Origin of the sequence: Streptomyces solicamelliae (assembly GCF_045348655.1) — a bacterium.
Lineage (GTDB): Bacteria > Actinomycetota > Actinomycetes > Streptomycetales > Streptomycetaceae > Streptomyces > Streptomyces solicamelliae.
This window is the reverse complement of the sequence record NZ_CP160404.1, coordinates 3072716-3127855: the sequence shown is the minus strand read 5'-3', so window position 1 is coordinate 3127855 and position 55140 is coordinate 3072716. Positions and strand designations below refer to the sequence as shown.

The 55140-nt window shown below is 73.1% G+C and carries 55 protein-coding genes (2 of these 55 only partly in view); 28 read left to right on the top strand and 27 right to left on the bottom strand.

Annotated elements, in window-relative coordinates:
• Positions 1-290: the 3' portion of a metal-dependent transcriptional regulator gene (locus ABZO31_RS14340; RefSeq protein ID WP_406861572.1), read on the top strand. The gene continues 403 nt to the left of window position 1, outside the view; only the last 290 of its 693 coding nucleotides appear in the window; its start codon lies off the left edge, out of view; it ends in the stop codon at positions 288-290.
• A gap of 30 nt (positions 291-320) precedes the next feature.
• On the opposite strand, the gene ABZO31_RS14335 is transcribed toward ABZO31_RS14340, so the two are convergent.
• Positions 321-1271, bottom strand: a complete 951-nt coding sequence (locus tag ABZO31_RS14335; protein ID WP_406861571.1) for a GlxA family transcriptional regulator — start codon at positions 1269-1271, stop codon at positions 321-323.
• A 125-nt stretch (positions 1272-1396) separates the two neighbouring features.
• Here ABZO31_RS14335 and ABZO31_RS14330 point away from each other — a divergent pair, with 125 nt between their 5' ends.
• The gene (locus ABZO31_RS14330; protein WP_406865356.1) at positions 1397-2440 is read left to right on the top strand and encodes a saccharopine dehydrogenase family protein; all 1044 of its coding nucleotides are present in this window, start codon (positions 1397-1399) and stop codon (positions 2438-2440) included.
• A 3-nt stretch (positions 2441-2443) separates the two neighbouring features.
• Here ABZO31_RS14330 and ABZO31_RS14325 read toward each other — a convergent pair whose 3' ends face one another.
• Positions 2444-3928, bottom strand: coding sequence for an FAD-dependent monooxygenase (locus tag ABZO31_RS14325; RefSeq protein ID WP_406861570.1), 1485 nt, complete (start codon positions 3926-3928; stop codon positions 2444-2446).
• A gap of 96 nt (positions 3929-4024) precedes the next feature.
• Here ABZO31_RS14325 and ABZO31_RS14320 point away from each other — a divergent pair, with 96 nt between their 5' ends.
• From ABZO31_RS14320 to ABZO31_RS14310, 3 genes are all read left to right on the top strand, one after another.
• On the top strand, positions 4025-4690 hold the full coding sequence (locus ABZO31_RS14320; protein ID WP_406861569.1) for a TetR/AcrR family transcriptional regulator C-terminal domain-containing protein: 666 nt from the start codon (positions 4025-4027) through the stop codon (positions 4688-4690).
• Between the two features lie 618 nt (positions 4691-5308).
• Positions 5309-6190 (top strand): alpha/beta fold hydrolase, encoded by an 882-nt coding sequence (locus ABZO31_RS14315; RefSeq protein WP_406861568.1) that lies wholly within the window; start codon positions 5309-5311, stop codon positions 6188-6190.
• 92 nt (positions 6191-6282) lie between these two features.
• Entirely contained in the window at positions 6283-6672 is a 390-nt protein-coding gene (locus ABZO31_RS14310; RefSeq protein ID WP_406861567.1) for a VOC family protein, read from the top strand.
• A gap of 525 nt (positions 6673-7197) precedes the next feature.
• Here the strand turns inward: ABZO31_RS14310 and ABZO31_RS14305 are convergent.
• Complete coding sequence (locus ABZO31_RS14305) at positions 7198-7614, bottom strand: hypothetical protein (protein WP_406861566.1); 417 nt, start codon at positions 7612-7614, stop codon at positions 7198-7200.
• A 155-nt stretch (positions 7615-7769) separates the two neighbouring features.
• On the opposite strand from ABZO31_RS14305, the gene ABZO31_RS14300 reads away from it, so the two are divergent.
• Together ABZO31_RS14300 and ABZO31_RS14295 are read left to right on the top strand one after the other, a co-directional pair.
• Positions 7770-8291: a GNAT family N-acetyltransferase gene (locus ABZO31_RS14300; protein WP_406861565.1), complete on the top strand. Its 522-nt coding sequence runs from the start codon at positions 7770-7772 to the stop codon at positions 8289-8291.
• Positions 8292-8334: 43 nt separating this feature from the next.
• Complete coding sequence (locus ABZO31_RS14295; RefSeq protein WP_406861564.1) at positions 8335-8865, top strand: GNAT family N-acetyltransferase; 531 nt, start codon at positions 8335-8337, stop codon at positions 8863-8865.
• Positions 8866-8926: 61 nt separating this feature from the next.
• Here the strand turns inward: ABZO31_RS14295 and ABZO31_RS14290 are convergent, their stop codons facing one another.
• On the bottom strand, positions 8927-9766 hold the full coding sequence (locus ABZO31_RS14290) for a helix-turn-helix transcriptional regulator (protein ID WP_406861563.1): 840 nt from the start codon (positions 9764-9766) through the stop codon (positions 8927-8929).
• Positions 9767-9871: 105 nt separating this feature from the next.
• Here ABZO31_RS14290 and ABZO31_RS14285 point away from each other — a divergent pair, with 105 nt between their 5' ends.
• Complete coding sequence (locus ABZO31_RS14285) at positions 9872-11386, top strand: MFS transporter (RefSeq protein ID WP_406861562.1); 1515 nt, start codon at positions 9872-9874, stop codon at positions 11384-11386.
• On the opposite strand, the gene ABZO31_RS14280 is transcribed toward ABZO31_RS14285, so the two are convergent.
• The 7 genes from ABZO31_RS14280 to ABZO31_RS14250 form a co-directional block, all read right to left on the bottom strand.
• The gene (locus ABZO31_RS14280; RefSeq protein WP_406861561.1) at positions 11358-11927 is read right to left on the bottom strand and encodes a TetR/AcrR family transcriptional regulator; all 570 of its coding nucleotides are present in this window, start codon (positions 11925-11927) and stop codon (positions 11358-11360) included. The genes ABZO31_RS14285 and ABZO31_RS14280 overlap by 29 nt on opposite strands.
• Positions 11924-12286, bottom strand: coding sequence for a DUF1304 domain-containing protein (locus ABZO31_RS14275; RefSeq protein ID WP_406861560.1), 363 nt, complete (start codon positions 12284-12286; stop codon positions 11924-11926). Before ABZO31_RS14275 ends, ABZO31_RS14280 begins: the two co-directional genes overlap by 4 nt.
• Before the next feature lie 88 nt (positions 12287-12374).
• Positions 12375-13838, bottom strand: coding sequence for a membrane-associated oxidoreductase (locus tag ABZO31_RS14270; RefSeq protein ID WP_406861559.1), 1464 nt, complete (start codon positions 13836-13838; stop codon positions 12375-12377).
• 102 nt (positions 13839-13940) lie between these two features.
• Positions 13941-14321 (bottom strand): hypothetical protein, encoded by a 381-nt coding sequence (locus ABZO31_RS14265; protein ID WP_406861558.1) that lies wholly within the window; start codon positions 14319-14321, stop codon positions 13941-13943.
• The gene (locus ABZO31_RS14260; RefSeq protein ID WP_406861557.1) at positions 14318-14575 is read right to left on the bottom strand and encodes a hypothetical protein; all 258 of its coding nucleotides are present in this window, start codon (positions 14573-14575) and stop codon (positions 14318-14320) included. Before ABZO31_RS14260 ends, ABZO31_RS14265 begins: the two co-directional genes overlap by 4 nt.
• A gap of 82 nt (positions 14576-14657) precedes the next feature.
• Positions 14658-14903 carry a DUF397 domain-containing protein gene (locus ABZO31_RS14255; protein WP_406861556.1) on the bottom strand — a complete coding sequence of 82 codons (246 nt, stop codon included), beginning with the start codon at positions 14901-14903 and terminating at the stop codon, positions 14658-14660.
• Positions 14900-15718: a helix-turn-helix domain-containing protein gene (locus ABZO31_RS14250; protein ID WP_406861555.1), complete on the bottom strand. Its 819-nt coding sequence runs from the start codon at positions 15716-15718 to the stop codon at positions 14900-14902. Before ABZO31_RS14250 ends, ABZO31_RS14255 begins: the two co-directional genes overlap by 4 nt.
• Before the next feature lie 83 nt (positions 15719-15801).
• Here ABZO31_RS14250 and ABZO31_RS14245 point away from each other — a divergent pair, with 83 nt between their 5' ends.
• The gene (locus ABZO31_RS14245; RefSeq protein WP_406861554.1) at positions 15802-16212 is read left to right on the top strand and encodes a hypothetical protein; all 411 of its coding nucleotides are present in this window, start codon (positions 15802-15804) and stop codon (positions 16210-16212) included.
• A gap of 4 nt (positions 16213-16216) precedes the next feature.
• Here ABZO31_RS14245 and ABZO31_RS14240 read toward each other — a convergent pair whose 3' ends face one another.
• On the bottom strand, positions 16217-16585 hold the full coding sequence (locus tag ABZO31_RS14240; protein WP_406861553.1) for a winged helix-turn-helix transcriptional regulator: 369 nt from the start codon (positions 16583-16585) through the stop codon (positions 16217-16219).
• Between the two features lie 111 nt (positions 16586-16696).
• Here ABZO31_RS14240 and ABZO31_RS14235 point away from each other — a divergent pair, with 111 nt between their 5' ends.
• On the top strand, positions 16697-17584 hold the full coding sequence (locus tag ABZO31_RS14235) for an NAD(P)-dependent oxidoreductase (protein WP_406861551.1): 888 nt from the start codon (positions 16697-16699) through the stop codon (positions 17582-17584).
• A 12-nt stretch (positions 17585-17596) separates the two neighbouring features.
• Here ABZO31_RS14235 and ABZO31_RS14230 read toward each other — a convergent pair whose 3' ends face one another.
• From ABZO31_RS14230 to ABZO31_RS14215, 4 genes are all read right to left on the bottom strand, one after another.
• Positions 17597-18037 (bottom strand): subtilase-type protease inhibitor, encoded by a 441-nt coding sequence (locus ABZO31_RS14230; protein ID WP_406861550.1) that lies wholly within the window; start codon positions 18035-18037, stop codon positions 17597-17599.
• A gap of 341 nt (positions 18038-18378) precedes the next feature.
• Positions 18379-20013 carry a transporter gene (locus tag ABZO31_RS14225; RefSeq protein WP_406861549.1) on the bottom strand — a complete coding sequence of 545 codons (1635 nt, stop codon included), beginning with the start codon at positions 20011-20013 and terminating at the stop codon, positions 18379-18381.
• The gene (locus ABZO31_RS14220) at positions 20010-20858 is read right to left on the bottom strand and encodes an ABC transporter ATP-binding protein (RefSeq protein ID WP_406861548.1); all 849 of its coding nucleotides are present in this window, start codon (positions 20856-20858) and stop codon (positions 20010-20012) included. The genes ABZO31_RS14225 and ABZO31_RS14220 overlap by 4 nt, the downstream gene beginning before the upstream one ends.
• A 69-nt stretch (positions 20859-20927) precedes the next feature.
• Positions 20928-21605 (bottom strand): bifunctional DNA primase/polymerase, encoded by a 678-nt coding sequence (locus ABZO31_RS14215; RefSeq protein WP_406861547.1) that lies wholly within the window; start codon positions 21603-21605, stop codon positions 20928-20930.
• Between the two features lie 276 nt (positions 21606-21881).
• Between ABZO31_RS14215 and ABZO31_RS14210 the strand changes: the two genes are divergently transcribed.
• Positions 21882-23264 carry a transcriptional regulator gene (locus ABZO31_RS14210; RefSeq protein WP_406861546.1) on the top strand — a complete coding sequence of 461 codons (1383 nt, stop codon included), beginning with the start codon at positions 21882-21884 and terminating at the stop codon, positions 23262-23264.
• 206 nt (positions 23265-23470) lie between these two features.
• Positions 23471-24997, top strand: a complete 1527-nt coding sequence (locus ABZO31_RS14205) for a hypothetical protein (protein WP_406861545.1) — start codon at positions 23471-23473, stop codon at positions 24995-24997.
• A gap of 24 nt (positions 24998-25021) precedes the next feature.
• Here the strand turns inward: ABZO31_RS14205 and ABZO31_RS14200 are convergent, their stop codons facing one another.
• Positions 25022-26275, bottom strand: coding sequence for an ABC transporter substrate-binding protein (locus tag ABZO31_RS14200; protein ID WP_406861544.1), 1254 nt, complete (start codon positions 26273-26275; stop codon positions 25022-25024).
• Positions 26276-26478: 203 nt separating this feature from the next.
• On the opposite strand from ABZO31_RS14200, the gene ABZO31_RS14195 reads away from it, so the two are divergent.
• Both ABZO31_RS14195 and purU read left to right on the top strand, forming a co-directional pair.
• Positions 26479-26925 (top strand): SCO4402 family protein, encoded by a 447-nt coding sequence (locus tag ABZO31_RS14195; RefSeq protein WP_406865355.1) that lies wholly within the window; start codon positions 26479-26481, stop codon positions 26923-26925.
• Positions 26926-27004: 79 nt separating this feature from the next.
• Positions 27005-27856: a formyltetrahydrofolate deformylase gene (gene purU, locus ABZO31_RS14190; RefSeq protein WP_406861543.1), complete on the top strand. Its 852-nt coding sequence runs from the start codon at positions 27005-27007 to the stop codon at positions 27854-27856.
• A 10-nt stretch (positions 27857-27866) separates the two neighbouring features.
• Here purU and ABZO31_RS14185 read toward each other — a convergent pair whose 3' ends face one another.
• Positions 27867-29411: a zf-HC2 domain-containing protein gene (locus ABZO31_RS14185; protein WP_406861542.1), complete on the bottom strand. Its 1545-nt coding sequence runs from the start codon at positions 29409-29411 to the stop codon at positions 27867-27869.
• Positions 29408-29959 (bottom strand): sigma-70 family RNA polymerase sigma factor, encoded by a 552-nt coding sequence (locus tag ABZO31_RS14180; protein WP_406861541.1) that lies wholly within the window; start codon positions 29957-29959, stop codon positions 29408-29410. Before ABZO31_RS14180 ends, ABZO31_RS14185 begins: the two co-directional genes overlap by 4 nt.
• A 223-nt stretch (positions 29960-30182) precedes the next feature.
• Here ABZO31_RS14180 and ABZO31_RS14175 point away from each other — a divergent pair, with 223 nt between their 5' ends.
• Positions 30183-30557, top strand: coding sequence for an STAS domain-containing protein (locus tag ABZO31_RS14175; protein WP_406861540.1), 375 nt, complete (start codon positions 30183-30185; stop codon positions 30555-30557).
• Positions 30558-30660: 103 nt separating this feature from the next.
• Entirely contained in the window at positions 30661-31182 is a 522-nt protein-coding gene (locus ABZO31_RS14170) for an EF-hand domain-containing protein (RefSeq protein ID WP_406861539.1), read from the top strand.
• Positions 31183-31203: 21 nt separating this feature from the next.
• Here ABZO31_RS14170 and ABZO31_RS14165 read toward each other — a convergent pair whose 3' ends face one another.
• A complete protein-coding gene (locus ABZO31_RS14165) occupies positions 31204-32706 on the bottom strand; it encodes a class I adenylate-forming enzyme family protein (RefSeq protein WP_406865354.1) in 1503 nt (500 codons plus the stop codon).
• A 189-nt stretch (positions 32707-32895) separates the two neighbouring features.
• On the opposite strand from ABZO31_RS14165, the gene ABZO31_RS14160 reads away from it, so the two are divergent.
• The 4 genes from ABZO31_RS14160 (at position 32896) to ABZO31_RS14145 (ending at position 36965) form a co-directional block, all read left to right on the top strand.
• Positions 32896-34086: an amidohydrolase family protein gene (locus ABZO31_RS14160; RefSeq protein ID WP_406861538.1), complete on the top strand. Its 1191-nt coding sequence runs from the start codon at positions 32896-32898 to the stop codon at positions 34084-34086.
• Positions 34086-35225: an acyl-CoA dehydrogenase family protein gene (locus tag ABZO31_RS14155; protein WP_406861537.1), complete on the top strand. Its 1140-nt coding sequence runs from the start codon at positions 34086-34088 to the stop codon at positions 35223-35225. The genes ABZO31_RS14160 and ABZO31_RS14155 overlap by 1 nt, the downstream gene beginning before the upstream one ends.
• Positions 35226-35232: 7 nt before the next feature.
• The gene (locus ABZO31_RS14150) at positions 35233-36090 is read left to right on the top strand and encodes an acyl-CoA dehydrogenase family protein (RefSeq protein WP_406861536.1); all 858 of its coding nucleotides are present in this window, start codon (positions 35233-35235) and stop codon (positions 36088-36090) included.
• Between the two features lie 401 nt (positions 36091-36491).
• Positions 36492-36965 carry an ATP-binding protein gene (locus ABZO31_RS14145; protein WP_406861535.1) on the top strand — a complete coding sequence of 158 codons (474 nt, stop codon included), beginning with the start codon at positions 36492-36494 and terminating at the stop codon, positions 36963-36965.
• A 203-nt stretch (positions 36966-37168) separates the two neighbouring features.
• Here ABZO31_RS14145 and ABZO31_RS14140 read toward each other — a convergent pair whose 3' ends face one another.
• Positions 37169-38107, bottom strand: a complete 939-nt coding sequence (locus ABZO31_RS14140) for a cyclase family protein (RefSeq protein ID WP_406861534.1) — start codon at positions 38105-38107, stop codon at positions 37169-37171.
• 96 nt (positions 38108-38203) lie between these two features.
• Between ABZO31_RS14140 and ABZO31_RS14135 the strand changes: the two genes are divergently transcribed.
• The 4 genes from ABZO31_RS14135 (at position 38204) to ABZO31_RS14120 (ending at position 42845) form a co-directional block, all read left to right on the top strand.
• Positions 38204-39118, top strand: coding sequence for an SDR family oxidoreductase (locus ABZO31_RS14135; protein ID WP_406861533.1), 915 nt, complete (start codon positions 38204-38206; stop codon positions 39116-39118).
• A gap of 20 nt (positions 39119-39138) precedes the next feature.
• Entirely contained in the window at positions 39139-40290 is a 1152-nt protein-coding gene (locus ABZO31_RS14130; protein WP_406861532.1) for an acyl-CoA dehydrogenase family protein, read from the top strand.
• Positions 40287-41336, top strand: coding sequence for a Zn-dependent alcohol dehydrogenase (locus ABZO31_RS14125; RefSeq protein ID WP_406861531.1), 1050 nt, complete (start codon positions 40287-40289; stop codon positions 41334-41336). Before ABZO31_RS14130 ends, ABZO31_RS14125 begins: the two co-directional genes overlap by 4 nt.
• Before the next feature lie 117 nt (positions 41337-41453).
• A complete protein-coding gene (locus tag ABZO31_RS14120; RefSeq protein WP_406861530.1) occupies positions 41454-42845 on the top strand; it encodes an FAD-binding oxidoreductase in 1392 nt (463 codons plus the stop codon).
• A gap of 27 nt (positions 42846-42872) precedes the next feature.
• Here the strand turns inward: ABZO31_RS14120 and ABZO31_RS14115 are convergent, their stop codons facing one another.
• Positions 42873-43865 carry a GlxA family transcriptional regulator gene (locus ABZO31_RS14115; protein WP_406861529.1) on the bottom strand — a complete coding sequence of 331 codons (993 nt, stop codon included), beginning with the start codon at positions 43863-43865 and terminating at the stop codon, positions 42873-42875.
• Between the two features lie 263 nt (positions 43866-44128).
• Between ABZO31_RS14115 and ABZO31_RS14110 the strand changes: the two genes are divergently transcribed.
• Positions 44129-45442, top strand: a complete 1314-nt coding sequence (locus ABZO31_RS14110) for an MFS transporter (protein WP_406861528.1) — start codon at positions 44129-44131, stop codon at positions 45440-45442.
• 62 nt (positions 45443-45504) lie between these two features.
• Positions 45505-46407 (top strand): hypothetical protein, encoded by a 903-nt coding sequence (locus ABZO31_RS14105; RefSeq protein WP_406861527.1) that lies wholly within the window; start codon positions 45505-45507, stop codon positions 46405-46407.
• Here the strand turns inward: ABZO31_RS14105 and ABZO31_RS14100 are convergent.
• The 3 genes from ABZO31_RS14100 to ABZO31_RS14090 all read right to left on the bottom strand — a co-directional run bounded on the left by ABZO31_RS14100 (position 46404) and on the right by ABZO31_RS14090 (position 49027).
• Positions 46404-47354 (bottom strand): CU044_5270 family protein, encoded by a 951-nt coding sequence (locus ABZO31_RS14100; RefSeq protein WP_406861526.1) that lies wholly within the window; start codon positions 47352-47354, stop codon positions 46404-46406. The two genes, ABZO31_RS14105 and ABZO31_RS14100, sit on opposite strands and share 4 nt — an antisense overlap.
• Positions 47351-48220 carry an RNA polymerase sigma factor gene (locus tag ABZO31_RS14095; protein WP_406861525.1) on the bottom strand — a complete coding sequence of 290 codons (870 nt, stop codon included), beginning with the start codon at positions 48218-48220 and terminating at the stop codon, positions 47351-47353. The genes ABZO31_RS14100 and ABZO31_RS14095 overlap by 4 nt, the downstream gene beginning before the upstream one ends.
• Before the next feature lie 207 nt (positions 48221-48427).
• Positions 48428-49027 (bottom strand): flavin reductase family protein, encoded by a 600-nt coding sequence (locus ABZO31_RS14090; RefSeq protein ID WP_406865353.1) that lies wholly within the window; start codon positions 49025-49027, stop codon positions 48428-48430.
• 87 nt (positions 49028-49114) lie between these two features.
• Here ABZO31_RS14090 and ABZO31_RS14085 point away from each other — a divergent pair, with 87 nt between their 5' ends.
• Together ABZO31_RS14085 and ABZO31_RS14080 are read left to right on the top strand one after the other, a co-directional pair.
• Positions 49115-49735 carry a phosphoribosylanthranilate isomerase gene (locus tag ABZO31_RS14085; protein WP_406861524.1) on the top strand — a complete coding sequence of 207 codons (621 nt, stop codon included), beginning with the start codon at positions 49115-49117 and terminating at the stop codon, positions 49733-49735.
• Between the two features lie 63 nt (positions 49736-49798).
• On the top strand, positions 49799-52255 hold the full coding sequence (locus ABZO31_RS14080; RefSeq protein ID WP_406861523.1) for a bifunctional serine/threonine protein kinase/MFS transporter: 2457 nt from the start codon (positions 49799-49801) through the stop codon (positions 52253-52255).
• A 38-nt stretch (positions 52256-52293) separates the two neighbouring features.
• Here ABZO31_RS14080 and ABZO31_RS14075 read toward each other — a convergent pair whose 3' ends face one another.
• Both ABZO31_RS14075 and ABZO31_RS14070 read right to left on the bottom strand, forming a co-directional pair.
• Positions 52294-53013, bottom strand: a complete 720-nt coding sequence (locus ABZO31_RS14075; protein ID WP_406865352.1) for an enoyl-CoA hydratase/isomerase family protein — start codon at positions 53011-53013, stop codon at positions 52294-52296.
• An 81-nt stretch (positions 53014-53094) separates the two neighbouring features.
• Positions 53095-55140, bottom strand: the 3' portion of a protein-coding gene (locus ABZO31_RS14070; RefSeq protein ID WP_406861522.1) for an acetate--CoA ligase family protein. The gene runs 177 nt beyond the window's last position; the window shows 2046 of its 2223 coding nt (coding positions 178-2223); the start codon falls outside the window, past its right edge — the gene reads right to left on this strand; its stop codon occupies positions 53095-53097.

Sequence of the window (55140 nt, the reverse complement as noted above, 5' to 3'; positions counted from 1 at the left end):
TGGAGGAGCTGGGCGAGAAGGCGGAGACGGAGGCGTTCCTCGACGACTCGATGGTGTCCCTGGCAGATCTGGACGCGGGCAACGAGGGCAAGACGGTGATCGTCCGCCGCATCGGCGAGCCGATCCAGACCGACGCGCAGCTGATGTACACGCTGCGGCGCGCCGGCGTGCAGCCCGGCTCGGTCGTCAGCGTGACCGAGTCGCCGGGCGGCGTCCTGGTCGGCAGCGGCGGCGAGGCGGCCGAGCTGGACGCGGAGATCGCGTCGCACGTGTTCGTGGCGAAGCGCTGACGCGCGCGTCCCTCACGTCCGTCACGTCCCTCACGCCCTGAACGTGCGGCGGTAGGCGTCCGGCGGGACGCCCACCGTGCGCTGGAAGTGGCGGCGCAGGGTGGTCGCCGTGCCCATGCCTGCCGCGGAGGCGATCGTGTCGACGCTGTCGTCCGTGCTCTCCAGGAGTTCCTGCGCCCGCCGGATCCGCTGCGTGAGCACCCACTGCAGCGGCGTCGTGCCCGTCACCGAACGGAAGTGGCGGGCCAGATGGCGTGAGCTCATGTTCGCCTGACGGGCCAGGTCCTCCACCGTGAGCGGCTGGTCGAGCCGCCGCATCACCCACGGCAGCAGGTCGGCCAGCGGGTGGCCCTCCTGCGCCGGTACGGGCGTGGCGACGAACTGCGCCTGCCCGCCCTCCCGGTGCGGCGGTACGACCAGCCGCCGGGCGACGACGTTGGCGACCGTCGAGCCGTGGTCGCGGCGGACCAGGTGCAGGCACAGGTCCATCGCCGCGGCCTTGCCCGCCGACGTCAGCACGGTGCCGTTGTCGACGTACAGCACGTCCGGGTCGACCTCCACCTGCGGATACCGCGCGGCCAGTTCGTCGGTGTGCGCCCAGTGCGTCGTCGCGCGCAGCCCGTCCAGGAGACCCGCGGCGGCCAGCACGAACACCCCGGTGCACAGCGACACCACCACCGCGCCCGCCTCGTGCGCCGCGCGCACCGCCGCCACGAGGTCGGCCGGCGGCTCCGCGCCGTGGTCCGCGATCGCCGGGACGATCACGGTGTCGGCGTCCGCCAGCGCCTCGTACCCGCGGTCCGGCTCCAGCAGGAACCGCCCGACCCGGACGGCGTGCGTACCGCAGACCGTGACGTCGTACCAGGGACCCGGCAGCGCGGCCGGGGCGGAGCCGAAGACCTCGTAGGCCAGGGCCAGTTCGAAGTGCAGCATCCCGTCGGTGGCGGCGATCGCGACGGAGCGGCGCAGGGCTGAAGTCATGTCGGGAATTGTATGGGTCATGTCGTTCCGGACACTGGGCCTCGGGGCGGATCGACGACAGGATTTCCCTACAAGAACCGGTCGGAGACAGGGGAGTTGACATGGGTGCGGACATGCGTGCGGACATGGGTGCGGGGCAGAGCAAGCTGGTTGCGGTGTACGGCGCGTACGGGCACACCGGGCGCTTCGTCGTCGCGGAGCTGCGCGAGCGCGGGTACGTCCCGCTGCTCGTCGGCCGTGACGAGCACAAGCTGCGGGCGCTCGCCGAGGAGCAGCCGGAGCAGCCGGGCCTCGACGTGCGGCCCGCGTCCGTCGACGACCCGGCCGCCCTGGACCGCGCGCTGCGCGGCGCCGCCGCCGTGATCAACTGCGCCGGCCCCTTCGCCTCCACCGCCGCCCCGGTGATCGAGGCGGCGCTGCGGGCCGGGATTCCGTACGTCGACGTGGCCGCCGAGATCGAGGCCAACCACGACACGTTCGAGCGGTTCGCCTACCGCGCCCGCGAGGCCGGCGCCGTGGTGGTCCCCGCGATGGCCTTCTTCGGCGGCCTCGGGGACCTGCTCGTCACCGCCGCGAAGGGCGACTGGACGGCGGCGGACGAGGTGCACGTCGCGTACGGCCTGAGCAGCTGGCACCCCACCTGGGGGACGCGCGCCGCCGGCACGGTGTCCCACGAGCGGCGGGACGGGCGCCGGGTCCGCTTCACCGGCGGTGAGCTCACGTACCACGACGACGCCCTGCCGACCCTGGAGTGGTCCTTCCCCGAGCCGCTCGGCCCGCAGGAGGTCATCGGCGAGTTCACGATGGCCGACGTCGTCACCGTCCCCAGCCACCTCGCCGTCCCGGAGGTGCGGACGTACATGGCCGCGAAGGCGGCGGCGGACCTGGCCGCCGGCGCCTCCGCGCCCGTCGCCGTCGACGAGCGCGGCCGCTCGGCGCAGACCTTCCTCGTCGACGTCCGCGTCCGCAAGGACGGCGAGGAGCGGCGCGCGGTCGTCTCCGGGCAGGACATCTACGCGGTCAGCGCGCCGCTCGCGGTGGAGGCGGTCGAGCGCCTCCTGACCGGCCGGACGAAGGCCGGGGCGACCGGCGTCCTCTCCGCCGGCGCGGTCTTCGACGCCCCGGACTTCCTGCGCGCCCTGTCCGCCCACCTGAAGCTCGACATCTGAGCGTCAGCGCACGCCGACCCCGGCCAGGTACGAGGTGAGTCCCGCCGACGCGGACTCGCCCGCCCAGCCCACGTACCCGTCGGGCCGGATCAGGAACAGGCCGGTGCCGTAGGGCTCGTACGCGTCGAGGTGCACGGTCCGGAGCCTGGCGGGGGCGGGGGAGGTGGCGGGGGTGACGGCCGGTGCCTCTGTGCCCACCGCGAGCAGGGTGAAGTGCGGGCCCCGGAAGGCGTCGAAGAGCCGGCCCCCGTCGTACGGCCCGTCGTGCGCCCCGTCGTACGGCCCGTCCGGCGCGCGGTCGCCGGCCCGCAGTGCGTCGTCCGCCAGGCCCGTACGGGTCTCCACGGCGAGCGACGACTCCCGGTAGTCGAGGTCGAGTTGCCGCACCTCCGCACCGCGCTGGGTGTTCTCCCCCCGGGCGCTCGCCCGGTGGATGCGCGTGCTGATGCCGAGCACGTCAGCGGCGATGGGCAGCCGCTCCTCCTCGTACGTGTCGAGCAGCGCCTCGGGCGCGCCGTGGAGCAGCACCTGACCGAGCTTCCAGCCGAGGTTGTAGGCGTCCTGGACGCTGGTGTTGAGGCCCTGTCCGCCGGCGGGGGAGTGGACGTGCGCGGCGTCTCCGGCGAGGAAGACCCTGCCCTGGCGGAACCGGTCGGCCAACGCCGCGCGGGCCAGGAAGTCCGAGGCCCACAGCACCTCCGTGACGTCCGCCTCGGTGAGCGGGGTCCGGTCGGCGAGGAGCCGTCGTACGGCCTCGGGGGTGGTGTCGACGGTCGCGTGCGGGTCCGTGTAGCCGGCCATCACCTGGAAGTGGTCGTCGCCGCCGGGCATCGGGCAGAGCGCGACGCCGCCGTCCTCCGCCTTGGGCCAGATGTGCCAGTTGCGGCGGTCGACGGGCGTGCCGGGGGCGAGGCGCACGTCCGCGACGAGCATGGGGTGCGGGTCGACGGTCTCGCCGGTCATGCCGATGCCGAGGGCCCGGCGGACGGTCGAACGCCCGCCGTCGGCGGCCACGAGGTAGGCCGCGCGGACGGTCTCCCCGGTGGACAGCTCGGCCTCGATGCCGTCGGCGGTCTCGCGCAGTGAGGTGAGCGCCGTACCGAACCGGACCGCGCCGCCGAGCTCCAGCAGCCGCTCGTACAGCACTTCCTGGGTGCGGGACTGCGGGATGAGCAGGGGGTTCGCGTACGGGACCTGCTCGGTCGGCTCCGCGGGCTCGATCATGTCCCACTCGCCCTGCCGCTCCGTACCCTCCCAGGCCAGCATCCGCGGGTAGCGCGAGCCGGAGGCGAGGATCCCGGGCAGGACGCCGAGGTCGTCGAGGACCTCCTGGCTGCGGGGCTGGAGCCCCTTGCCGCGCGAGCCGGGGAAGAGCCGGTCCGCCTTCTCGACGAGGACGGCGCGCACGCCCCGGCGGGCGAGATCGAGGGCGAGGACGAGGCCGGTGGGGCCGGCACCGGCGATGAGGACGTCGGTGGGGGTGGGCATGGTGGGACCTCCGGAGTTCCTTAACGACGTTAAGCTCACGTTCATGAGCATCCACTTAACGTCGTTAAGTTGTCAAGCGGCGGTTACCGTGGCGGCGTGGCAGCGAAGAAGACGACCCGGATCGACCCCGCGCAGGTGGCGGAGGTCGCCCTGGGGCTCCTGAACGAGAAGGGCCTGGAGGGGCTCACCCTGCGGGCCATCGCCGGCGAGCTGAACGTCCAGGCCCCCGCGCTGTACTGGCACTTCAAGAACAAGCAGGCCCTGCTCGACGAGATGGCGACGGTGATGTACCGGCGGATGGTCGCCGACCCCGCCGTACGCCCGCCCGGCGACCTGAGCTGGCAGGAGCGGATCCTCGCCGTCAACCGGGGCCTGCGGGCCGGGCTGCTCAGCTACCGCGACGGCGCGAAGGTCTACAGCGGCGCGCGCTTCACCGGCGACGACTTCGCCACCGACATGGAGCGCCAGCTCCGCGCCCTGGTCGACGCGGGATTCGAGCTGCGTCAGGCGGTGCGGGCGAGCACGACGGCGTACATGTTCACGCTCGGCTTCGTGACGGAGGAGCAGGGCGCGCAGTCCGGTGCGGGCGAGCTGCGCGAGGGCTTCGACGTGGAGGAGCGTGCCGAGCGGCTTGCGGACTTCCCGCTCGCGGCGGCGGCCGGGGCGGAGATCTTCGGCGGCTACGACGACCGCTTCGAGGAGGGCCTGCAGCTGATCGTCGCGGGCATCGAGGCGCGGTACGCGCCGGGCGCCGGGAAGTAGCCGGCGCGCCCCGGGTGGCGGGAGCGGCGGGAACTGGACAGCCCGGTTTACGTCGGAATGGCCCCGCACGCGACCTCGGCGTGCCACGCTGGGGTTCGGCGGGACCGGGCGGGGGCCGGTCGGGCCGGTCCGATCGGTCGGGTCGAGGAGGGGGCCGGAGGATGCCGGCGATGCGGCGTGGGGCCGGGCGTGGCGTGCGGGATGTGCGGGACGGTGTCGCGCGGGGGGTGCGATGTGCGGCGCGGGCAGCGCTGGTGCCGCGTACGGTGAGGGCGGCGCGTCCGGGGGGAGCCGCAAGTGCGCCGCGTGTGGCGCGTATTGAGGCGAGCCGGGCGACAGAGAGCCCCGGCGCCCATGGACGCCGGGGCCTGTCCTCCCCTGTGCTGACCCGGAGCCCCGAGCTCCCAGGGTCATCCCCTTCGGACCGGTTTCCCCGATCGGTCCGCCTCCCGCTGAAGATCTCCCCTCGGCGGCGCGCGTCAATCCTTGAGCGTCGTCACTCGAACGAGGGGTGTTGCGTGGCAGAAGCGCATTTTCGAATACAGGTTCGATAGTCTGGCGAAGCTCGAAGCCGCACGACGAATGCTCGACGGAAGAGGGGGTGCCAGGGACATGGACATGGACACGGTGCGACGCATCGATGTGACCGGAGCCGACGGCGTACGCCTGGCTGCCTGGGAGTACGCGGAGCCGCCCGCCCTCGGCTCCGCGTCATCCTCCGCATCCGCCGACGCCTCCGGCGTGTTACTCCTCCACGGCCTGATGGGCCGGGCCTCGCACTGGGCGCCCATCGCGCGCTGGCTCTCCGGCCGGCACCGCGTGATCGCGCTCGACCAGCGGGGACACGGTCGGAGCGAGAAGCCCGCCGGCGGGCCGTTCACGCGCGAGGCGTACGTCGCCGACGCGGCGGCCGCGGTCGAACAGCTCGGGCTCGGCCCGGTGACCCTCGTCGGCCACTCGATGGGCGCGCTCACGGCCTGGCAGCTCGCCGCGGAGCGGCCGGACCTGGTCCGGGCCCTGGTCATCTGCGACATGCGCGCGTCGGCGCTCGGTGCGGCGTCCCAGCGGGAGTGGGCGGACTGGTTCCGCTCGTGGCCGGCGCCGTTCGCCACGCTCGCGGACGTGCGGAAGTGGTTCGGCGAGGACGACCCGTGGGTGGAGCGGCCGAACCCGGCGCGCGGCGAGTTCTTCGCGGAGGTGATGAGGGAGTCGGCGGACGGCTGGCGGCCGGTGTTCGATCCGGCGCAGATGCTCACGTCCCGCGAGACGTGGGTCCACGACGCTCATTGGGACTCCCTCGCGCAGGTCCGCTGCCCGACCCTCGTCGTCCGCGGCCTGGACGGGGAACTGGGGCGCGCCGAGGCGCAGGAGATGGTCCGGGTCCTGCCGCACGGCGCGTACGCGGAGATCCCCGACGCGGGCCACCTGCTGCACTACGACCACCCGGAGGCCTGGCGCGAGGCGATCGAGCCGTTCCTGAACGGGGTGTTGACGCCGTAGGGCGGCGCAGGAATGAGGTCGGGATCTGACCTAGATGGTGGCTACAGTCGCGACATCGACATCGGAGAGAGCTGGAAGGGGATCCGGATCCCATGTTGCGAGGTCTCACTACCGTCAGTTTCTGGGCCGCCGACCTGGACGCGGCGAAGAGCTGGTACACGGAATTGCTGGGCGTGGAGCCGTACTTCGAGCGACCTGGATATGCGGAGTTCCGACTCGGTGACTACCAGCACGAGTTGGGGCTGATCGACAGCCGCTATGCGCCGGGAGGCGGAGGGAGCGGCGGCTCGGGTGGCGCCGTCGTGTACTGGCACGTCGATGATGTGAGCGCGGCGTTGGAGAGGCTGCTGTCCCTGGGCGCGAAGGAGTACGAACCGCTCACGGAACGCGGACCGGGGTTCGTGACCGCGTCGGTGACCGACCCGTTCGGGAACATCCTGGGCGTGATGTACAACCGGCACTACCTCGACGTGCTGGGCTGAGGCGGAGGCGGAGGCGGAGGGGGTACTGGGGGTGGGGGTTGCTGGTGGGCTTCTGGTGCGGCCGCCCTCTTTCCGAGTGTGGCCCCTGGAGGCGCCGGGTCAAGGGCGCTCCTCCGTCGCGTCGCTTCGCGATTCCGCTAAAGCTTCACCCTTGACCCGGCGCCTCCAGGGGCCTTTTCACACTCGGAGGGCGGCCGGGGGGCAGGGTCCGCGCGTAACCCTGGGGTGGTGCCCGGCCGCCGTGGGCGGCCGGCGGGTGGGTGCGCGGTCGTTGAGTGGGGTGCCCATTGCCGTCTCGGCGGCCGCCAGGCCGTCGTGGGGTGCGGCGCATGCCCGGCTGGTCATTGCCCGTGGGGATGGGACGGGCGGGGGAGCCGGCGAGGCGGATCCTGCCCTTTCGCGCCACTGAAGCGGCCCTCGACACCTCCCAAGTCACACCAACTACATCCCGTCACCCCCGTACCGCCCCGATGCGTTGGGAGCACCGAATCGACAGACTCTGCTCCGGGGGCGGCGACGGGACTGTCATTCGGCCAGGGCGGGCCCGCCTTCGGGGGTGAAGCGGACGAAGCCGGCGAGGCGGGGGGCGAAGGTGAGGTTGCTCTGGTCGCCCAGGGCCGATCGGATGCCCGCCGTGACGTCGGCGTCCGGTTCGCCGAAGACCTCGAAGTGCTCCACCTGGCAGTGCTCCATGACCTCTTGGATGTAGGGGTCCGCCAGCTGCCAGTGGGTGCGGACCGCGTCGGAGTCCGCGTAGAGCTGGAAGCTGTGGGCGAGCATCCGCTCCTCGTCCACGAAGGTCTCCACCATCAGCTGCGGTCCGTGCTGTTGCACGAACGCCACCGCCTTGGCGATGGCATCGCGGAACCCTTCCAGGTGGCCCTCGGTGATGCGCATGGTGTTCCGGAAGAGGAGGATCGTCGAGTCGTCGTGTGTCGTCATGACTCGACCCTCTCCCCTCAACCTTGGTTGAGGTCAAGGGTGTTCCCGCCCGCTGAGCACATCTGGCCCATCCATGGGCCGAGGAGGCCGTTCAGCCCCTGACGGCCGGGGTTCCGGCCGGCAGCCTGTCCGCGGCCTCGCGTACTGTCCCACCCATGACGGCGACAGCGAGCGCGACGCAGATCCGAAGCGGCCACGAGAGCGACCTCGACGAACTGACCCGCATCTACAACCACTACGTCGTCGAGACACCCGTCACCTTCGACATCGAGCCGGTGACCCCCGACCAGCGCCGGCCCTGGCTCCTGGCGCATCCCGACTCCGGTCCGCACCGTCTCCTCGTGGCCGAGGACGGCGGCCGGCTCCTCGGTTACGCGACCAGCAGCGCATTCCGCCCGAAGCCGGCCTACGCGACGTCCGTCGAGACCAGCGTCTATCTCGCGCCCGAGCACGTGGGGCGCGGCATCGGCCGCCTCCTCTACGCCGCGCTCTTCGACGTCCTGCGGCACGAGGACGTCCACATGGCGCTCGCCGGGATCACCGTGCCCAACGTGGCGTCGCAGCGCCTCCACGAGAGCTTCGGCTTCCGGTCCGTCGGACGCTTCGAGCAAGTCGGGCGTAAGTTCGGGCGGTTCTGGGACGTGGCCTGGTACCAGAAACCGCTCGCCGACCGCTGAATTCCGCTTGCCGCCGACCGCTCCACGACGGTAGGAAGCTCGCATGCTTCGAGGCGGAAAGGTCGGGCTCAGGGCCCGGCACGAGGACGACATCCCGATCCTGCGGACCGAGCTGTACGACGATGTCGCCGGCTCCTCGCGCGCCGAAGGCGGCCCGTGGCGGCCGATCTCGCCCGGCTCGAACGATCCGCGGCTCGTGGTGGACGAAACACAGCAGGGGAGCGTCCCGTTCTCCGTCGTGGAGCTGGACGGCGGGACGCTCGTCGGCACCGCGACGCTCTGGGGCATCGACACCCACAACCGCGCCGCCCACATCGGCCTCGGCCTGCTGCCTGCCGCTCGCGGCAAGGGGTACGGCACCGACGTGGTCGCCGTGCTGTGCCACTACGGGTTCGTCGTCCGCGGCCTGCAGCGCCTGCAGATCGAGACGCTCGCGGACAACACCGCGATGTTGCGCTCCGCCGAGCGCAACGGCTTCGTCCGCGAGGGCGTGCTGCGCTCCTCGTCCTGGGTGATGGGCGAGTTCCTGGACGAGGTACTGCTCGGGCTCCTCGCGGAGGAATGGAAGCCCTGAGAATCCCGAACAGCCGCAACGGCCGCAACACCCGCAACAGCCCCGCCGGCCCGAGCCGTCCTCACCCCACCCCCAGCAGCCTCAGCGCGTCCCCCGACGCCCCGTCGTTCGGCGTGTAGACCTCCAGCCGGTGGTCGGGGCTCTCCGGCTGGAGCCACACCTGGTAGTCCACGTCGATGCGGCCCACGGTCGGGTGCTGCAGGCGCATCGTGCCGACGGTGCAGTCCGCGACGTCGCCCTCGGCCCACAGCGCGGCGAAGTGGCGGCTGCGCATGGCGAGTTCGCCGATCAGTTCGGCCAGCCGGGCGTCGGTGGGGTACCGGCCGGCGGTGAGCCGCAGGTACGCGACGTGGATGCGGGCGAGTTCGTCCCAGTTCGCGTACAGGTCCTGCGTGAGCGGGTCGAGGAAGAACATCCGGGGGACGGACGGCCGGCGCACCGGCTCGTGGGGTGCGTCGAAGTCGACGTGTTCGGCGACCAGGGCGTGCCCGGTGCGGTTCCAGGCCAGTACGTCACCGCGTCGGCCGAGCACGACGGCCGGCACCGCCTCGCCCAGGGACGCCAGGAGGGTCAGGACCCGCGGGTGCGGCTCCTCGGGGCGGGGCCGGACGAGGCGTGGCGCGGTGGGCTGCCGGGCGAGGTTGTGCAGGTGGGCCGTCTCGGCCGGGTCGAGCCGGAGGACCCTGGCGAGCGCGTCGAGGACCTGCCGGGAGGCCGTACCGGCCTGGCCCTGCTCCAGCCGCGTGTAGTACCCGGCGCTCACTCCCGCGAGCTGCGCCAGCTCCTCGCGCCGCAGGCCCGGTACGCGGCGGGCGGCGCCGTACGTGCGCAACCCGGCCTCGGCGGGCGTGACCCGGTCGCGGCGGGTCTTGAGATAGGCGCCGATGCCCTCCAGTTCCATGACGCCGAGCCTAGGCGCGGTACCCGGTCTCCCGGGTGTCCCTGTGAGGTGTACCCACGGCGCGGGGATGGTTGCGGCGCGGGCCGCTGCCGCACCGTCGGACGCATGGATACAGATCACGATCCGCGTGTTTCCCCCACGGCCGAACCCACGGCCCGTCCCGTACCCGGCCCCCGAGCGTGGCTGGGTCTCCTGGTCGTCCTCGGTCCGGTCCTCCTGGTGGCGATGGACGGTTCGGTGCTGTTCCTGGCGATGGCCGAGGTGTCCGAGGCGTTGTCGCCGAGTGCCGGGCAGGCGTTGTGGATCCTCGACGTGTACGGGTTCGCCGTCGGGTCCCTGCTCATCGCGTTCGGGAGCATCGGGGACCGGTACGGGCGGCTGAGGCTGCTGATGGCCGGCGCGGCGGTGTTCGGTGCGGCGTCGGCGGGAGCGGCGTTCGCTCCGGGGCCGGAGGCGTTGATCGCCTGCCGGGCGCTGATGGGGGTGGCCGGTGCGACGCTGCTGCCGTCGGCGCTGGCGGTCCTGAGCGAGCTGTTCCCCGATCCGCGCCTGCGGTCGAGGGCGATCGGGATCTTCGCCGCCACGTTCGCCGCCGGCTTCGCGATCGGCCCGGTCGTCGGCGGGCGACTGCTCAGCAGCTTCTGGTGGGGCTCGGTCTTCCTGATCAATCTCCCCGTCGTCGTCCTCTTCCTGGTCCTCGCCCCGGCCCTGCTTCGCGAGGTCCGCGCCACCCGGACCGGCCGCGTCGACGTCCCGAGCGTGCTGCTGTCCGCCGCGGGCATCCTGCTGACCGTCTACGCGATCAAGCACGTCGCGGCGGAGGGGCTGTCGGCCCTCCCGATCGCCACCGGGGTCGTCGGCGCCGTCACCCTGGGCGGCTTCGTCCGGCGCCAACTCCGCCTCACACACCCGCTGATCGACCTCCGCCTCTTCCGCGACCGGACGTTCGCCATCGCCGCCGTCACCGGGCTGCTGCCGCTGGCCGCGTGGTCGGCGACGGCCTACCTCGGCGGGATCTACCTCCAGTCCGTCCTCGGACTGACCGTCCTGGACGCGGCGCTCGTCGCGCTTCCCGGCGCCGCCGTACTCACCGTCACCTGCGTCGTCACCCCCGCCGCGGTCGCCCGTGTCGGCACCCGCGCGGCACTCCTCACCTGCCACTTCCTCATCGCCGCGGGGATGTTCCTGCTGCTCGCCACGGACGTCTCCGACGGCGGCGTCGGCTGGTACGTGGCGGGCACGGTGGTCGCGGGCGTCGGGTACGGCATCTCCTTCAGCGTCGTCGCCGACACCGCGGTCGCCGCGGTTCCCGCGGCGCGCGCCGGATCCGCGGCGGCCATCGCCGAGACCGCCAACGAGCTCGGCAACGCCCTCGGCATCGCGCTGCTCGGCTCGCTGGCCGCCCTGATCTTCCGGCTCCAGGGCCCCGACGTCGCCGGCACCCTCCACGAGACCCTTCAGGCCCCCGGTCTCACGGCCGCGGTCGTCGGCGACGCGAGGTCGGCCTTCGTCACCGGCCTGCACGCCGCCGCCACCGCAGCCGGCCTCCTCCATGCGGCACTGGGCGCCTTCGCCCTGCGCCACCTCGCCCTCAGGACAGAGGAGTGCGGTGCAGGTTGACGAGCAGGCGCCAGACCCGCTGGGCGATCTCCGTGGGCCCTGCGTCGATGAGGCCGTGCAGCCAGTCGGCCAGTACCCCGGCGAAGGTCGCGGCGACGGCCGAGGCGACCAGATCGGGCTCCGGCGCGCCGGCCAGGGCGCGCTCCGTGCGGCTGCGGGCGCGCAGGTCCTGGTGCAGCACCTGGCCGAGGGGTCCGCTGCCGCCGGGGCGCAGCAGCTCCCGGTAGAGCCCGGCATGCGGGGCGAGGCGCTCGAAGAACTCCGGCAGGGCGGGCGGCGGGGTCGCGGGGTCGGGCCTGCCGCGCCACGCGTGCAAGGCGTCCACGGCCTCGCGGACGACATCGGCGCAGGTGTCGACGGCGAGCGCCTCCAGGTCCGCGTAGTGGAGGTAGAACGTGGCCCGGCCGACTCCCGCCCGGCGCACCAGCGCGGCGACGCTGACCTCCCCGAGCGGCCGGTGGGCGCACTCCTCGAGGAGCGCCTGGCGCAGCTTGGCCCGGGTCCGTGCCGTACGCGGATCCTCGGCCGGCACCGCGGTCACCGGGCGAGCAGGACAGCGGCCAGCGCCAGTGCCCCGGGCAGCGCCTGGGCGACGAAGATGCGCCGGTTGGCCGTGAATCCGCCGTACAGCCCGGCGACGACCACGCAGACGAGGAAGAAGACCTGGACCCGGAACCCGGTCGGATCGTCCGCGATCAGACCCCAGACCAGCCCGGCGGACAGGAAGCCGTTGTAGAGGCCCTGGTTCGCCGCGAGCGGCGCGGTGGCGCGGGCCATGTCCGCGTCGAAGCCGGAGAGGCCGCGGCCCGGCTTCTTCTCCCACAGGAACATCTCGAGAACCAGGATGTACGCGTGCAGCGCCGCCACCAGCGCGACCAGCACGTTCGCGGTTGTCTCCATGACCGTCCCACTCCTCAGGTTCCTCGACATCCTGGACAGGTGTCCAGAATACATGGACACCTGTCCAGGAACCTGGGCGGAGGTTTCATCACTGGCGGCTGACCGAGCGCGTCACGCCCGCGACGATCGTCGTCGCCAGGATCCAGCCCGTGATGATCAGCGCGTACGACAGCCACTGGTACCAGCCCACCGGCGCGAACGCCGACTCCTGGCCGAAGCTGACGACCGGCAGGAGCAGGTCGAGCGTGTAGAAGACGGGGTTGAAGTCGGGCGCCTCGCCCGCCTTCACCGGGCGGGGGTGGCGCAGGCCGTACGCGACCGCCCCCAGGGCCACCAGGGACAGCAACCACACCGCCGCGCGCAGCGGCCGGAAGCCGTAGCCCACGGTCGCGTCCTGGACGTACCCCCACAGTCGTCCGTACCAGGCGAGCGTCGCCCGCCGGCGGCGCTCCTTCGCGAGCTGGACCACCCGCGCCGCGTCGTCGTCGCCGACATGACGGTAGGACCCGATCAACTGCTCGTAGGAATGCGGTTCGTACGCGCCGCCGTCCCGTTCCAGCATCGGCAGCCGGCGCTCGGCGGGCTCGTGCGGGGCGAGGGCCGTGTACCGGAGATTGCCGAGGTGCACCTCCTCCGGGAGCATCTCCGGTTCGAGCGTCAGGATCTCTATCTGCGCGCGACGCAGATTCAGCGCGCCCTCGATACGGTCCCCACCGCGCACCCACAGCTCGCCGAAGACACAACTGCTCGCCCGCAGCGCCGTGTCGCCCGGGTTCGACAGCCGCGCGTGGAGCAGGTCCAGCCGGCCCGCGATACGCGAACCCCGCAGCTCGACCCGCCCCCGCGCCCGCACGCACCGCGCCCGGACGTGCCCGCCCACGGTGAGGTTCTGCGCGTCCAGCGCGAGACCGTTGGGCGCCTCGAACTCGGCGTCCTGCAGGTTGATCCGCCCCGCGACGGACGCGCCGGTGAGTCGTACCGTCCCCTGCGCGCGCATCTCCGGCGCCCAGACGTCCTGCCCGATCACCGCCTGGTTGAGCTGCAGCACCGGCTCGGAGTCGTCCACCGCCGTGAACTCCGCCCGGTCCATGACCAGCGCCGCGGACATCTGCGCACCGCCGAGCCGGACCGGCCCCCGCATCCGGCAGTCCGTCATCCGCAGGACCCCTTCCACCCGCAGACCCGCCGAGGTCAGGCCGGGCAGAGCCGAGCCGCTCAGGTCGAGTTCCTGCAGCCTGGCGGCGGAGAGGTCGGGAGCGCCGTCGAACCGGCAGTGACTCAGCCGGACCGCCGTGTCGACCGTCGCGTACCGCAGGTCCAGCACCCCGCTGATCCGCGCGCCGCTGAGCGCGAGGGCGGCGATCTCGCCCTCCTCCTGCGGCGCCTTGAGCAGCAGCGCCCGCAGCACACTCGCCCGTACGGTCCGCTCGGCGCCCCACGCGTCGGCGCCTGCCGGATCCTCGCCGACGGCGCGGAAGTCCACGGCCTCGCCCCGCGGGAACGCCCGCCATATCCGCTGTTCCGCCGGTGACAGTTCGTTGATCTCGCTCACCACGGGACTGTCACCCGCCGTGTACGAGCTGTCAACGAGCCCAGCGGATCAGCCCCGCTCCTGGGAAGCCGCTACCGCCGACGATCAGTGTCGTCACAGCGCTCAGCGTGTGATGTCCAGGACGCGGACCGCCTCGCCGATCCAGCGCTCCGGGGCCGCGGTGGCGATGATCGCACCACCCGGCCTTTCCACCGTCGGCTGCGCCGCGTACTGGCTGTGTGCCGCTGCCCATGTCTTCTGGCGCGCCAAAGCCAAGGCGCCGGGCAGGTCCAGGTCGAGGACGACGACCCCGGGCAGCGCAGCCAGGTGCTCCGCAGTGCCCGGGCGGGCTCGATCGGCCTCGACCAGGGCGCATGTAGGCGCGTACAGGAACCATCCGGATTCGGCGTGTGCCCGATGGATCAGTCGGGAGGCGAGAACGTTGCCCTGCCCGGCCGCCGCCATGGCGGTCTCGTCCAGGACGATGTGCACGGCGTCGTTCACCGTTGTGTCGCCTGCGCCAAGCGTCGGTCCAGCTCGTCGTCCAACTCTTGCTGCTCGTCGGGGGTCGGGGCATACCCATTCCAGGCGTTCAGCGTGGCCTTGGCCCGCTCGGCTTGCTCGGCCCGCTCGGCAGGAGTGAGGAGCGTGTCCGCCAAGCGGGACAGGTAGGCGCGCAGCGAGAGCCCCTCGGCTGCCGCTATGGCCGCCAGCCGGTCCTTGGCTTCCTCGGGGATACGGACGTTTGCATCGGACATGGCGTTGCTCCTTCCTGATCCCAGCATAACGGGTACGTACCCGTACCCGTACCCTTGCCCCTGCTGGCAAGGGAAGCGGCAGTCAGCCGGCGGACGGGAGCTCCCGGAGGAAGGCCGACCACGCGGCGGGGGAGACGGTGAGGGAGGGGACGGTGGTGTCCTTGGAGTCGCGAACGTGGACGGTGTGGGGGCAGACAGAGACTTCGACGCAGTCGCCGCCTTGGCCGCCGCTGTAGGAGGACTTCGTCCAGGAGACGGCGACCTCGACACAGTTGCCGCCCTGGTCGCTGCTGTAGCTGCTCTTGAACCAGTTGAGGTCGGTGCTCATAGGGCTCGTGCCACCTGTTCGATGAGTCGTACGGAGTCCTCCGGGGTGTGAGCCTGCGCCCGCAGCTCGCTGTAGCGGGCGAAGCACTCCCCGACCTCCGGCTGTTCGCTCAGAAAGTACCTGCCGCCCTGGCCTTCGACATAGACGAGTTGACTCTTCCGCTCCTCGGTCTCCAGCAGGACGAACGGGCCGCTGAGCCCAGCGTGGGTCCATCGGTCCTCCGGCATGACTTGGATCGCGATGTTGCGCAGCTCGGCGATCTCGCACATGTGGAGAAGGTTCTTCCGTAACACCTCAGGGCCGCCGAGAGGCTTCGTCAGTGCGGCTTTCTCCAGGACGAACGTCGTGAGTGGGGCGGGTTTCCGTTGGAGTACGTGCTGGCGCGCCAACCTGGCCGCGACTCCCGCCTCGATTTCGTCGTCCTCCAGCGGCGGAACGCCACAGTTGAACACCGCCCGTGCGTAGTCCATGGTCTGCAACAGGCCGGGGATGAGGTGGCTCTCGTACATGTGGATCCCTGCCGCCTTCTGCTCCTCCAGTACGTAGTCCTCGAACCACGCAGCCATCCCGCTCGCCGTCACCTCCTCCGCGACCTCCAGAAGTGCACCTTGTGCACCGAGGAACTCGTCCGCGATCGCGACGAAATTGCCCTTCGGGCGACGCTCCCCGCGCTCGATCATCGCCACCTGCGACTTGGAATAGCTCGTCTCGTCGCCCAGCGTCTGCTGCGAAACCTTCGCCCGCTCCCGATAGAACCGCAGCAGTCTCCCGAACGCCTTCGCGGCCCCCGGACTCCCGTTGTTCCCGACGTTCACAACCGACCTCCCCAAGTGCACAACCCCGCACAAACACCCTGTGGCGCTGGTCACAAAGTAGATCCGCTCGCCAAGCTGACGTCATGAACTTGCGCAACTCGCTTGACAGTGTGCCCTCATGGGTGCCCGCCACCGGGCATGCCCTGCGGCACGCGGGCGTCTACTTCGACGCCGTACGGGTTCCCGGGGTGATCGGGCAGGACGTGATGTACCGGCTGCTGTCGTTCACGGACTTCCCGGGCGGGCCGATCATCCGGGAGTGCACCCGGGAGCGGAGTCTGTACTTCCTGCTGCCGCCCGGCGGGTCCGCCGGACGGGTGTGGCCGGCGCCGGCGCGGGCACTGGGGCGGGACGGCAAGGGGTCCGCCTTCGTGGGGATTCCGGCGGTCGACGGGCTGACCTGGCCGCTGAAGTGGCAGTCCCTGCCGACCGACGAGCACCCCTTCGTGGACGGGGAGTTGCTGCACGAGAAGCTCGTCCGCGCGCTCCGCTGAGCGCTCAGGCCGACTCCGGTACCGCTTCCAGCTTCTGCGCGCCGATGCGGCGGATGTGGAGGTCGCCCCACTCCGCCAGGTACTGCAGGGCGGCGTTGAGCTCCGCGCCGTGGTCCGTCAGGGAGTACTCGACCTTCGGCGGGACGACCGCGTAGACCTCGCGGTGCACGAGGCCGTCGTCCTCCATCTCCCGGAGGTGCTGGATCAGCATCTTCTCGCTGACGCCGGGGACGCCGCGGCGGAGTTCGGCGAAGCGGCGGGTGCCGTGGACGTGGAGTTCCCAGAGGATGCTGGACTTCCACTTGCCCGAGACGGCGTCCACGGCCGCGTCGACGCCGCAGGCGTACGGGCCTTTGTTCATCGTCTTCTTCATCTGCCTGCTTACCTTTTGGTGAGTACCCCACTAATTAGTCCGTACTGGTCAACTCTACTGGGGCGTTTGAGGATTGGTTCGTCCTCACCGATACCGTTCCAAGGAGTTCTCATGGTGGACAAGGCTGAGAAGAACCGTCCTCGCGTCAGCGTCCTCGGGCTCGGATCCATGGGTTCCGTCCTGGCCCGGCACCTGATCGACGCCGGGTACGTGACGACCGTCTGGAACCGCACGCCCGGCCGCGCCGATCCCCTCCTCGCGTACGGCGCGACCGAGGCGGAGACCGCCGCGGAGGCGGTCGCCGCGAGTGACGTCGTCGTGGTGTGTCTCTTCGACCACGCCTCCGTCCACTCCGTGCTGGACCCGCTCGCCGGTGAGCTGGCCAGGCGGGCCGTGGTCAATGTGACGACGACCAAGCCGTCCGAGGCGCGGGAGCTGGGCGAGTGGGCGGGCCGGGCGCGGATCCCGTACCTCGACGGGGCGATCATGGCGGTGCCCGGCATGATCGGGCGGCCCGGTGCCACGGTCCTGTACTCCGGGTCGGAGGACGTGTTCACGGAGCACCGGGAGCTGCTCGATGTCTGGGCGGCCAACACGTACTACGGCGAGGACGCCGGGCGGGCGTCGTTGTACGACTTCGCCCTGCTGTCGTCGATGTTCGTGATGTTCGCGGGGTTCATGCAGGGTGCGGCCCTGCTCGCGCCGGCGGGGGTGAGCGCACGGGAGTTCGCGGGGCTGGCCGCACCCTGGCTGACCGCGATGACCGGGGAGCTCGACGGCTACGCGAAGGTCATCGACGGCGGGGACTACGGCGTTCCGGGGGAGATGAGCCTGGACTTCATGAACCTCGGGATCTACGTGGAGGCCGCAGCGGAGGAGGGCGTCGGGGCCGAGCCCATCGCCATGGTGCAGCGGCTGGTCCAGCGTCAGCTCGACGCGGGGCGGGGCGGGGAAGCGTTCGCCCGCATCTTCGAGAGCGTCCGGGAGAGGTCTGCCTGAAGGCGGGGCTCGTCAGAACGCGAAGACCTGCCGCTTCTCCATCGTCGAGCGCAGCTCGCACGCGTTGCCGTACGTCGCCGTCCAGCTGATGCGCTTGCCCTGCCAGACGCCGTCGCCGGTGAGGATCACCGGGTCGTACTGGCGGGTGCAGGCGCGCGTCGGGTACTCCGCGGCGAGTTCGCCGAACCGGCCGTTCACGGCGCTCAGTTCGGCGCAGGCGGCTTCGGGGGCCGGGTGGCTGCCGCCGGGGGTGGGGGCGCAGGTCAGGGTGACGGCGCGGACGACGGTGGCGGTGCCGGCGGTCTCGCCGGTGCCCATGGTGAGCACGAGGGCGGAGGGCGGGTACAGGCCGGTGGTCGCGGCGTCGGCGATGCCGGTGGCGGCGGTGCCGACGAGGGTGAGGCCGGTACAGGCGGCGAGAGCGGTGAGTCGGAAGCTGCTGACGTGACGCACGGGGGTGTCCCTTCGGATGTCAGTGCGAGTGCAGGATGACTGCGGAGGGGAGTCTGGTCGACGCCCTGTGTGATCGCACGTTCGCGCGCTCCCACCCACCGCTTTCCGGCCGCCAGGCCCCACAACCCCCCGACCGACTGGTCGTACGGGCCCTCGGAACCTTTGGGGGCGCCAGTGGTTCAACCTGAAACGGCAGCCTGACCTGCACGGATCCGAAATTGGTTGAGGGGCGGAGGAGTTGAATCCGTATGGGGTCGTCTTGAAAAGACCCGCCCGGCGCCTCGGCGGGCAGCCTCTGACCCCCTGGCCCTTGCTCCTCGCCCCTGCCCCGCGCCTTTGCCCTAGCCCTTGCTCACCGCCGTCAGGATCTCCGGCAGGCGGTGCGCGGTGCGGGGGGCCGCGACCTTCAGGCCCGCCCAGGCGATCAGGGCGCCGTAGGCCGTTCCGGCCGGGAGGACGAGCCAGAGCTGCTCGCGGTGGTCGGTGAGGTGGAGGGTGATCGTCGCGGCGACGACCGGGGCGGACAGGAGGGCCGCGGCGACCATGCCGCCGAGGATCGAGATCCACGCCAGCCCGCCCTGGCCCGGGGCCACGTTCTTGTACGCGCTGTCCTGCGGGATCGAGTACGGGAAGTTCGCCGAGGCCACCGCGCCCGTCGCCACCATCGCGCCGAGCAGCGCGAACGCCAGGCCCAGCGCGTCCGGCAGGGCCGCCCAGTCGCCGAGCGCGGCGGCCGTGGCGACGGTGACGAGGGCGGTGTACGGGAGGGTGATCACGAGCAGGGCCAGGGCCCGCGCCCGCAGCTCCGCGTAGGCGTCCTCGGTCGTGGCGATCGTCTGCGCCACCATCCAGAACGCGGAGGTGTCCTGTCCGAACTGGTTGTACATCTGGATGCCGAGCATCCCCGACGCGAAGCACGCGAAGTAGATCGAGCCGGTCCCCTGCAGGGCGTTGAAGAGGGGGACGATCGCGCCGATCGCCAGCGACGTCACCCACGCCGCCTTCGTCTTCGGGTCCCGCCACACGTACCGCAGGCTCCGCTGCATCACCGCGCCCGTACGGCCCTCCCAGCCGCCCGTCGCGGTCGTGCCCCGCACGCCGGCCGCCTCGATCGTCGAGCCGTCCGGCGCGGTCATCAGGCGCACCAGGCTCCGCCGCCACCACAGCAGCAGCGCCCACAGCGCCGCGCCCGCGAGCAGCAGCCCGGCGGCCGCCCTCCCGTACGCGCCCTCGCTCGCCGCGTCGACGGCGGCGAGCGCCGACGCGGGAGGCAGCCAGCCGACCACCTCCGCCGCCGGGTCCAGCACCCCGAGCCCACCCGCGCGGCCGAGGCGCTGCGCGCCGAAGTTGACCGCCTGGATGCCCACCGCGATCAACAGGCCGCTCAGCACGGCCAGGTCCCGCCCCCTGCGCGAGTTCAGCAGCCGGATGTTCGCCGCCGCGACGGCCCGCGACAGTGCCACGCAGCCCAGGACGACGAGCGGCACCGCGACCACCGCCGCGGCCACGCCCGCCGCCCCGTGCGCGAGGGCCAGCGCGCCGCCCACCGCCAGGCACAGCGTGAACAGCGGACCGATCCCCACCAGCGAGGCCACCGACAACGCCCGCACCAGCGGGCGTGGCCGCAGCGGCAGCATCACGAGCCGCGACGGGTCCAGGGTCTCGTCGCCGCTCGGCACGAACAGCGGCATCACCGCCCAGCCGAGCGCCAGCACGCCGATCAGCAGCACCGCCAGGGTGTCCACGTCCGCGGTGCCGCGCAGCAGGACGAAGGCGAACACCAGCGCCGCCGCGGCCAGCAGGGCGCCGGCCAGGGAGAGGACGAAGACCACCGCCCGGCCCGTCGACTGCCGCAGACCGTTGCGCAGCAGCGCCCACTTGAGGCGGACGAAGACGGGCGTGAGGCCGGATGCCTGCCCGGATGCAGGCGCGGACGACGGCCCGGATGCCGGCCCTTCGGAGACCGCCGCGCTCATCGGCCGCCCGCCCCCGCCCCGCCGCCCAGCCAGTCCAGGGTGTCCCCGGCGGCGTCCCGGCCGTTCGCGCCGACCAGTTCCAGGAACGCGGCCTGCAGGGACGGCGCGTCGCCGCGTACGTCCTTCAGGGGGCCGTGGGCGCGGATCTGGCCGGCGGCCATCACCGCGACCCAGTCGCAGAGCGACTCGACGAGTTCCATCACGTGGCTGGAGAAGACGACGGTCGCGCCCGAGCCGGTGTAGCGCTCCAGGACGCCGCGGATGGTCTGCGCGGAGACGGGGTCGACGCCCTCGAAGGGCTCGTCCAGGAACAGGACCTCGGGGTTGTGCAGCAGCGCCGCCGCCAGGCCGATCTTCTTGCGCATCCCGGTCGAGTAGTCGACGACCAGTCGGTGCTGGGCGCCCGCGAGGTCGAGCACGTCGAGGAGCTGGGCGGCGCGCCGGTCGACCTCGGCGCCGGGCAGCCCCCGCAGCCGCCCGGTGTAGGCGAGGAGTTCGCGGCCGGAGAGCCGCTCGAAGAGCCGCAGGCCCTCCGGCAGGACGCCGATCCGGGCCTTCACCGCGGCCGGGTCCCGCCACACGTCGTGCCCGGCCACCTCGACGCGGCCGTGGTCGGGGCGGAGCAGGCCGGTGATCATGGACAGGGTGGTGGTCTTGCCGGCCCCGTTGGGTCCGACGAGGCCGATGAAGCGGCCGGAGGGGAGGACGAGGTCGACGCCGGCCACGGCGATCTGCGGCCCGAACCGTTTCCACAGCCCCTCGACGCGGACGGCGGGCGGGGGCGCCCCGTCGGTGACCCCGCCCGCCCGTTCCTGCGCGTGCCGCCCTGCGGTCCCGTCGGACATGGCGCCCGCCCTTCCGGTCGTCCCCGTCGTCGCTAGGGAGCCACCTTAGGGCGGGCGCCGCCCCCGTACTCAGGACCGGCGGGCGCGCGCCGCCGCGGCCTCGCGTCCGCAGGCGTACGCGACGGGGCTGATGAGCTCCTCCACGTCCGGCAGCCAGCGGTTGGAGTGGGTGGGGCGGCGGGCCCACTGGACCGCCCCCTGCCCGCCGACACGGGTGGGCGGGGCGGCCACGTAGTGGCCCTCGCCGCGGGCGATCAGGTCGAGGGAGCTCGGGACCCAGCCGAGCTTGCGGATGAGGTCCGGGGCCTTGGCGGCCGCGCCGGGCAGCACGAAGAACATCATGCGGCGGTCGGGGGTGCAGGTCACCGGCCCGAGGGTGAGGTCCATCCGTTCCATGCGGGCCAGGGCGAGGAAGCCGGCCGACTCGGGCACGTCGAGCACGTCGAAGGTGCGGCCGGTCGGCAGCAGGATCGAGGCCCGGGGCTGCTTGCCCCAGATCCGGCGGGCCGCGACGGCGCTGCCGGTGGCCTGGGTCGCCCAGTCCGGTCTGGCGGCGTGCGCGCCGGGCATGGGGCAGCCGGCGTCGCCGCAGGAGCAGCGCTCGGCGCCCTCCACCGGCTCCAGCCAGGTGCCGGCGAACACGTCCCAGTGCCGTTCTTCCGCATACCGCACGGCGCTGTCCAGCAGCTGTTCGCCGCGCTGCTTGGGGATCTGTGCGGCTTCCGTGACTCCGATGGTCTCTTCCACGCACCACTCAACTCCCGCCGTCACCTGGGGTTACGGGCGTCACGGAGAGCCGTTCGGCGCATCGATCCTGCACGCGGGGCGCATGGATGCACGGGCGGGGGCGCGCGTGCGGGCGGGGAGCGGCGGACGGGTAGCCAGAGTCGGGGGGCGTCGACAGAAGCGCGGTGGGTGCCGTGGTCGATGCGTCCGGTTTCGCGTGTTCACATCGGCATTGACCGGATATTCGCCGGGCAGTGATCACTCGGTTCGATCACGTCCGGCCTCAGGGGGTTCAACATGGCAGCCAGGCCTCTCGTCGCCCGTCAGCCCAACGAACGGCTGCAGGCGCTCATCCAGGAAGCCGGGTGCTCCAACGCCGGCCTCGCCCGTCGGGTCAACATGGTCGGCGCGGAGCGCGGCCTCGACCTGCGGTACGACAAGACGTCCGTGGCGCGGTGGCTGCGCGGCCAGCAGCCGCGCGGCCGGGCGCCCGGGATCATCGCCGAGGCGCTGGGGCGCAAACTCGGCCGCACGGTCACGATCGACGAGATCGGGATGGCCAACGGCAAGAACCTGGCGTCGGGAGTGGGCCTGCAGTTCTCGCCGACCGTCACCGGGGCGATCGAGCAGGTCTGCGAGCTGTGGCGGAGCGACGTGGGCCGGCGGGACTTCCTGTCCGGCTCGGTGGTCGCCGCCTCGGCGCTGGTCGAGCCGAGCCGCGACTGGCTGATCACCGGCGCGGACGGGCAGGTGGCGCGGTCCGCCGGGGCGCGGGTCGGGGCCTCGGACGTGGCGGCGGTGCGGGAGATGACGCACGCGCTGGTCGATCTGGACCACCGCTTCGGCAGCGGGCACGTGCGGCCGGTGGTGGTGCACTACCTGAACAGCGTGGTCGCGGGGATGCTGTCGGGGGCGTACCGGGAGTCGGTGGGGCGGGAGTTGTTCGCCGCGGTGGCCCGACTGACCGAGCTGGCCGGGTACATGGCCGTGGACACCGGGCAGCCGGGGCTCGCGCAGCGGTACTACATCCAGGCGCTGCGGCTCGCGCAGGCCGCGGGGGACCGGGCGTACGGGGGCTACGTGCTCGCCGCCTCGATGAGCCATCTCGCCGCGCAGCTCGGAAACCCGCGGGAGATCGCGCAGTTGGCGCGGGCCGCGCAGGAGGGGGCGCGGGGCCGGGTCACGCCGCGGGCCGAGGCGATGTTCCTGGCGGCGGAGGCGCGGGGGCACGCGCTGCTCGGCGACGGGCACACGTTCGACGCGGTCGCGGGCCGGGCGGTACGGGCCCTGGAGCAGGCCGATCCGGAGTCCGGCGACGACCCGGCGTGGATCGCGCACTTCGACCAGGCGTACCTCGCCGACGAACTGGCCCACGGACACCGGGACCTGGGGCGCGCCGAGGAGGCGGCGCGGGCCGCGCAGGAGGCGCTGGGCGGGCTGCCGGAGACCCGGGCGCGGCGACGGGCGATCGGCCTGGTGCTGCTGGCCTCCGCGCAGGTGCAGCGACGCGAGGTCGAGGAGGCGTGCCACACCGGCACCCGCGCCCTCGAACTCCTCGGCACACTGCGGTCGTCGCGGGGCGCGGAGTACCTGGAGGACCTGCAGCAACGCCTGGAGCCGTACGCGGCTGAGCCCGCGGTACGGGAGTTCGGGGCGCGGCTGGAGATCCAGGCGGCGTAGGCGCTCCGCTGGGTGGTCGTGCCGTGTCCGCAGGTCCGTTGTGGCTGGTCGGGCCCGCGCGGCGGAGCCGCAAATGGCACAGCCCCGCGCCCCTGTACGGAGCTTGGCGTGACCGAAGACACACACGTGTGCGCGTCGCTGGATGCACCCGGTAGCGTGAACCGACGCTTCCGTAAGTGGATCAAGGTAGATCGGTAGGAGTCCCGGTGACGCAGAGCGGACAGGGTCCGGACCCGCAGCTTCCCGCGGTACGGCCCACGCACGAGGGTGTCGTGCTGCCCGCGGAGGGCGGTGTGCCGGGCGAGCCCGTCGGCGGCCCGGCCGGAGGGCAGCCGTGGGGCGGCGCCTGGGGCCCGGGCGCCGGGCAGCAGCCCGCGGCGCCGCCGGTCTCCCAGCCGCTGCCGCCGGAGACGCTCCCCGGCGGCGCCGCGGACATGCAGGCGACCCAGTACATCGCCCCGATCCCCGCGACCGGCCAGGGCGGACAGCCGGGTGGGTACGGGACGCCTCCGCAGGGCGGGCACGGGCAGCCGGGCGCCCAGGACGGATACGGCTTCCCGGGCCCGGCGGCCGCCGGACCGGCCGCTCCCGCCGCCCCCGCTCCGCAGGCCGGCTACGGCTTCCCCGGGCCGGCCGCGGCCGGGCCCGCGACGCCCGCTCCGCAGGCCGGCTACGGCTTCCCGGGGCCCGCCGCCCAGGCCGGCTACGGCTACCCCGGCCCCGCCGCCGCGCCGGGCGGTGCGGCGGACCTGCAGGCCACCCAGCACATACCCCCGGTCGCCGCGCAGGGCGCCTCGGACGACACGCGGTTCCTCGGCACCGGCCCGCTGCCGCCGCAGGGCGGCAACGCCGGCGGCGGGGACGCCGAGGCGACGCAGTACCTGCCACCCGTGCCCGCGCAGCCGCAGGGCGAGCGCACCCAGCCGCCCGCCGAGTTCGACAACCTGTTCCGCAGCGAAGGCACGCAGCAGATGCCGCGTCAGCCGCAGTTCCAGCAGCAGCAGTTCAACGCGCCGCCGCCGTCGTTCCAGCAGCAGGCCCCGCAGCCCTCGTACGGGCACCGGCAGGACGACGACTACGGCTACGACCCCGAGCCGCGCCGCAAGGTCCCCGGCGCGCTGATCGCCGCCGTCGTGGTCGGCTGCGTGGTCCTCGGTCTCGGTGTGGGCGCGCTGCTCGGCGGCGGGGACGACAAGGGCGACGACACCGGAAAGAACGTCGCCGCCACCTCCGCCGCCCCGTCCACGGGGCCCTCCGAGCCCGCCCAGAGCGACGACCCGGCCGAACCGCAGGCGAAGGCGCTCGACAAGCTGCTTGCGGACAGCAACGACAGCCGCGACGCGGTGATCCGATCCGTCGGCAACATCCGCCAGTGCAAGAACCTCGACCAGGCCGCCAGTGACCTGCGCGGCGCGGCCCAGCAGCGCCGCGGCCTGATCACCCGGCTGAACGCGCTCACCGTCGACAAGCTGCCGCAGCACACCGAGCTGACCGCCGCGCTCACCAAGGCCTGGCAGGCGTCGGCCTCGGCGGACGACCACTACGCGGCCTGGGCGGACCAGATGAAGGGCCGGAAGGCCTGCAAGGGCGGCAAGGCCCGGGACACCGGCCAGAGCGCCGAGGCCACCAGGAAGAGCGGCGAGGCGACCACCGCCAAGCGCGAGGCGGCCGGGCTGTGGAACCCGACCGCCGACAAGTACGGGCTGACCAAGCGCCAGCCGCACCAGCTGTAGTCCCGCGCGGGGCCGCGCGGCGTCCTACGGGGCGCTGCGCACGGTCTCGCCGACGTCGACGAAGCCGGGCTTCTGGGCCACCAGGCGGCCCTGGCGGACGACCTGGAAGGTCACCTCGGAGTTGACGATCCGCGGGAAGTCGGTGGCGCCGAGCATGTCCTCGTAGCGCCAGCGCAGCGGCGGGGTGAGACCGCCGGTGTCGATCTCCGCGCCCTGGTCGAGGGCGCGGGCGATCCGCAGCGGGGTGATCTCGTCCTTGTCGAGGTTCTCGACGACCTTCTTCAGGACCGTGTACGCGATCCAGGTCGTCTGGACGCCCGCGTCGGCCGGGTCGATGCGGTTGTCCTCGAAGGCGTGCTCCTTGATGACCTTGAGCATCGGCGACCAGGCCGGGTCGCTCGCGTCGGGGTACCAGCCGGTGACGTACGCGCCCTCGAAGGGGCTGCGCGAGCCGCCGGTGCGGTCGACCAGCGGCTGGCCCACGCTGCCGAGCACGGAGGAGATCCGCACCTCGTCGTCGTCGGACTCGGGCAGCCGGCGGAAGGAGTCGAAGAAGGTCTGGGTGCGCTCGCCGAGCACGGCGGTGACGCAGCCCTTCTTGCGGCCGGCCTTCCTGCGGGCCTCGGTGGCCTTCTCGGTGTACTCGCCGGCGTCCTCGACGGCCGGGATGTCGGCCGCGGTGCGGTGGCTGGAGCGCTGCAGGCCGGAGTTGAGCAGCGTCGGCAGCTTGTCGCCGGCGACGGTGTCCGGGCGGACGAGGGAGACGCGGCTGCAGGACTCGCCGAGCTGCATGCCGTGGCCGGCGATGAGCGCGGCCTGGCCGCCGTTGACGGGGTAGGAGAGGTGGCTGGAGAACTCGGCCTCGGACAGGCCGTAGCCGCCGATGTACGGGATGCCGGCGGCCTCCAGCGGGGCCATGAAGGAGCGGCCGTGCTGGCTGTACGAGCCGACGACGGCGTCGACGCCCTCGCGGACCGCGCGCCGGGCGCAGGCGGAGGCGCCGGAGGAGGAGTTCTCCTCGTTGCAGCTGAGGACGCGTACCTCGTGGCCGTCGATGCCGCCGCCGGCGTTGATCCAGCGGCCCCAGGCCTGGGCCATGGCGGGCATTCCGGGCATGTTGGTGGCGCGGGTGTTGTCGGGAGCCCAGGTCATCACCGTGATGGGCTCCCTGGAGCCCCCCGAGACTCCAGGGATCATGCCGCACCCGGTGAGCAGCGACGCGCCGGCCGCCGCGGCCGTCGCGCATGCGAGGAGTGAGGTCATTCGCCTACCGGTCATGGCCATGCACAATTCCGCCTCACGGGTAACGCTGGAGTGTGCGGGATCCAACGCTCGGTGACATCGAGGTGAATTGCGGGGGCCACGGTGAGACAGGGAGGGGCTTCGTCCGCTTGATCGACTGGGGAACGTACGATCGAACGGTGTCCAGTCCTGTTTCCGGTTCGGTGAACTCTTCCCGTCGCGGCCGTCGCTCCTCCACCATGGGCGGCATGCCGCTCAACGACATGCCGTGGTGGCGCTGGCGCAGCAATGTGCGTTCGGCGCTGCACATGCTCTCCGATCCCGTCTTCCACCAGGAGGCCTGGCTGGCCGGCCTCGAGGGGTACGGCGACGTCACCGACGCCGTCTACCGCCTGGTCGAGGACACCTGGCTGGACAACTGGTCCGCCGAGAAGTACGTCGGGACGATCTTCCGCGACTCCGGCGAGGCCGCGCTGGTCGACGTCGCCGTGCTCCGCGTGCTGCGGATCATGCACCAGGTCGGGGCGGACGCCCCGGTCTCCGCGTTCCTGGAGCACCACGGGTGGCCGGAGGCGGTGCGGGCCGCCCGCGAGGCGCACGTGCGGATGGCGACGGCGGACGGGGAGGACCCGGACGCGCCGCCGCGCTCGCTGGACGTGCTGCGGATCATGACGGGCGCGGCGTAGGGGTCTGCCGGGGATTGCCGGACGGTCCGCCTGACGGACGCGGTCCGGCGGGGTGCCGCGACTGTGGCAGCCTATGAGGATGACTGACCAGTACGTCCTCACGCTCTCCTGCCCGGACAAAAAGGGCATCGTGCACGCCGTGTCGAGCTACCTGTTCATCACCGGATGCAACATCGAGGACAGTCAGCAGTTCGGAGACCGTGACACGGGTCTCTTCTTCATGCGCGTCCACTTCTCCGCCGAGGCGCCGGTCACCGTGGAGAAGCTGCGGGCCAGCTTCGCGGCGGTGGGCGACTCGTACGCCATGGACTGGCAGATCCACCTGGCCGAGGAGCGCATGCGGGTCGTGCTCATGGTGTCGAAGTTCGGCCACTGCCTGAACGACCTGCTCTTCCGCTCCTCGATCGGCGCGCTGCCGGTGGAGATCGTCGCCGTGGTGTCCAACCACACGGACTTCGCCGAGCTGGTGGCCTCGTACGACATCCCGTTCCGGCACATCCCGGTGACGAAGGACAACAAGGCGCAGGCCGAGGCCGAGTTCCTCGAGCTGGTCCGCGAGGAGAACGTCGAGCTGGTGGTGCTCGCCCGCTACATGCAGGTGCTCTCCGACGACCTGTGCAAGCAGCTGGCGGGCCGGATCATCAACATCCACCACTCGTTCCTGCCGAGTTTCAAGGGCGCGAAGCCGTACCACCAGGCGCACGCACGCGGCGTCAAGCTCATCGGCGCCACCGCGCACTACGTGACCGCGGACCTCGACGAGGGGCCGATCATCGAGCAGGAGGTCGAGCGCGTGGGCCACGAGGTCACCCCCGACCAGCTCGTGGCGGTCGGACGCGACGTGGAGTGCCAGGCGCTGGCCCGCGCGGTGAAGTGGCACGCCGAGCGGCGGATCCTGCTGAACGGCCGCCGCACGGTGGTCTTCGCGTAGGTCCCCGTCCTTACAGCCGGCTCAGCGACGCGGCGGCGAACAGGACGTCCCTGATCGCCTCGCGGTCGCCGTCCTGCCCCGCCGCGGCCTCCTGCGGCGGCACGTGGCCGGCGAGCAGCTGGCAGAACTCGACGCCGTCCATCGCGACCTGGGCCACCGCCCGCTCGGCGGTGCCGAGGGCGGCCGGGGAGTCCAGGGCGATGTACCAGTGGCCGCCGCCCGTGCCCTCGATCTCCAGGTGCAGCGAACGGCCCGCCGCGCCCCCCGCGACCAGGTGCCGCGGCGGGGACGCGAGTCCCGCGCGCCGGCGGTGGGCCAGGGCGGCCGGCAGCAGCCGGGCGGCCAGGTCGATCATGGCGTGCAGATGGGCGCCGCCGGGCGGGGCGTACGGGTAGTCCACCGCGTTCGCGAGGTCGTCGGCGTGCACCCAGCACTCGAAGGCCCGCTCGAGCAGGGCGTCGCGCAGCGGCAGGGCGAAGTCCCCGTACGGCACGGTCAGGTCGGCGACACCGTTGCCGGCGAAGGAGGCGGTGCGCACCAGGGTGTGGCTCTGCTCGCGCCAGGGCGTACGGATGTCGCGGGAGGGCGGGTGGTGCCCGCTCGCCCAGTACGCCTCGGTGCGCGCGGTCGGCGAGGCCCCGGCGGTACGGGCGAGCTCGCCGAGCGGGTCGTCGAGGCCCAGGGCGCGGGCGACGAGGCCGTCCACGGCGAGGAGATGGCCGATGACCCCGGCGACGGTGGTGCGGCGGCTGTGCTGCCGCTCGCCCTCGAACCACTTCAGCCGTACCGGGGCGTGCCACTCGGAGTCCCCGATGTCGCGGAGCAGCGCGTCGAGCCGCGCGGTCTCGGCGTCGTACGAGGTCGCCCAGTCGGGCACGGGGATCCGGGCGGGCCGCCGCCCGAGACAGTTCTCGAGCACGCGGGACCGCAGCATCGGATCGAGGTCCAGGTCCCGGTCCTCGTGCAGCAGCCCCACCGCGTCCCGCAGCCGCAACGCCTCGTCCGCGCAGTCCGCACACTCGGTCAGATGCGCCTCGACGGCCTGTGTCTCCTCCCCGGAACAGGCGGCGAGCGCCCACGCCCCGAGCAGCGACTTGAGATGCCGGTGGGGCAGGACGAGGGACGGCGGGGCCGCCTCCGGCGCGGTGAAGGCGGGGGCGCCCGCGGACCCGGCCGGGTCCGCGGGCGCACCGGACTCGACGGGCACGCCGGGCCCGACCGGCTCGACGGACTCGGCGGGTACGCCGGGCTCGACGGGCACGCCGTACGCGATCGGCGCGTCGGACTCCGGTTCGGCCGGTACGCCGGACTCGACGGGCGCGTCGCCCTCGCCGCCGTCGCCGGGCCTGGTGGGCGGTCCGAAGCGCGCGGGATCCCAGGCCGTGGCCGGGGCGCCCAGGGCCTCGGGCTCCGGCTGTTCCGGTTCCTCACCGTCCGCCGCGGCCGGTGGGCGGGTGAGGTCCGCGTGGTCGTCCGCCGAGCGTCTCGGGCCCGGTATGCGGGGGAAGCGGGGGGCGTGGTCCGGTTCCTCCGGGGTGTCGTCGGGGTGGCTCACAGGGCACGTCCGTAGCCCGGCGGCGCGGAGCCCGTGTGGGCGGTGGACAGCAGCTGGAGGCCCAGGCGCAGGCGGCGGCGGGCCTCCTCCTCCGTCACGCCCAGGTCCGCCGCCGTCTGGCGGTAGTCGCGGCGGCGCCGGTACGCGAGGTCCAGCGCGGCACGCAGCGGCGCGGGCATGGACAGCGCGATGTAGTCGGCGCGGGCCGCCACCGACGCGCGGTGCACCTTCTGCTCCAGCTCCTCCGCCGTGCCCGCGCCGGCCTCCGTCTCGCGCAGCCGCTGCACCGCCTGCCGGCGGGTCAGGTGCGCGAGCCAGGCGCGCAGACTGCCCTGCTTCGGGTCGTACGCGTCGGGGTGCTCCCAGACGTGGCCGAACACCTCGCGGGTCACCCGGTCCGCCGCCGCGTCGTCGTCGAGCACCCGGTGCGCGAGGTTGTGGACGAGGGAGGCGTAGCGGTCGTACAGCTCACCGAGCGCCGCCGCCTCCCCGCGGGCCAGTCGCTGCTGCATCCGGCGGTCCCGGCGCGGTGGCGTGTCCTTCGCCATACGAACCCCTCCCGGCTGCCCTCCCGACCCGACTGCAACTCGACAGTAGTGCGCCGTGCCGACCTGCACCTCCCTTTGCGCCAAGAGCGCACCGGCCCGGTGAGGGGATGGTAGGAAAAGCGTCACACTCGGGTGAACGGGTTTCGACTGCGCCGAACGGGGCAGCGGGAGGGGACGGGAAGGGCATCCTCCGCTTGCCTTCGCCTCCGGAAAGGTTCGCACCGTGACGCTCAGAGTCGACGTGCACGAGCAGAACTCCTGGACCGTGCTGCGGATCAGCGGCGAACTCGACCTGGCCACCTCGCCGGTGATCCGCCGCAGGGTCCACGACGCGGTCGCCATAGGCCGGCACGACGTGGTCCTCGATCTGTCCGCCGTGCGGTTCTGCGATTCCAGCGGGGTCGGCGTGCTCATCGCCTCCCGCCGCCTCATGCACTCCTGCCGCGGCCGCCTGCGCCTGATCCTGCCCGCGCAGGGCGCGCCGGCCGGCTCCCACGTGAACCGGGTGCTCGCCGCCCTCGGCGTGCGCCGGCTGTTCGACGTCTTCGAGGACGTCACCGCCGCGACCTGCGACCAGGCCCAGCCACTGTCCGCATAGGGCCCGCGCGGTCCCCGTACGGCGTGTCCGCATCGTGGGAGGACGAGGTCCGTGTCGTCGGCCCCCTCGGCAGCGCGGCCCTCGGCGACGTACCCTCCGCACCATGGACTCCACGGACGCCGACGCGCTGTACCGCCGCCGCCTCGCCAACCGTTTCCGTGCCTTCGACCAGGACGGCGACGGCACCATCTCCCGTGAGGACTTCACGACCGCCGCGAAACGCGTCCTCGCCGCGTTCGACGTGCCGTTCCGCTCGGACAAGGGCCAGGCGCTGTGGAGCGGCGCCGAGGCGTTCTGGCAGGGCATGGCGGGGATCGCCGATGTCGACGGCGACCAGAAGGTCAGCCACGACGAGTTCGTCGGCGGCGCCGCCAAGCGGCTGCACGACCACCCGGAGCGGTTCGCCGAGATCGCCCGGCCGTTCCTGCACGCGCTGCTCGCCGTCGCCGACACGGACGGCGACGGCCGCGCCGAGACCAAGGACGTGGAGAAGGCCCTGCTGGTCCTCGGCGTGGAGCCGCACATGGCCGCGCTGAGCGCCGAGTCCCTCGACACGGACCGCTCGGGCACGGTCGAGGAGGAGGAGGCGATCACCGCCTTCGCCCGGTACTTCATGACCAACTAGCCGCCCGCCGCAGCTCGCGCGTCACGCGCCGTACCGCTCCCTGAGCTTGTACTTCAGCACCTTCCGCAGCGTCTCGTTGCGCGGCAGGGCCTCGACCACCTCCAGCTGCTCCGGCAGCTTGTGGACCGACAGTCCCGCGCCGCGCAGGAAGCCCGCGAGCTCCGGGAGGGTCAGCGGCGGCGTGCCCGCCGGCTGTTCCACGACCGCGCACACCCGTTCGCCGCGCTCCGCGTCCGGCAGGCCGATCACGGCGGCGTCGCCGACCGACGGATGGGTGTGCAGCAGGTCCTCGATCTCCTTGGCCGAGATGTTCTCGCCCTTGCGGATGATGATGTCCTTGATCCGGCCGGTGAGGACGAGGTGTCCGCCCTCCGTGACGTGCCCGACGTCCCCGGTCCGCAGGAAGCCGTCCTCGTCGAACGCGGCCGCTGTCTGCTCCGCGTCGAGGTACCCCCGGCACACGGCCTCGCCGCGCAGCCGCACCTCGCCGTCCCCGGCGATGCGTATCTCCATGCCGGCCGGCGGGCGGCCCTCCGTCGTCGCCAGGTTCTCCGCCGTGTCCTCCGGATCGCCCATGGTGATCATCGGGACCTCGGTCATGCCGTAGCCGTGGGTGAGCTGGCAGCCCAGCTCGCGGACCACGGCGTGATAGATCTCCGGCGGCTTCGGCGCGCCGCCGCCGGCCAGGAGGCGCAGCGTCGGGATGACCTTCTCGCCGGGCTGCCGGCGCTGCTCGGTGAGGAACATCGAGTAGAAGGCCGTGGAGCCGCCCGCCACGGTGACGCCGTGTCTGCGGTACTCCTCCAGGGCGTCCGGCAGCTGGAACTGTTCGAACATCACCGCCGGGAATCCGTACAGCAGCAGCATCACTGTGTAGTCGGGGCCGGCGATGTGCGCGTACGGGAACGCCATCGAGCCCACGTCGTCCGGGGTGAGCCGCAGCGCGTGGGCGAGGCAGGAGCCGCCGGCGATCAGCGAACGGTCGGTGTGCAGCACGCCCTTGGGATCGGAGGTGGTGCCGGAGGTCCAGTAGATCCAGCGGACGTCCTCCCCGGACGAGGGCGGGGCGGGGAGCACGGACGGATCCCCGTCGGGGAGGGCGTCGTACACCTCGAAGACCCCGCGGGCGCCGAGCCGCCGGGCCATCTCCGTGTGGTCGTGGCCGCGCCAGACGCCCGGTACGGCGAAGTGCTCGGCCCGCGACTCGCGCAGCGCGAAACCGACCTCGCGGTCCCGGTAGAAGGGGATCACCGGGGACTGCACGGCCCCGAGCCGGGCCAGCGCGAAGGAGAGCAGCGCGGTCTCGATCCGGGTGGGCAGCTGCCAGGCGACGACCGTGCCGGGGCGCACGCCCCGGTCGTACAACCCGGCGGCCACCCGCTCCGCGCGGTCCCGTAGTTCGCCGAAGGCGAGGGTGCGGTCGCCCTGGAGGAGGACCGGGCGGTCGGGGGTGAGTGCGGCGCGGCGCTCGACGAGTTCCCAGAGCGTGCGGGACTCGCCGAGGGCGTGGGCGGTGTCGGTCACGGTCACGGCGGCTCCCTCGGACTGCGGGCGGGCTGACGGATGTTCCCCGGCGGCTGCGTCTGACGTTGCGTCAGATCGTGCGGAGAGCGTAGGGCCCTGCTCCTTGTCGGTCCAGGGGTGCGGGGCTAGCCTGCGTTCTGACGGGTCATCAGATAAGGGTGGACTACGTACGTGCCACGGAGGCGTCCCATGACCGAACTGCCCCGGATCGTCAGCGTCGACGACCACGTGATCGAACCGGCCCATCTCTTCGAGACCTGGCTCCCCGCCAAGTACCGGGACCGCGGGCCCCGGCCGCTCACCGCCGGCATCGGCGAGCTCGCCTACGTCGGCGGGAAGTACCAGATCACGATGGACCCCGACGGCCCGCCCACCGACTGGTGGATCTACGAGGACCTCAAGTTCCCGTACAAGCGGAACATCGCCGCCGTCGGCTTCGACCGCGACGAGATGACGCTGGAGGGCATCACCCGCGAGGAGATGCGGCGCGGCTGCTGGGACCCCAAGGCCCGGCTCGCGGACATGGACCTCAACCACGTCGAGGCGTCGCTCTGCTTCCCGACCTTCCCGCGCTTCTGCGGCCAGACCTTCGCCGAGGCCAAGGACAAGGAGGTCGCGCTCGCCTGCGTCCGGGCCTACAACGACTGGATGGTGGAGGAGTGGTGCGGCGACAGCGGCGGCCGGCTGATCCCGCTCTGCCTCATCCCGCTGTGGGACGTCGACCTGGCGGTGGCCGAGATCCGGCGCAACGCGGCCCGTGGCGTCCGGGCGGTGACGTTCTCCGAGATCCCCACGTACCTCGGCCTCCCGTCCATCCACTCCGGCTACTGGGACCCGTTCTTCGCGGTCTGCCAGGAGACGGGGACGGTGGTCAACATGCACATCGGGTCGTCGAGCCAGATGCCGGCGGCGTCTCCGGACGCGCCTCCGGCCGTGCAGGCGTCGCTGAGCTTCAACAACGCGATGGCGTCGATGATGGACTTCCTGTTCAGCGGGGTGCTCGTGAAGTTCCCGCGGCTCAAGCTCGCGTACAGCGAGGGCCAGATGGGGTGGATCCCGTACGCCCTCGAGCGCGCCGACGACGTGTGGGAGGAGCACCGGGCCTGGGGCGGGGTCAGGGACCTGATCCCCGAGCCGCCGTCCACGTACTACTACCGGCAGATCTTCTGCTGCTTCTTCCGCGACAAGCACGGCATCGCCTCGCTCGACGTCGTCGGCCGCGACAACGCCACCTTCGAGACCGACTACCCGCACGTCGACTCGACCTTCCCGCACACCAAGGAGGTCGCCCTCGACCACGTGAAGGGCCTCGACGACGAGACGGTGTACAAGCTGATGCGCGGCAACGCGATCCGGATGCTGGGCCTGGACCTCGTCTGATGGACCTCGCGTACACGGACGAGGAGGAGGCGTTCCGGGCCCGGCTGCGGGAGTGGCTGGCGAAGGTGCTGCCCACGCTGCCGGAGCGGCCCGACCCGCTGGACTGGCCGGGACGGCGGGCGTACGACTGCGGCTGGCAGCGGCGGCTGTACGACGCCGGGTACGGGGAGGTCCACTGGGACGCGTCCCCGACCCGCCGGCTGATCTTCCTGGAGGAGACCGAGCGGGCCGGAGCGCCGTACGTCGGCGCGAACTTCGTCGGGCTGCTGCACGCCGGGCCGACGATCGCCGCCGAGGGCACGCCGGAGCAGCGCAAGCGCTGGCTGGAGCCGGTGCTGCGGGGCGACGAGGTGTGGTGCCAGGGCTTCAGCGAGCCGGACGCCGGCTCGGACCTCGCGGCGCTGCGGACCCGGGCGGTACGGGACGGCGACGCGTACGTGGTGACCGGCTCCAAGATCTGGACCTCGCACGCGGAGGTCGCCGACTGGTGCGAACTCCTCGTGCGGACCGACCCGGACGCGCCGAAGCACCGCGGGATCACATGGCTCGCCATGCCGATGTCGAGCCCCGGGATCACGGTGCGACCGCTGCGGACGCTCGCCGGGTCCACCGAGTTCGCGGAGATGTTCCTCGACGAGGTCCGGGTGCCGGTCGGCAACCGGGTCGGGGACGAGAACGACGGCTGGCGGGTCACGATGGTGACCCTGTCGTTCGAGCGCGGCACGGCGTTCGTCGGCGAGGTCGTCGCCTGCCGACGGGTGCTCGGCGAACTGGCGCGCGCGGCGCGGGAGAACGGGACCTGGGACGACCCGGTGATCCGGCGCCGGCTCGGGCGGCTCGGCGCGGAGTTCGGCGCGCTGTGGCGGCTCACCCAGTGGAACGTCAGCGAGGCGGAGGCCGGCGGCGCGGGCGGGGTGCCGGGGGTCGGCGGCTCCGTCTTCAAACTGCGGTACTCGCACGCGCGCCAGGAGCTGTACGACGCCGCCGCGGCGGTCCTCGGGCCGGACGCGCTCGACCTGGGGCGGGAGTGGAACCTGGACCGGCTGTCCTCGCTGTCGTACACCATCGCGGCGGGCACGTCGCAGATCCAGCGGAACATCGTCGCCGAGCGGATCCTCGGCCTGCCGAAGGGGCGGTGAGCCGGCCATGGACTTCCGGCTGACGGAGGATCAGAAGGCGCTGCGAGCGGGCGTGCGGGAGCTGTTGGCCCGGCGGTTCGACCTGCGACGCGCCGTGGACGCGGGGCCGGTGCTCGACCGTGCGCTGTGGCGGGAGCTGGGCGAGGCGGGGTTCTTCGCGCTGCGGGTTCCGGAGGAGCGGGGCGGGGTGGGGCTGGGGGCGCCGGAGGCGGTGCTCGTCTTCGAGGAGGCGGGGCGGGTGTTGCTGCCGGGGCCGTTGATCGCCACGCATCTGGCGGCGGAGGTTGTGCCGGGGGCGGCGGAGGGGGAGGCCGTGGTGACCTCGGTGGACGGGGGGTTGGTGGAGTGGCTGGACGAGGCGGAGGTGGTGATGGGGGACGTGGAGGGCGCCGTACCGGTGCGGTCGGTCGACCCGCTCACGCCCTTGCACAGGGTGCCGTCGCGGGCGCCGGGCGCCGGCGGTGAACTCGCCTCGCTGCTCTCCGCCGCCGAGCAGCTCGGGAGTGCTGCTGCCGTCACCGGCACGGCCGTCGGCCATGCCCGTACCCGTTCCCAGTTCGGGCAGGTCATCGGGGCGTTCCAGGCTGTGAAGCATCTCTGCGCGGGGATGCTCGTGCGGGTCGAGGTGGCGCGGGCGGCTGTGTACGGCGCTGCGGTGACGCTCGACCCCGTCGAGGTCGCCGGGGCGAAGCTGCTCGCCGACGAGGCGGCCGTGCAGTGCGCGCGGGACTGCCTGCAGGTGCACGGCGGCATGGGGTTCACCTGGGAGGCGGACGTGCACCTGCACCTGAAGCGGGCCTGGGTGCGGGCCGAGCGGTGGCCGACCGAGGCGGTCGCCGAGGAGACGGTCGCGGCCGCGTTGTGACCCGGAGCGCCCCGTGCGCTCACGGAGCGTCGATATCGGGTTGTGTCCTTCACCGGGGCCGTCACGGCCCGGAGTCGGGGCCCTGCTCCGGTACGCTCCGTGGGATGCGAGTGGTTCTCAGCCCGGTACCCGCCGGTGTCGCCCCAGCGGCGGCATCGCTCCCGGGAATGCCCGCCGCTCGCGGCCCGTGGAGGCGTTCTGCGCCCTCCTGTTCGACTCCCCGCAGCGTGCGTCGCACAGTATGCACCACGCGTACTCCTTCGCGCTGGAATATGCCCGAAGCGCTTGTTGCGGTGACTGTACGTCAACCATGCTGTCTCACAAGGGAATCACGTTCCGTGATGACCGGTTTGTCAGTGAGGCGCGAGGCGATGTGTCCGCCGGTTCGGATGGTGTGAGCGGTGCAGGTGCTTCAGGTTCAGTTGGAGGTCGGGCCGGACCCGGCTGAGGTGGGACGCGCCCGGCGTTGGGCCCGTTCGAGGCTCGCCGGTTCGGGCATAGGGGATGACGAGCCGCTGGCCGAGACGCTGGTGCTGCTCATCTCCGAACTCGTGACGAACGCCGTGGTGCACACGGGCTGCCCGGCCGTGCTGCGGATGCTGTTCGGGGCGGGCGTGCCCGAGGCCGGGACGGTACGGGTGGAGGTCGCCGACGCGAGCGACTGCCCGCCGCGGCCCCGGCACGCCGGCGGCGAGGAGACCAACGGGCGCGGCCTGGAGCTGGTCGACGGGCTCGCCGACAGGTGGGGCTGGCAGCCCGAGGGGCGCGGCAAGCGGATCTGGTGCGAGGTCGACCGCAGTGGGTACGAGAAGGCCGCGCCCGGCTTCGAGGCGCACGGTTTCGAGGCTCCCGGTGTCATCACGTATCACGCGTAACGGGTAAATCCTCCGCAACCCGTTGACGGTTCGTGCCCGAGTGATCACCCTGGGGTGAGCGATTCGTCGCGAGGGGACGACGAGGGACGGGCTGCCTGTGTGCGGCCGCCCTCGACGAGTGCGGGTCGTGGCGGGGTGGCGGCCGCGATGCCGTGCTCGGGGCGCGCGTGTGCGCGCCGCCACCCGGAAGCCCGTGTGCGGGCTCAGTGGATCGCGACCGGTGCGACCAGACCTCCCGTGCCGCCGACGAACGGCTCGGGTGTCGCGGAGAGCAGGAACGCGTACTTCCGCTCCTGTGCACAGGCTGTGGACAACTTTTCCAGATTCCAGTTCTGGCCCTGCAGCATCCCCATCTCGACCAGGTCCAGGGCGTGGACCGGAAGCCACAGGTTCTCGATCTCCGGCGGGAAGATCTCGAAGGTGAGGGTGTCGTTCGCGACCGCGGCGACGTCGTGGGCGTGGAACCACTCCGGGGTGCGGACCGAGAGTCCGGGGGACGGGAACGCGTACCCGTGCCTGTCCCCGGCGAGGTACGCCTGGATCTGCCCGGTCCGGACGAGCACCAGGTCGCCGGCCCCGACCGTGACCCCGCCGAACTCGGCGGCCTCGTCCAGGTCCTCCGGGGTCACCGCGTGGTCGCCGGGCAGCCGGTCGAGGCCCTTCGCGGCGGCCACGTCGAGCAGTACGCCGCGGCCGACGACGTGCCGCACGGTGTGGATGCCGCTGAACTCGGCGCGGCCGTGCGGGGTGATGGTGGCGGCGGGGCGGCCGTTGTAGAGGCGGCCGGAGTGCGAGGCGTGGGTGAGCGCGTCCCAGTGGGTGCCGGCCTGCAGACCGAGGGTCGCCGCGTCGTCGCTGGTTGCCACCGTGCCCGGGCCGAAGAGTTCCTGGTTCACCTGCACCATCACATGCAGCGGATTGACGCGGCCGGGGATCATGCCCGTCTGCACGCCGTCCTGCTTCAGGTCCAGGGCGAGGGGGACGCGCAGTCCGGAGCGCACGGTGCGGGCGGCCGCCCGCACGGACTCGTCGGTGATCAGGTTGAGCGTGCCGATCTCGTCGTCCTGCCCCCAGCGGCCCCAGTTGTTGACGCGCTTGGCGATCTCGTGGAACTCGGCGGGGAGGGCGTCGGGGTGGGACATCGGGCCTCCGGGGTCTTGTTTTCCGGTATCTGACGGGCCATAGAATCCAGAGGGCGAATCTAACGGACCGTCAGAAACCTCGGGAAGGGGCCGGTCGTGGGGAACTTCTTGGCAGGCAAGGTCGTCGCCGTCACCGGAGCGGGACGCGGTATCGGCCGCGCGGTCGCCCTGGCGTGCGCGGCGGAGGGCGCGAAGGTTGTCGTCAACGACTACGGGGTGTCGATCGAGGGCGGCGAGCCCACGTCGGAGGTCGCGTCGGCCGTCGCGAAGGAGATCGAGGCGGCGGGCGGCGCGGCGGTCGCGGTCGCCGACGACATCTCGACGATGGCGGGCGGACAGCGGGTCGTGGACACCGCGCTCGCGGAGTTCGGGCGGATCGACGGGGTCGTGTGCGTGGCGGGCATCCTGCGGGAGCGGATGCTCTTCAACATGTCGGAGGAGGAGTGGGACCCGGTGGTCGCCACCCATCTGAAGGGCACGTTCACGCTGTTCCGGGCGGCGTCGGCGGTCATGCGGAAGCAGGGCGCCGGGACGCTGATCGGCTTCACCAGCGGCAACCACCAGGGGTCCGTGGCGCAGGCCAACTACTCGGCGGCGAAGGGCGGGATCATCTCGCTGGTCCGCAGCGCGGCGCTCGGTCTGCACAAGTACGGGGTCACGGCCAACGCGGTCGCGCCGGTGGCGCGGACGCGGATGTCCGCGAACGTGCCGATGGAGCTGAAGGAGATCGGCGAGCCGGAGGACGTGGCGGCGCTCGTCGTCTACCTGCTGTCGGACCGGGCGAAGCAGGAGAGGATCACCGGCCAGGTCTACACGATCGCCGGCCCCAAGATCGCGGTCTGGGCCCAGCCGAGGGAACTGCGGGCCGGCTACGCGGAGTCCGGCGCATGGACCCCGGAACGCATCGCGGACTTCCTGCCGGGCACGGTGGGGACGGACCCGATGCCGATGCTGACGATGCTCGAGGAAATGGCCCGAGCGGCGGCCGACGGCTCCCGCCCGAACGCCTAGCGGCCGGCGGGGAGGCTGACGTGGACTTCGAGTTCGGGGTCGAGGACGAGGCGTTTCGTCACGAGGCGCGCGAGTGGCTGGCGGCGCATCCCGCGCCGGGCGGTGACCCGCGGGGCTGGGAGCGGGAGCTCGGTGCGGCGGGGTGGATCGGGCTCGGGTGGGGGGACGCCTCGTACGGGAGTCGTCGCGCCAGCCTGACCCAGCAGGTCGTGTGGGGCGAGGAGTACGCGCGGGCCGGCGCGCCGGCCCGGCTCGGGCACATCGGGGAGAACCTGCTCGCGCCGACGCTCCTCGCGCACGGCACGCCCGAGCAGTGCGCGCGGTTCCTGCCGGGCATCGCGCGGGGCGGGACGCTGTGGTGCCAGGGGTACTCCGAGCCCGGCGCCGGATCCGACCTCGCCGGGGTGCGGACCAGAGCCGTGCGCGACGGGGGCGACCGGTACCGGATCAGCGGGCAGAAGATCTGGACCTCGCTCGCCCGCGACGCCGACTGGTGCTTCGTGCTCGCGCGGACCGAGGAGGGGTCCCGCCGGCATCGCGGGCTGTCGTTCCTCCTCGTGCCCATGGACCAGCCCGGCCGCATCGACGTCCGGCCCATCCGGCAGATGTCCGGGACCAGCGAGTTCAACGAGGTGTACTTCGACGGGGCCGTCGCCCACGCCCGGGACCTCGTCGGGGGCGAGGGCGACGGCTGGCGGGTCGCCATGGCGCTGCTCGCGCTGGAGCGGGGCGTGTCGACGCTCGTCCAGCAGATCGGGTTCGCCGCCGAGTTGGAGCAGGTCGTCCGCACCGCCGTCGACCGCCACGCCCACCGCGACCCCGTCCTCGCCGACCGGCTCGTCTCCCAGTGGGCCGCCCTGCGCGTCATGCGGTGGAACGCGCTGCGCACCCTCGGCCGTACCGACGACCCCGGCGCGCCCAGCGTCGCCAAGCTGCTGTGGGCCGGCTGGCACCGCCGGCTCGGGGAGCTGGCCATGGCCGTACGGGGCGCCGAGGCGACCGGCGGGCCCGGGCCGTGGACGGACGCGTACGAACTCGACGACCAGCAGCGGATGTTCCTCTTCAGCCGGGCCGACACGATCTACGGCGGCTCCGACGAGATCCAGCGCACCATCATCGCCGAGCGCGTGCTCGGCCTGCCGAGGGAAGCGAAGAAGGAGGAGAGCCGATGAGAGGCGTCGTGTTCGACGGCACGCAGGCCCAGGTGGTCGACGATCTCGAGATACGCGAGCCCGGCCCCGGCGAGGTCCTCGTCGCCGTCGCCGCCGCGGGGCTGTGCCACAGCGACCTGTCCGTGATCGACGGGACCATCCCGTTCCCCGCGCCCGTGGTCCTCGGCCACGAGGGCGCCGGCGTCGTCGAGGCCGTCGGCGCGGGCGTCGGGCACGTCGCGCCCGGGGACCACGTCGCCCTGTCCACCCTCGCGAGCTGCGGGGCCTGCGCGGACTGCGACCGGGGGAGGCCCACGATGTGCCGCAAGGCCATCGGGCGCCCCGGGCAGCCGTTCTCCCGCAACGGCGAACCGCTGTTCCAGTTCGCCTCCAACTCGGCCTTCGCCGAGCGGACCATCGTCAGGGCCGTGCAGGCCGTGAAGATCCCGGACAGCATCCCCCTGACCTCCGCCGCCCTGATGGGCTGCGGCGTCCTCACCGGGGTCGGCGCCGTCCTCAACCGGGCCAGGGTCGACCGCGGCGACACCGTCGTCGTCATCGGCACCGGCGGCATCGGCCTCAACGTCCTCCAGGGCGCGCGGATCGCCGCCGCCTCCACGATCGTCGCCGTGGACACCAACCCGGCCAAGGAGGAGGTCGCCCGGCAGTTCGGCGCCACGCACTTCCTGCCCTCCGCCGACGCCGTACGGGACGTGCTGCCGACCGGCGCCGACCACGTCTTCGAGTGCGTCGGCCACACCGGGCTCGTCCGGCAGGCGATCGACCTGCTCGACCGGCACGGCCAGGCGATCCTGCTCGGCATGACCGCACCGACCGCCGAGGCGAGCTTCGCACCCGCCGCGATGTTCCTCGACAAGTCGATCCTGGGCTGCCGGTACGGCTCCTCCCGCCCGCAGCGCGACCTCGCCCTGTACGCCGAGCTGTACCTCCAGGGCCGGCTGCTGCTCGACGAACTCGTCACCGAGACCTACCCCGTGGAGGACTTCGCCAAGGCCGCCGACGACGCCCACCAGGGCCGGGTCGCCCGCGGGGTGCTCACCTTCTGACGGTTTCCGACGGAGTGCGGCCCGGCGGGCGCCGGGAGAGACTGGTGAGGTAGCGCGGCCGGGGACGGGACCGAGCGAGCCCTTTCCGGGGGTTCGGGTCGGATCGAGGAGTTCCCCATGGACATCACGGCACTGGACACGCTGCGCGAGGCGGTACGCGGCCCGGTCCTCGCACCGCACGACGAGGGCTACGACGCGGCCCGCGCGATCTACAACGCGATGGTGGACAAACGTCCCGCCGCGATCGTGCGGGCTGCGGACGTCGCCGACGTCCAGGCGACCGTGCGGTTCGCCCGGGACACCGGCATCCCGTTCGGCGTCCTCGGCGGCGGGCACAGCGGGGCCGGGCTCGGTCTGATCGACGGCGGCCTGACCCTCGACCTGTCCGGCGGGCTGCGCTGGGTGCACGTCGACCCCGCGGACACCACCGCCCTGGTAGGCGGCGGCGCGCAGCTCGGCGACCTCGACCACGCGGCGCACGGCTTCGGGCTCGGCGTCCCGGCCGGGATCATGTCGACCACCGGCGTCGGCGGCCTGACCCTCGGCGGCGGCCACGGCCACCTGACCCGCGCGTACGGGCTGACCGTCGACAGCCTGGCCGCCGCGCGCCTCGTCCTCGCCGACGGCACGTACGTGACGGCCTCGCCGGACGAGCACTCCGAGCTGTTCTGGGCGCTGCGCGGCGGCGGAGGGAACTTCGGCGTGGTCACGTCCTTCACCTTCCGGCTCCACCCGGTGGACACGGTCGGGCTCGGCGTGACGGTGTGGGAGCCGGAGAAGATCGGGGACGTGCTGCGCTGGTACCGGGAGTTCCTGCCCGCCGCGCCGCGCGAGCTCAACGGCTTCTTCGCCACCCTCGCCATCGCTCCCGAGCCGCCGTTCCCGGAAGAGCTGTGGGGACGGAAGATGTGCGGCGTGGTGTGGTGCTACACCGGCCCGAAGCCTGACGAGGACACGCTGACCGACGTGTTCGCCGCGGTGAACGAGGCCGGCCCGCCGGCCTTCCACCTCGCGACCCCGATCCCGTACCCGGCGCTGCAGTCGATGTTCGACCACCTGATCCCGAAGGGGCTCCAGTGGTACTGGCGCGGGGACTTCTTCGACCGGATCACCGACGAGTCCGTCGACGTGCACGCCAGGTACCTGGACGCCATGCCCACCGAGCTGTCGACGATGCATCTGTACCCGGTCGACGCCGCCGCGCACGACGTCGGCGCGGACGACACGGCCTGGGCTTACCGCGACGCGGTCTGGTCCGGGGTGATCGGCGGGATCGGCGAGACACCGGCCGACGCCGAGCCGATCAGGCAGTGGTGCGTCGACTACTGGGACGCGCTGCACCCGCAGTCGATGGGCGGCGCGTACGTGAACTTCATCGGCGCGGACGAGGGCCAGGAGCGGGTCCGAGCCACCTACCGGGACCACTACGACCGGCTGGCGAAGATCAAGGGCTCGTACGACCCGGACAACTTCTTCCGTGCGACGCAGGACATCCTGCCGTCGACGTAGTCACCGCGCGGAGGCGCCGTGACGTAGTCACCGCGCGGTGGCGCCGGTGCGGAAGGTGCGCCGGTACGCGGTCGGGGTGACGCCGATCGCGGTCTGCAGGTGCACCCGCAGCGACTGCGGGGTGCCGAAGCCGGCGTCCCGGGCGACCTGGTCGACCGGGAGGTCCGTGGACTCCAGCAGGTGGCGGGCCCGCTCGACGCGCTGCTGGGTCAGCCACTGGCCGGGGCTGACGCCGACCTCCTCGCGGAAGCGGCGGGTGAAGGTCCGCACGCTCATCGACTCACGCACGGCCAGGTCGCGCAGCTGGATCGGCTCGTGCAGGTGGGCCAGCGCCCAGGCGCGGGCGGAGGTGGTGGTCGAGGTGCCCGCCTCGGGGACGGGGCGGGCGATGTACTGGGCCTGGCCGCCGTCCCGGTGCGGCGGGACGACCGTGCGGCGGGCCACCTCGTTGGCGACGGCCGCGCCGTGGTCGCGGCGCACGATGTGCAGGCACAGGTCGAGGCCCGCGGCGACGCCGGCGGAGGTCAGGACGTCCCCGTCGTCGACGAACAGCACGTCCGCGTCGACCCTGACGGACGGGAACAGCCGCTGGAAGTGCGCGGCGGACGACCAGTGCGTGGTCGCCGGGCGGCCGTCGAGGTAGCCGGCGGCGGCCAGCACGTACCCGCCGGTGCAGATCGACACCAGGCGGGTACCGGGCCGGACGTGCGCGAAGGCCGCCTTCAGCTCGTCCGTCAGCCGGCCCTCCTCGTACACGGGACCGAGCTCGTACGAGGCGGGGACGACGATCGTGTCGGCGGTGGCCAGGACCTCGGGGCCGTGCCGGACGGAGATGGCGAAGTCGGCGTCGGTCTGGACCTCGCCGGCGACGGGGGCGCAGGTGACGATCTCGTACAGCATCCGGCCGGACGCGTCCTTGGCGCGGCCGAAGATGCGGTGCGGGATGCCGAGTTCGAAGGGGAGGAGGCCGTGGAGGGCGAGGACGGCGACGCGGTGCGGCGCGGTTCCGGGCTGCGGCATGGGGTTCCCTTCGGATGCTCCACGGAAGTCCACGTGGGCCTCCCCGTAAATCCCTGGTGGTCCAGACCACTCGACGTAGATCTCGGGCCCGTGACGGACAAGGACACGGGCACGTACGCGTACAAGTCTGCGGCAGCCGCACGCATTCCCCCGCCGTGAGCCGGTCCGTGGCTCGATGCATGGCCCGATGCATGGCCCGATCCGTGTGAAAGCTGGCAGTCGGGCCAGTGGTCGAAGGCCCGGGCGGCCGGGAAGCTCATGACGTGGCACAGACAAGCGAGACCCCGGCCCCGGCCCCGTCCCCGAACCCGACTCCGCCTCCGACCCCGGTACGCGCCGGCCGTATCCACCGGGCCTGGTTCGTCGCGGCGGTCGCGTTCGTCACGATCATCGGCGCGGCCGCGTTCCGCTCGCTGCCGGGTCTCCTGATCGACCCGCTGCACCAGGAGTTCGGCTGGTCGCGCGGGACGATCGGGCTCGCCGTGTCCGTCAACCTCGCGCTGTACGGGCTCACCGCGCCGTTCGCCGCCGCGCTGATGGACCGGTACGGCATCCGGAAGGTCGTCGCCGTCGCGCTCACGGTCATCGCCGTGGGCTCCGGGGTCACGGTGTGGATGACGGCGGCGTGGCAGCTGCTGCTCTGCTGGGGCCTGCTCGTCGGCCTCGGCACCGGCTCGATGGCGCTCGCCTTCGCCGCGACCGTCACCAACCGCTGGTTCACCGAGCGCCGGGGCCTGGTCACCGGCATCCTGACCGCCGCCTCGGCCTCCGGCCAGCTCATCTTCCTGCCGACACTGGCGTGGATCGTCGACGAGCACCACTGGCGGCCGGCCGCCGTCACGGTGGCGCTCGCCGCGCTCGCCGTCGTCCCGTTCGTCTGGCTGCTGCTGCGCGACCACCCGGCGGACGTGGGCCTCGCCCCGTACGGCGCGAAGCAGTTCGTGCCCAAGCCGCCGCCGGTGACGGGCGCGGCGCGCCGCACCGTCGCCGTGCTGTTCAAGGCGGCGAAGACCGGCCCGTTCTGGCTGCTCGCCGGGACCTTCGCGATCTGCGGGGCGTCGACGAACGGCCTGATCCAGACGCACTTCGTGCCCGCCGCGCACGACCACGGCATGCCGATCAGGGCCGCCGCCTCGCTGCTCGCGGTGATCGGCGTCTTCGACGTCATCGGCACGATCGCCTCCGGCTGGCTCACCGACCGCTTCGACGCGCGGCGGCTCCTTGCCGTGTACTACGCGCTGCGCGGCGTCTCGCTGCTGTTCCTGCCGCTGCTGCTCGCGCCGTCGGTGCACCCGCCGATGGTGTTCTTCATCGTGTTCTACGGCCTGGACTGGGTGGCGACCGTGCCGCCGACGATCGCGCTCTGCCGCGAGCACTACGGGGAGGACAGTGCGATCGTCTTCGGCTGGGTCCTCGCCTCGCACCAGGTCGGCGCGGCGGTCGTCGCCTTCGCGGGCGGCGTGGCGCGGGACGTCTTCGGCTCGTACGACGTGGTCTGGTACGCCTCGGGCGCGCTGTGCGCGGCGGCGGCGCTGATGGCGCTGGTGATCCGGCGGCGGGCGCAGGCCGGGGCGTAGGGGGACCCCGGTCCGCGCGTCCCCTCCCGCAGGGTGCATGATGCCTGCGGGAGGGGATTTGAATGCGTTCAGAAATGCGGATGATCCGGGTGCGGGAGCGGTACGGCGCGCTGCTGACGGCGTCGATGTCGGTGCTGCTCGTGGAGGCGGTGCTCGGCGGGATCGGGGTGGCGGTGTGGACCCAGACGTGGGAGAGCCCCGACCTGCAGTACAACCTCCTGAACCTGGCGCTCAGCCTGGTCCTCACGGCCGTGCTGGCGGTGGTCCTCGCGGTGGTGGGCGTGGTCGCGATCACGGTGGCGTCGGTCGCCCTCGTGATCCCGCTGGTGCAGCTGGCCGGGTGGCTCGGCCGGGCCTGGTGGTGGATCCCGGTGATCGCGGCCGCGGTGTCGTTTCCGCTGGTGCTCGGCGGGCTGCTGCTGCAGAACGCGGACTTCTGGTGGGCGTTCGTGCTGTGGCTCGCGGCCGCGGCGGGGTGGGCGGTCGCGTCGCTGGTCGTACGGCGCCTGCTGCTGCCGGACCGGCCGCGGATCGGCGGCGGCGTGATGTTCGGGTGGGTGGCGCTGTACGGGACGCTCGCGGTCGTGACCGCCAGCGTGCTGGCGGGCGTGGGGCTGTGGGCCGGGCTCGCGTACGAGCCGCCTCGGATCAGCGCGGAGCGCCTCGCCGGCACGTGGAGCGACGGCGAGGGCGGCACGCTGGTCCTCGGGAAGGACGGCCGGGCGACGGCGACCGGCATGAACATGTACGACTTCTACGGGGCGATCGAGGAGTGCACCGGCACGGGGAGCTGGTCGTACGCACCGGGCGAGGGCGTCTGGGACCAGGGCGTCGGGGTGACGGTGAAGGGCTGCGACGACGGGTTCTTCTGGACCTTCTACGGCACGGAGGAACACCCGAAGCTCTTCGCCTTCATCGGCGACCCCGACTCCCAGGAGCTGTACCGGCTCGAACGCCGCGGCTAGGGCGCCTCGCCCGGGCGGTCGGCGGCGGCCGTGGCGAGCACGGCGGACGTGCCGGTGACGGTGCCGGCGGGGCCGGCGTCGGTGGTCTCGACGAGGACGGTGCGCTCGCCGAGATACGCGTACGTGGTCCGGTCGAAGATCCACTGCTTCTGCTCGCCGCGGGCGGTACGGGCGACGGTGACGCCCGGCCGCCCGGCGGCGTCCTCGGCCGACCCGGCGACGGTCACGCCCGGGATGAGCGCGGCGGCCCGGTAGAGCGCGGCGGACACCTGCGGCGGGGCGGCCGTCTCGGCGAGCAGCTCCCCGATGGCCTCGAAGGCCCGCTGGTCGGGGTCCTGCCCCTGGCCGCGGGTCTGCTCACGGACGAGGGCGAGCAGGGCGGCCGGGTCGGTGGGGAGGGCGGTGACGAAGACGTGGGAGGGGCTGGAGACGGAGGGCGCGTCGTCCCCGACGGCCGTGACAGTGGAATCGGCCGCCCCCGCCTCCCGGACGAGCCCGTCCCGGCTCCCGTCGGCCGACAGCCACACCTCGCGGCTCCGCACGGGCGACAGTGTGAGCGGTCCGCCGTCGGCGCTCTGCCCGGCGTACGCGACCCTGCTCCGCACGTACACGAACTGCCCGGGCCGGACGGCGGTCGCGGTACGGGAGGCGGCGGCCAGCGCGATGCGGTCGAGGAGCGGCGCGGCGGAGTCCGACCGCACGGCGGCGGGCGGCCGTTCGACCCCGTACACGACGACTCCGGCGACGGCCAGCGCACAGGCGACGGCAGGCACGAGCACCCGCCGCCGCACGCGCCGCGGCGCGGGCTGTGCGTCGCGCAGGAGGGCCTGCCGCAGGACCAGCGCCCGCTCCCGAGGCAGCTCGGGCACGGCGGGCGGCGGCAGCAGCGCGGCGAGCTCTTGTACGTCGGCCTCTTCGGCGGCGGGGCGGGGGACGGCGGCGTTCATCGGCGGGTCTCCAGGGGGCGCGGGGCGGGCGAGGGGGCGGGGGCGACGTGGCCGACGGCTGCGCCGGTCGGCCCGCCGGCGCGGGTGCCGGCGCTCACCCGGCGGGCTTCGCCGCCGGGTTCCGGAGCGGAGTCCGTCCGGGCATCGGCCCGGCGGGTCCTGCCGGGAGCCGCGGCGAGGCCGCGGGGTTCGGCTGCTCGGCGAGGTGGGCCGGCGGGGGCGGCTTGCGGGATTCGGTGCGGTGCGGTGCCGGGTACGGCGGGGGGCACTGCACGCACGTCGTCTTCCGAGGCGGCGGGGTTTGCCGCAGGCCGGACGGGGCTCCTGCGGGGCTTTGTCGCTTCCTCTGCCGCCAGTTCGCGGAGGCGGGTGCGGGCTCGGGAGAGGCGGGAGCGGACGGTGCCGACCGGGACGCCCAGGGCCTCCGCGGCGGCGGCGTAGTCGAGGCCGGCCCAGACGACCAGGGTGAAGACCTCGCGGTCACGCCGCCGCAGACGGGCGAGGGCCGCCTGCGCGGCGCGCAGTTCCTCCGTGTCCGCCAGCCGCGCGACCAGGTCGTCAGCGAAGTCCGGTACCGAGTCGCGCTCCGGCAGCCGGGCCAGGGCGAGTTCGCGGAGCCGGCGCGTCCGGGCGTTGCGGCGCATGACGTTCGTCGCGATGCCGAGCAGCCACGGGCGCAGCCCGTCACCGTCCGGCCGGAGCTTCTCCCGGCTCCGCCACGCCTCCAGGAACGTCGCTGAGACGACGTCCTCCGCCTCCGCCCAGTTCCCCGTCACGCGCAGGGCGTACCGGTGGAGCACCTGGGCGTGCTCGTCGTACAGCTCGGCCAGGGCGTCCGGGTCGCCGCGGCGGAAGCGATTCCTCATGACTGTTTCCACACCCCGCACTGCCGCCCGCGTTGCCCCGGTTCCGGTGACGTGCGTCACGGGAACCCCGCGCCCCCACGGCAGTGCCCGGCGACGTACCGCGTCACGCCCGGCCGTGGCACGTACGACGTCTCGTACGCGCCCGAGGGCGGGCCGCCGCGAGAACGTCGACGGGAGTGCGTCCCGGGCGCACCACGACCGTGCATCTCACCCGCTGAAGCGCCCGAACCGGCCCCGGTGGAACAGCAGCGGCGCGCCGTCGTCCTCCGCCCCCAGCGCCTCGACCGCGCCGACGACGATCAGATGGTCGCCGCCGGTGTGCACCGCGCGGATCGTGCAGTCGACCCACGCGGGGACCCCGGCCAGCCGGGGCGAGCCCGTCACGGGGGCGGGGGCGTGCGCGACGCCCGCGAACTTGTCCGCGCCGCTCACCGCGAACGCCCGGCACAGTTCGCCCTGCTCCGCGCCGAGCACGTTCACGCAGAACGTGCCGGCGCGGGCGATCCGCGGCCAGGTCGTCGACGTCCGCGCGACCATGAACACGACGAGCGGTGGGTCGAGGGAGAGCGAGGCGAAGGACTGGCAGGCGAAGCCCGCCAGCCCGTCCTCGTCCCGCGCCGCGACGATCGTCACGCCGCTCGCGAAGTGACCGAGGACGCGACGGAACTCGCCCGGGTCGACGGGCGCGCGTTCGTCGTCGCGTACGGCCCGCAGTTCGGGGCGGGGGCCCGCAGGGTGGTGCACCGGCGTCCCGACGCCCGCCGGGGCGCCGGCCGATCTGAGGTATCGGACGGCGGTGGCCGCCATCCCGGCATGTCCCATCACGTCATCCATTGAAGCTGACGGTTCGTCAGATGAGAAGGGGTGGGTCCGACGTCTGCGTACAGTGGCCGCATGTTCGTCAAAGTCTGCGGTCTCCGCACCGAGCAGGACGTCGACGCCGCCGTGGCGGCGGGCGCCGACGCCGTCGGGTTCGTCTTCGCCGAGAGCGTCCGCCGCATCGACGCGGAGACGGCGCGCCGGCTCGCCGCGCGCGTACCGGAGTCCGTCCTGACCGTCGGCGTCTTCCGCGACCAGCCGCTGGACGAGGTGCGCGCGGCCGTGGAGGCGACCGGCGTGCGCGCCGTCCAGCTGCACGGGCACGAGGACCTGGCCTACTTCGAGGCCGTCCGCGGCTTCCTGCCGCCCGGCCGGACCCTGATCCGCGCCGCCTCCGTACGCGGGCAGGCCCCCGCGTACGGGGAGCGCCGCGAGGACGTGCTGCTGCTCGACGCCCCGGTGCCGGGCGCCGGCGAGACCTGGGACCTCACCGGTACCCGGCTGCCCGCACCGGACGTCCGCTGGCTCCTGGCCGGCGGCCTCACCCCGGCGAACGTCGGCGCCGCGATCCGCACCGCCCGCCCCTGGGGTGTGGACGTGTCGAGCGGGATCGAGGCGAGCCGCGGGGTGAAGGACCCGGAGTTGATCCGGGCGTTCCTGAAGGCGGCGCGTGAGGAAGGGGTGGAGAGGGGGTAGGAGACGCGGTCCGGGTACCTGAATCCGCCCCTCCGCATGGAGAGTTGAACTACCCTTCCCGCCGTGGATCAGTTGACCGGCGAGGACCCCACTCACATCGGCGCCTACCGCCTCATCGCCCGCCTGGGCGCGGGCGGCATGGGCCTGGTCTATCTCGGCCGCTCCGAGGGCGGCCGCACGGTGGCCGTGAAGGTCGTCCAGGCCGAGCACGCCGGCCACCCCGAGTTCCGCCGCCGCTTCGCCCGCGAGGTCGCGGCCGCGCGGCGGGTCGGCGGCGACTGGACGGCGGCCGTGCTCGACGCGGACCCCGAGGCCGCGGTGCCGTGGGTGGCGACCCAGTACATCCCCGGCCCCGACCTGACGACGGTCGTCGCCGAGGACTACGGGCCGCTGCCCGAGCACTCCGTCCGCACCCTCGCGAACCGCCTCGCCCTGGCCCTGCGGGCCGTGCACACGGCCGGTCTGATCCACCGCGACCTCAAGCCGTCGAACGTCCTGGTCACCGTCGACGGCCCGCGGGTCATCGACTTCGGCATCGCGCGGGCGATGGACAGCCTTACCGGGGACAGCCTGCACACCCGCACCGGCATGCTGATCGGCTCACCGGGCTTCATGTCCCCGGAACAGGTCCGCGGCCTCGAACTCACCCCGGCGAGCGACGTGTTCTGCCTGGGTGCGGTGCTCGTGTACGCGGCCACCGGGCGGCTCCTCTTCGGCGCGACCGACACCGGCCTGAACGCCCACCTGTTCCGGATCGCGGAGGAGGAGCCGGACCTGACCGGCGTACCGGAATCGCTGCTGCCGCTCGTCCGCGAGTGCCTGCAGAAGGACCCGGCGCTGCGGCCCACCCCGGAGCAGATCGCCGAACGCACGGCGGCGGACGGGACGGAGGAGTGGCTGCCGGGGTCGGTGCTCGCCCAACTCGGGCGCCGCGCGGCACAGTTGCTGGACTACGCGCCGACGGAGCCCGCGGCGGATCCGAGGGCCGGACTGGTCAAGGCCGCCGCCCCGGCGCCTGCACCTGCGCCTGCTCCGATGCCGCCGCCGCCCGCGTACGCTCCGACGACCCCGGCGCACCACGTACCGCCCCAGGGCTTCGGCCCGCCCCAGCCGTACCCGTACCCGTACGTCCCGGCGGGGCCGAATCCCAAGCGGTGGCTGGGCCTCGGGGTCGCCGTACTGGCCCAGCTCGCCGTGCTGTTCACGGCGTCGGCCTTCGCCGTGACGATCGCCCAGGTCCAGCACGACCTGGGGCTGCACTCCGCGGTCCTCGGGTCGCTCGTCGGCATGTACGCGCTCGGCACCGCGGGCGCGCTGCTGCTCGGCGGACACCTCGCGGACGCCTTCGGCGCCCGGCGGACGCTGGCCGTCGGACTGGTCGGCTTCATGGTCGCGGGCGTCGTGGGCGGCCTGGCGCCGTCCGAGGACGTGCTGTCCTGGGGCCGCCTCCTGCAGGGTGTCTTCGCCGGGCTCGCGCTGTCGGCCGGGCTGTCCCTGGTGACCGGCGGCTTCACCGATCCGGGTGAGCGGCGGCGGGCATTCGGGGTCTGGGCGGCGGTCGTCGTCGGCGGCTCGGTGGTCGCGGCGCCGGTCTGCGGCCTGCTCGTCGAGAACCTCAGCTGGCGACTGGCCGGGTACGCGGGCTTCCCGCTCGCCGTCGCCGCCCTGGTCGGCGCGCTCCGGCTGCCGGCCGGCGGCCCGGGCACGGGCCGGCGCTTCGACGTGGCGGGCACGCTGCTCGGCACGGTGGGCATGTCGGCGCTCGTCTTCGGCCTGAGCCACGAGGGAATCAGCGGCGGGTCGGGCTCGTGGGCGTCCCCGTTGACGCTGGTGACGTGCATCGGCGGTCTGCTGCTGCTGGGGGTCTACGTGGCCCGGCGGGCGGGGACGGAGCAGGGGGCGGGCGCTCCGCACCCCTTCGGGCCCGCGGCCCGCGGTGGCGGGCTCGTCGCCCTGCTGCTCGCGGCCGGCGGTGTCCTGTCGCTGTTCTGGACCGTGAACTACTACCTGTACGCGGGCAGCGGCCACCCGCCGCTCGTGGCCGGACTGCTCCAACTGCCCCTGGCCGTCGGCGCCGCCCTCGGCGCCCTCGCGCTGGCCCCGAAGCTGACCCGGCGGTCCGGCCCGCAGGCGGTGGTCACGGCGGGCCTGCTGATCGCGGCGGCCGGCGTGGCGCTGCTGACGTGGCTCGAAGCCGAGAGCGGGTACGGCTTCGCCCTGGCCGCCCTGATCCTCACCGGCCTCGGCGCCGGACTCGCCCTCGCCCCGCTCCTCGAAACGGTGACGGCCGACGCGACCCCGCTCCACGCGGGCGGCGCGGCGGCGGCCGCGCTCGCGGCCCAGCAGGTGGGCGAGGCGGCGGCCGGCTCAGCCCTGCCCGCCCTCCTCGACGCCGTCGACCGCGCGAACCCGATGGAGGCGTACGCCGCGGTGAACTGGGCGGGCGCGGGGGCACTGCTGCTGGCGGCGCTGATCGCGGGTACGACGATCAGGGGCGGGGCGGCGGACCGTACGGGCTGAGGGCCGCCCCCGCCCCCCTACGGCCCCGCGCCGTGCCCCTACCGCCCCCAGTACTCCGGCGTTCGCCGCTCCACGAAGCTCGCCACCCCCTCGTTCGCATCCCGGGTTGTCATGTTGAGCTCCTGGGCCGCGGCCTCCGCCGCGAAGGCGGTGGTGCGGTCGGTGTCCAGGGAGGCGTTGACGAGCTGCTTCGTCAGCGCGAGCGCCCGCGTCGGGCCCTGGGCGAGGCGCTCCGCCCACGCGCGGGCCGTCTTCTCCAGCTCCTCCGCCGCGACGACGCGGTTCACGAGCCCCAGGCGTTCCGCGTCCCCCGCCTCCAGCGCGTCGCCGAAGAACATCAGCTCCTTCGCCCGCTGCGGCCCGATCAGCCGCGGCAGCAGATACGCGCCGCCGCCGTCCGGCACGAGACCGCGCCGTACGAACACCTCGATGAACCGCGCGCCCTCCGCCGCCACCACCAGGTCGCAGGCGAACGCCAGATGCGCGCCGATCCCGGCCGCCGTGCCGTTGACCGCCGCGAGCACCGGCTTCTCGCAGTCCAGGACCGCGGCGACGAACCGCTGCGCGCCCCGCCGGATCGTCCGCGCCACGTCTCCCGTCACCCGGTCCCCGCCGGACGGCGCGCCCCGCAGGTCGGCGCCCGCGCAGAAGCCCTTGCCGGTGGCGGTGATCACGACCGCGCGGACGTCCGGGTCGGCGGAGGCGTCCTCAAGGAGCGCGATGATCCGCTCCCGCTGGTCCCAGGTGACGGCGTTCATGGCCTCGGGCCGGTTGAGCGTGATCCAGGAGACATCCCGCTCGACCCGGTGCAGTACCTCGTCCACGTACGACTCGCCTCCTCAGCGGCACACGGCCAGCGCGTCGAGCGCCACCGCGCCCTGCCCGCGCGGCAGCACCATGAGCGGATTGATGTCCAGCTCGGACAGTTCCCCGTCCAGCTCCAGGGCCATGCGCTGCACCCGCAGCACGACCTCCACCAGCGCGTCCACGTCCGCCGGCGGCGCGCCGCGCACGCCGTCGAGCAGGGCTCGGCCGCGGAGTTCGGCGAGCATGTCGCGGGCCTGGGCCTCGCCGAAGGGCGGTACGCGGACGGCGGTGTCGTTCAGCACCTCGACGAGTACGCCGCCCAGGCCGACGGTCACGGTCGGCCCGAAGAGGGCGTCGCGCGTCACGCCCACCACCATCTCGACGCCCTTCGCGACCATCTGGCAGACCAGGATGCCGTCGAGGTCGACGCCCTCGTAGCGGGCGATGTCGGTGAGGTCGCGGTACGCGTCGCGGACCTGGCTCGCGGAGGTCAGCCCGACCTTGACCAGGCCGAGTTCGGTCTTGTGCGCGAGCTGCGTGCCGGACGCCTTCATGACGACGGGGTAGCCCACGAGACCGGCCGCCCGCACGGCCGCGGCCGCGCTGGTCACCAGCTGCTCGCGCGGCACCCGGATCCCGTACGCCCGCAGCAGCTGCTTCGCCGCGTGCTCGCTCAGCCGGTGGCCGGGCCGCATCAGGGCCTGGGCCTTGCGGAAGGACGGGGACGGGGTGCGCGGGGCCTCGTCGAAGGGGGAGCGGTAGGCGGCGGTGAACCGGTGGTGGCCGAGGTGGGCGCGGACGGCGGTGATGCAGTTCGCGAAGGTGCGGAAGGTGGCGACGCGGGAGGAGCCGAGGAGGGTACGGCGGTACGCGTCCTCCGTGCCGACGGGCGAGCCCCAGACGACGCACACCAGCTTGTCGGTGGTCTCGGCGGCGTCGACGAGGTCCTGCGCGAGCTTGTCGCTCATGGGCGGGAAGGGGCCGGTGATCGGACAGATCAGCACGCCCACGTCGGGGTCGGCGAGGATCGCGTCGATGATCTTCCGCCCGCGCCAGTCGCCGACGGGATGCCCCCCGTTGTCGACGGGATTGGCCACGTTCAAATAGTCGGGTATCCACTGATGCAGCTCGTCCTGCTTGGCGGCGCCGAGGGTTGGCAGGCTCAGGCCGGCGGCGGTGGCGAGATCGGCGAAGTGGGCGCCGGTGCCGCCGGAGATGGAGTACACGACGACGCCGTCGGCGACGGGCCGGTGGGCGCGGGCGAGCAGCGCGGCGGTGTCCTGGAGCTCGTCGAGCCCGTCGACCCGGATGACGCCGTACTGCCGCATGGCGGCGTCGACGACCTGGTCGGCGCCGGTGAGCTTGCCGGTGTGGGAGGCGGCGGTCCGGGCGCCGGTCTCGGTGCGGCCGACCTTGACGGCGACGACGGGGACGCCGGCGCGGGCGGCGCGGTCGGCGGCGAGCAGGAAGGACCGCCCGTCCTTGAGCCCTTCGACGTAGCAGGCGATGGCCCCGACCTCGGGCCGGGTCGCGAAGTACGAGATGAAGTCCGCGGTCTCCAGGTCGGCCTCGTTGCCGGTGGGCGCCCAGTGGGAGAGCCGCACGCCCAGCTCCTGCAGGGTGAAGACGGGCCGCCCCTGATGCCCGGACTGCGTGATGAGCGCGACGGCGGGCCCGTCGAGATCCTCCCGGAACTCCTCGAACGCATTGAGATTCGTATTGGGCCCGAGCAACCGCACGCCGGACCCCTTGACCGCCTCCGCGAGCCGTTCCTGAGCAGCGGCCCCCTCCGCGCCGGTCTCGGCGAAGCCGGAGGCGAAGGCGACGGCGAACCTCACCTTGGCCTCGGCGAGTTCGGCGACGAGCGGCAGCGGGTCGGCGACGAGCAGCACAGCGAGATCGACGGTCTCGGGCAGCGCGGCGACGGAGGCGGCACAGGGAATCCCGAACACGCTCTCCCGCCGCGGATGCACCGGATGCACCCGCGCCCCCACCCGCTCGGCCCACGCCAGCAACTGCCGCGTGATCCCGGTGTTGGGCCGCCCCTCGGCGTCCGACGCCCCCACGACGGCCACCGA

Bases quoted from the DNA above. Each gene is read 5' to 3' on its own strand.
- ABZO31_RS14335 (WP_406861571.1), bottom strand. From the start codon at position 1,271: ATGACTTCAGCCCTGCGCCGCTCCGTCGCGATCGCCGCCACCGACGGG.
- ABZO31_RS14330 (WP_406865356.1), top strand. From the start codon at position 1,397: ATGGGTGCGGGGCAGAGCAAGCTGGTTGCGGTGTACGGCGCGTACGGG.
- ABZO31_RS14325 (WP_406861570.1), bottom strand. From the start codon at position 3,928: ATGCCCACCCCCACCGACGTCCTCATCGCCGGTGCCGGCCCCACCGGC.
- ABZO31_RS14315 (WP_406861568.1), top strand. From the start codon at position 5,309: ATGGACACGGTGCGACGCATCGATGTGACCGGAGCCGACGGCGTACGC.
- ABZO31_RS14310 (WP_406861567.1), top strand. From the start codon at position 6,283: ATGTTGCGAGGTCTCACTACCGTCAGTTTCTGGGCCGCCGACCTGGAC.
- ABZO31_RS14305 (WP_406861566.1), bottom strand. From the start codon at position 7,614: ATGACGACACACGACGACTCGACGATCCTCCTCTTCCGGAACACCATG.
- ABZO31_RS14300 (WP_406861565.1), top strand. From the start codon at position 7,770: ATGACGGCGACAGCGAGCGCGACGCAGATCCGAAGCGGCCACGAGAGC.
- ABZO31_RS14295 (WP_406861564.1), top strand. From the start codon at position 8,335: ATGCTTCGAGGCGGAAAGGTCGGGCTCAGGGCCCGGCACGAGGACGAC.
- ABZO31_RS14290 (WP_406861563.1), bottom strand. From the start codon at position 9,766: ATGGAACTGGAGGGCATCGGCGCCTATCTCAAGACCCGCCGCGACCGG.
- ABZO31_RS14285 (WP_406861562.1), top strand. From the start codon at position 9,872: ATGGATACAGATCACGATCCGCGTGTTTCCCCCACGGCCGAACCCACG.
- ABZO31_RS14275 (WP_406861560.1), bottom strand. From the start codon at position 12,286: ATGGAGACAACCGCGAACGTGCTGGTCGCGCTGGTGGCGGCGCTGCAC.
- ABZO31_RS14260 (WP_406861557.1), bottom strand. From the start codon at position 14,575: ATGTCCGATGCAAACGTCCGTATCCCCGAGGAAGCCAAGGACCGGCTG.
- ABZO31_RS14255 (WP_406861556.1), bottom strand. From the start codon at position 14,903: ATGAGCACCGACCTCAACTGGTTCAAGAGCAGCTACAGCAGCGACCAG.
- ABZO31_RS14245 (WP_406861554.1), top strand. From the start codon at position 15,802: ATGAACTTGCGCAACTCGCTTGACAGTGTGCCCTCATGGGTGCCCGCC.
- ABZO31_RS14240 (WP_406861553.1), bottom strand. From the start codon at position 16,585: ATGAAGAAGACGATGAACAAAGGCCCGTACGCCTGCGGCGTCGACGCG.
- ABZO31_RS14235 (WP_406861551.1), top strand. From the start codon at position 16,697: ATGGTGGACAAGGCTGAGAAGAACCGTCCTCGCGTCAGCGTCCTCGGG.
- ABZO31_RS14225 (WP_406861549.1), bottom strand. From the start codon at position 20,013: ATGAGCGCGGCGGTCTCCGAAGGGCCGGCATCCGGGCCGTCGTCCGCG.
- ABZO31_RS14220 (WP_406861548.1), bottom strand. From the start codon at position 20,858: ATGTCCGACGGGACCGCAGGGCGGCACGCGCAGGAACGGGCGGGCGGG.
- ABZO31_RS14210 (WP_406861546.1), top strand. From the start codon at position 21,882: ATGGCAGCCAGGCCTCTCGTCGCCCGTCAGCCCAACGAACGGCTGCAG.
- ABZO31_RS14200 (WP_406861544.1), bottom strand. From the start codon at position 26,275: ATGACCGGTAGGCGAATGACCTCACTCCTCGCATGCGCGACGGCCGCG.
- ABZO31_RS14195 (WP_406865355.1), top strand. From the start codon at position 26,479: ATGGGCGGCATGCCGCTCAACGACATGCCGTGGTGGCGCTGGCGCAGC.
- purU (WP_406861543.1), top strand. From the start codon at position 27,005: ATGACTGACCAGTACGTCCTCACGCTCTCCTGCCCGGACAAAAAGGGC.
- ABZO31_RS14180 (WP_406861541.1), bottom strand. From the start codon at position 29,959: ATGGCGAAGGACACGCCACCGCGCCGGGACCGCCGGATGCAGCAGCGA.
- ABZO31_RS14170 (WP_406861539.1), top strand. From the start codon at position 30,661: ATGGACTCCACGGACGCCGACGCGCTGTACCGCCGCCGCCTCGCCAAC.
- ABZO31_RS14160 (WP_406861538.1), top strand. From the start codon at position 32,896: ATGACCGAACTGCCCCGGATCGTCAGCGTCGACGACCACGTGATCGAA.
- ABZO31_RS14155 (WP_406861537.1), top strand. From the start codon at position 34,086: ATGGACCTCGCGTACACGGACGAGGAGGAGGCGTTCCGGGCCCGGCTG.
- ABZO31_RS14150 (WP_406861536.1), top strand. From the start codon at position 35,233: ATGGACTTCCGGCTGACGGAGGATCAGAAGGCGCTGCGAGCGGGCGTG.
- ABZO31_RS14140 (WP_406861534.1), bottom strand. From the start codon at position 38,107: ATGTCCCACCCCGACGCCCTCCCCGCCGAGTTCCACGAGATCGCCAAG.
- ABZO31_RS14125 (WP_406861531.1), top strand. From the start codon at position 40,287: ATGAGAGGCGTCGTGTTCGACGGCACGCAGGCCCAGGTGGTCGACGAT.
- ABZO31_RS14120 (WP_406861530.1), top strand. From the start codon at position 41,454: ATGGACATCACGGCACTGGACACGCTGCGCGAGGCGGTACGCGGCCCG.
- ABZO31_RS14115 (WP_406861529.1), bottom strand. From the start codon at position 43,865: ATGCCGCAGCCCGGAACCGCGCCGCACCGCGTCGCCGTCCTCGCCCTC.
- ABZO31_RS14105 (WP_406861527.1), top strand. From the start codon at position 45,505: ATGCGTTCAGAAATGCGGATGATCCGGGTGCGGGAGCGGTACGGCGCG.
- ABZO31_RS14100 (WP_406861526.1), bottom strand. From the start codon at position 47,354: ATGAACGCCGCCGTCCCCCGCCCCGCCGCCGAAGAGGCCGACGTACAA.
- ABZO31_RS14095 (WP_406861525.1), bottom strand. From the start codon at position 48,220: ATGAGGAATCGCTTCCGCCGCGGCGACCCGGACGCCCTGGCCGAGCTG.
- ABZO31_RS14090 (WP_406865353.1), bottom strand. From the start codon at position 49,027: ATGGCGGCCACCGCCGTCCGATACCTCAGATCGGCCGGCGCCCCGGCG.
- ABZO31_RS14085 (WP_406861524.1), top strand. From the start codon at position 49,115: ATGTTCGTCAAAGTCTGCGGTCTCCGCACCGAGCAGGACGTCGACGCC.
- ABZO31_RS14075 (WP_406865352.1), bottom strand. From the start codon at position 53,013: ATGAACGCCGTCACCTGGGACCAGCGGGAGCGGATCATCGCGCTCCTT.